Below are 55,792 nucleotides of genomic sequence, written 5' to 3' on the forward strand. Positions count from 1 at the left end.
CACGTGTTACTCACCCGTTCGCCACTAATCCCCCAGATGCAAGCACCCAGGTTCATCGTTCGACTTGCATGTGTTAAGCACGCCGCCAGCGTTCATCCTGAGCCAGGATCAAACTCTCCGTAAAAAAACGATGCCACAACACCACCGGGAAAACGGCAGACGCTGCAGCGAGTTCAACCTGACCAACACAGAATGCCATCACTGACAATCCATAAATTGATCCAAAGGAATCTCACCCCAACCAAAAACAGTCAGGACGAGGATAATTTGGCATTTGACAAGTGCACGCTGTTGAGTTCTCAAGGATCGGACGCACCCACGACCAGGCCAAAACCATCACGCAGGGCAACTTCACAATCATACCCGACCCGCACGCGCAGTCTGAGCGACACGCTGCTCTGATCGGGGTTCCCATGCTACCACCAACCGCGCCGGCTGAAAGGCCGACCGTGGAGGAGAATGGGAGGTGGTCCGCTGCTTGAGGGGGCGGGGCCTTCCGGCCTCTCCGCGGCACCCTTTGGGGCGAACAGGTATTACTGTACGCGACGCGGGCAGGCTCGGCCCAATCGAGGCTGCATCCCGGGCGTGTCTGGCTGATCGGACGCCATTTCCTCATCTCGGGGGGCGCGCGTACTGTCGGCGTATGACCACCGCCGCCGCGATCCTCGGTGAACTCGGACTGGCCTCCGCACCGGCCGTCGAGCCCGCCCGTCCGGTGCCGCTGCCGGCGCGGACCGCGGTCGCGGAGCTGGCGTGGGCCGGTGTGTCCGCGGCCTCGGCGGCGGCCGCCGCCCTGGCCGGCGCCCCGTCGGTGCGCCTGGATCCCGACCGGATAGCGCTCGCCTACGCGAGCGAGAAGCGACTTCTCGTCGACGGTGAGCACCCGGAGGCATTCGCCGCGCTGTCGGGCTTCTTCCGCGCAGCAGACGGGTGGGTCCGCACGCACGGGAACTATCCGCACCACGCCGCCGCGCTCCGTCGCGGCCTCGGACTCGGCGACAGCGCACTGCGCGACGACGTCGCCGCCGCACTGCAGCGCCTGCCCGCCGCCGCCGCCGCCGAAAGGGTGACGGGAGCCGGCGGACTGTGCGTCGTCGTCCGCGCGGAGGATCCCGCCCGCGACGCCCGTCTTCGGACCGAGCCGCTGATCGACGTGCGCTCAATCGGCGCGGCCCCCGCCAGCCCGCGCCTGGCCGGTTCTGCGGACGCGCCGCTGCGCGGCATCCGGATCCTCGACCTCACGCGCGTGATCGCCGGTCCGGTCGGGACGCGCACGCTCGCGCTGCTGGGCGCCGAGGTGCTGCGCATCGACCCGCCCGGCATCCCCGAGATCGCCGCGCAGCACCTGGACACCGGACACGGCAAGCGCTCCGCGCTCCTGAACCTTTCGGCGCCCGCCGATCGTGCGCGGTTCGACGAGTTGCTGCGCACCGCGGACGTCGTGGCTCTCGGGTACCGCGCGACATCCCTCGCCCGACTCGGACTCTCCCCCGACGCTCTCATCCGACGGCGCCCCGGGCTCGTGGTCGCCCAGCACACCGCATGGGCGGACCCCGACCGTCGCGGATTCGACAGCCTCGTGCAGGCGGCGTGCGGCATCGCGGTCATCGAGGGCGCTGCGGACGCGCCCGGAGTGCTCCCCGCCCAGGCGCTCGACCATACGACGGGATACCTGCTCGCCGCCGGCGTCATGGCGGCGCTGGCCCGGCGCGCGGCCGAGGGCGGATCGTGGCTCGTGGCGACATCCCTGCGACGCGTCGCCGCAGAACTGCTCGGGATGCCGCGGACCGCCGCCCCGCCGGCGTCGACGCCCATCGACCCGGCGCCGCACGTGCAGGAGTTCGACGTCGCCGGATCGCGGGTCACCACGGTCGGACCTGCCGTCGGGTACGCCGGCGGTCCCACCGCCTTCGCCGCGCCGCGGCCGTGGGGCGGCGACCGCGCGGCGTGGCTGGATCGGTAGCCGCGGGCCCCGCGTCGGGTCAGGCCTCGGTTGCGGCGAGGCGGAGGTCGTCGACGAGGGCGGCGAGCGCGCGTTCGCGCTCGTCGTGGTCGCGCATCCGCACGATCGCCGAGGGATGCGCGGTGACCACGACCGCGCGCCCGCCGGACTCCTGGCGCATGCCCCGCTCCTGCCCGATGCGCACGTCGCGGCCGAGCACCGCGCGTGCGGCCGTCGCGCCCAGGCATACGATGACGGCCGGCTGCACACTGCGGATCTCCGCCTCGAGCCACGGATGGCAGGCGGTGATGTGCGCGACCTGCGGCTTCTCGTGGATGCGCCGCTTGCCGCGCTGCTGGAACCGGAAGTGTTTGACGGCGTTCGTGAGATACACGCGATCGGATCCGATGCCGGCGGCGGCGAGCGCGTCCTGCAGGATCCGGCCGGCCGGGCCCACGAACGGCTCGCCCGCAAGGTCCTCCTTGTCGCCGGGCTGCTCGCCGACGAGCATGAGCCGCGCCGACTGGTCGCCGTCGCCGAAGACCACCTGCGTCGCGTCGCGCCACAGCTCGCAGCCACGGCACGCGTGAGCGGCCTCGCGCAGAGCGTCCACATCGTCCGAGTCGGGCACCCACGCGCCGGCTCCGGGCCGTTGCGCGTCCGTCATCCGGCGAGTCTACGACCGCGCGCGACGGCGCCGCACGCGCACCGCGATGCACAGCGCCACGGTGAAAGCGCCCCACACGCCGCACGCCGGTGGCAGGACCCGGTACGCCAGGTGCGCGGCCGTGAACGTCGGCGTCAGAGGCCCCAGCAGGACGAGGCCGATGAGCCAGGCCACCGCGAGAGCGGCCGCGAGCGCGGCCAGCCACAGCCACGGCAGCGCCGGCGTCGTTACGCGCCGCCGCGCCGTAACCGTCGCATGGCGCAGCCACAGCATCCCGCACACCACGAAGACCACGAGGCCCACGGCACTCGACCCGTGCTGCACCCACCGGTAGCCCACGAAGGGGCCCCACTGTTCGTCCAGGACCGGCAGCAGCGCCACACCGGTGCGGCCCTCGTGGCTGAACGCGTCCCACGCTATGTGGCTGGCAACGCCGATCAGGAGCGACAGCGCGAGGATCAGGATGCCGCGCAGCGGCGGGATCGCGCCACCGCGCGTGACCATCTCGCGCACGCTCGTCGCGGCATCCCACTCCGCCGGAAGCCGGCGCGCGAGCACAGGCGGGACCAGCTCGCGGGCGGCGGGGCGCAGCAGGAGGCGCCACAGCACCAGCAGGCCCAGCGCGAGCAGTGCCGTGACCGGCATCCAGCGGAGATCGTGCGTCCAGCCGTAGTCGATCACGGTGCCCAGCACAGTGCCGCGGACGAACAACGGCAGGTCGGGCGTCATGGCGCCCACCGCTATCGCCGCGGGCACCAGCGGCGTCCGCAGAAACGGCAGCGCGACGATGGCGTGGCTGGGCGTGAACGGCATCGTCAGCGGGCGACGAACACGCCCGCGAGCGTCTTCTTGCCGCGGCGCAGCACGGACACGCCCCCCGGCAGCGCACCGGTGACGAAAGCCCCCTCGTCCTCGACCCGGGCGCCGTCCAGCGACACGCCGCCCTGGGCCACAGCCCGCCGGGCCTCGGAAAGGCTCGAGACGAGGCCCGTGTCCAGCAGCGCCTGCGCGACGGTCGTGTCCACGGATGCCTCCACGTGCGGCAACTCGAGCAGCGCACTGCGCAGGGTGGCGGCATCCAGCGCCGTGAGGTCGCCCCCTCCGAACAGGGCGTCGGAGGCTGCCACCACGGCGGAGGTCGCGTCCGTCCCGTGCACGAGCGTCGTCACCTCGCGCGCCAGGCGCTTCTGCGCGGCACGGCGGAACGGCTCGGCCTCGACGAGGCGCGCGTACTCCTCGATCTCGGCCCGCGTCAGGAACGTGAAGATCTTGATGCGGTCGATCACGTCGGCATCGTCCGTGTTCAGCCAGAACTGGTACATCCGGTACGGGCTGCACATCTCGGCATCCAGCCAGATGGCGTTGCCCTCGCTCTTGCCGAACTTCGTGCCGTCGCTGTTGGTGATCAGCGGCGTGCCGATCGCGTGCGCCGACACGCCCTCCACACGGTGGATGAGATCCGTGCCGCTGGTGAGGTTGCCCCACTGATCCGAGCCGCCGGTCTGCAGCACGCAGTCGTACTGCCGGTACAGCTCGAGGAAGTCCATCCCCTGCAGGATCTGGTAGCTGAACTCGGTGTAGCTGATCCCGGCATCCGAGTTCAGCCGGGCGGCGACGGCGTCCTTCTTCAGCATCGTGCCGACGCGGTAGTGCTTGCCCACCTCACGGAGGAAGTCGATCGCCGACAGCTGCGCGGTCCAGTCGAGGTTGTTGACGATGCGGGCTGCGTTCTCGCCGTCGAAGCTGAGGAACCGCTCGACCTGCGCGCGCAGCTTTGCGACCCACTCCGCCACCGTCTCGCGCGTATTGAGGTTGCGCTCGGCGGTCGGCCGCGGGTCCCCGATCAAGCCCGTCGACCCGCCCACGAGACCCAGCGGCCGGTGCCCGGCCAGCTGCAGCCGGCGCAGCAGCAGCAGCTGCACGAGGTTGCCCAGGTGCAGACTCGGCGCGGTCGGGTCGAAGCCGCAGTAATACGTGATCGGGTCCCCGCCGAGCAGGGCGCGCAGCGCCTCGGGATCCGTGGACACGTGCACCAGGCCGCGCCAGACCAGTTCGTCCCAGACGTTGTCGAACGTCGGATCGTTGGCCGGCGCAAGGGCGCTCAGAGCGGGTGAGGACACGCGCATCAGGCTATCAGCGGGATCGCGGGGGATTTCGCTGTGAGCGAACGGGATGTCGTACCCGCATGCCAGACTGGCGACATGGTCCTGGTGCCCGGTGCCGACGTGCTGCTGACGGCCGTGCTGTCGATCTTCCTGTTCCTCGCGCTCTGCGCCGCGCTCGTGCTTATCGTCGTGGCGATGCGGCGGCTGTCGACGTATCCGCTCCTGGTCGCGGGGATCCTCGTCGTGCTGGCCCTGCTCGTGGTGGCGATCTCGCCCGTGAACACGCCGGCGATCATGGGCCTGATCCTCACGGTGCTCGGCGTGACGGTGGCCGTGGTCGGCGGCAATCCGGTGGCCCGGCGCGTCCTCGATTACGCGGCGGGGTCGCGGGTGCGCGAGACCGCGGACGGCGGCATCATCGTCACCGCCGACGACGGCGACACCGCGCGCACGCTCATGCGCGGCGGCACCGTGATCGGCTATCTGGAGCGGCTCGCTGCCGTCGTGGCGATCGTCGTGGGATACCCGGAGGCGATAGCGGTGGTCGTCGCGATCAAGGGAATCGGCCGGTTCTCCGAGCTCGGCGAGCCGGAGGCGCGGGAGCGGTTCATCGTGGGAACGCTCGCAAGCCTCGTCTGGGCGTGCGTGGTCGGCGCCCTGCTTCGGCTCGCCATCTGGTGAGTCGGCGACGCGAGCGTCGGCGGATACGTCCTCGCGTCTGCCGATGGGTGAGCGGCCCGCGCGGAGGATGCGATGGGCAGCTCGTGCGGCCGCGGATCAGCCGCGCAGCAGGCGGTAGCCCTCGACCACGGCGGCCGCGCCGGCGGCGGTCAGCGCCTGCGACACCGCCGACTGCGTGACGCCCTCTTGTGCCGCGAGTTGTCGCTGTGTGAGGCCGAGGCAGCGTCCGTGCGTGAGCCGGCGGGTCCGCTCGCTCATCGCGCTCACGAGCTGATCGCGCACCAAGAGGTACGCATTCGCGTGCCGCACGGCATCGCCGTCGGCATCCACGCTGCCGTCCGACGCCGCCACGCGCACCCGCGCCGCCGGGAGCGTACGCGCGGCGAGCGCCTCGGCCGTCTCGATCGCGGCGCGCGCCGCCCACCAGCCGGGCCCGTCCGAGATCCCGCCGGATGCCGAAGGCACCTCGCCCACCTCGCCGAGGCCGATGCCGTACCGGCACTGGACGGCGTCCGGCAGCGAAAGCTGCAGCAGCAGGGTCGCGCGCAGCGCGGCATCCAGGTCCGGGAAGACCCCCTGCATCTCGTCGCCGACGATGGGATGCAGCGGCACCAGCGCAACAGGAAGATCGCGCTGCAGGCGCGCGAGCGCCTCATCGAGCGCGCGCTGGGCGGCCTCCCGATCCGGGATGCGGCGGGAGCCGACGATGTCGACGATCAGCGCGGCGACCATGCGATAAGGATATCACTGATATCTGACGGAAATAAGCTATTGGCTGATCAAACCGCGATGATCAGTCAGAGGCCCAGCGCGTGCGCGGCTCCCTGCGCGCGGGCGACGAGTTCCGCGCGCTGTTCGGCGACACGGCCCGGCGCGGTCCCGCCGATGCCGTCGCGGCTGCCCACGGATCCGGCGATGGTGAGCACGTCGCGCACCGCGGGCGTCAGGTGCGGCGAGACTTCGGCGAGGAGCTCGTCGGACGCATCGGCCAGACCGATGCTCCGCTGCTCGCACGCCCGGACGAGCGCGCCGGAGATCTCGTGCGCGTCCCGGAACGGCACCCCCTGTCGCACGAGCCATTCCGCGACATCCGTCGCCAGGGAGAAGCCCTCCGGAGCGAGCCCCGCCATCCGCTCGAGGTCGAACCGCATCGTCGCGACCATGCCCGCGAACGCGGGCAGCAGCACCTCGAGGGTCGCCGCGGAGTCGAACACCGGTTCCTTGTCCTCCTGCAGGTCGCGGTTGTACGCGATCGGCAGGCCCTTCAGTGTGGAGAGCAGCCCGGTGAGGTTGCCGATCACGCGCCCCGCCTTCCCGCGGGCGAGTTCGGCGATGTCCGGGTTCTTCTTCTGCGGCATGATGCTCGAGCCCGTCGAATACCCGTCGTCGAGTGTGACGAACCCGAACTCGCGCGTGTTCCACAGGATGACGTCTTCGGCGAAGCGCGACAGGTCCACCCCGATCTGAGCCGCTATGAACGCGAACTCCGCGACCACGTCGCGCGCGGCGGTGCCGTCCAGGGAGTTCTCGGCGGGGCGATCGAGGCCGAGCTCGCGGGCGACGAGCGCCGGGTCCAGTCCCAGGCTCGATCCGGCGAGCGCTCCGCCCCCGTACGGGGATACGCGAGCGCGGGCGGACCAGTCGCGCAGCCGCTCCAGGTCGCGCACGAGGGGCCAGCCGTGTGCCTGCAGGTGGTGCGCGAGCAGCACCGGCTGGGCGTGCTGCAGGTGCGTGCGGCCGGGCATGATCGCGTCGGGGTTCGCCTCGGCCTGCGCGACGATGGCGTCGATGAGGCGCAGGATGCCGCGGGCGATCGTGCGCGCGTGGTCGAGCAGATACAGCCGGATCAGGGTCGCTATCTGGTCGTTGCGGCTGCGTCCCGCGCGCAGACGGCCGCCGAGGTCGGCGCCGGCGCGTTCGATAAGGCCGCGCTCGAGGGCGCCGTGCACGTCCTCGTCGGTGGGCGCGGCGGTGAAGGCGCTGGAGGCGACATCCGCCTCCAGCCGGTCCAGCGCGTCGCGCATGCCCGTCAGCTGCGCCTCGTCAAGGTAGCCAGCGGCGTGCAGTGCGGCCGCATGCGCCCGCGAGCCGGCGATGTCGTACGGAGCCAAGACCCAGTCGAAGTGCGTCGAGCGGCTGAGGGCGGCGAGCTCGGGAGACGGGCCGGATGCGAAGCGGGCGCCCCACAGCGCCCCCTCGTTGGTGCCGTGGTGCTGGGGCCTGCCGCTCTCGGTGCTCACCGTTCCAGCCTAACGGCGCGGGGCGCGGCGCCGTTTGCCGTCCGGTGGCGCCGCATCGGGGCGACGATGCGACACGAGGGGACGAGAATCCCGCGGGGTGCGGCGGTTTGCCGTCCGGTGGTGTCGCTTCAGGACGACGAAGCGACACGAGGGGACGGGAGGATCGCCGTCCTGAGATGCCGCATCCGGCGAGGGATGCGGCACGAAGGGACGGGGAGTTGCGGAGAGCGGGCGCGCTACGCGGCGGGCTCCGCCGCGGTGCCGTTCTGCCGCAGCAGCCACACCAGCAGCGCCTTCTGCGCGTGCAGGCGGTTCTCCGCCTCATCCCACACGACGGACTGCGGGCCGTCGATCACCTGGGCATCCACTTCGTAGCCGCGGTCGGCGGGCAGGCAGTGGATGAAGATGGCGTCGTCCTTCGCCGTCGCCATCAGCTCGCTGGTGACCTTGTAGCCGCCGAGGTCGCGCAGCCGCGCCACCTTCTCCTCCTCCTTGCCCATCGACACCCACGTGTCGGTCACGATGACGTCCGCGCCGGCGGCCGCCTCGTTCACGTCGGTCAGCAGCGTCACGGACCCGCCCGTGGCGGCGGCCCGCCGATCGGCATCCGCCACGACGTCCTCGCGCGGCGCGTACTGCTCGGGGGATGCCACGCGAACGTGCATCCCCGCCGTGACGCACGCCAGCACGTACGAGTGCGCCATGTTCGACCGGCCGTCGCCGAAGAACGCCAGCGTCAGCCCCGCCAGGTCGCCCTTGTGCTCGCGGATCGTCAGCAGGTCGGCCAGCAGCTGACACGGATGGAAGTCGTCGGACAGCGCATTCACGACCGGCACCCGCGTGCCGCGCGCCATCTCCTCCAGCCCCGCCTGCGCATACGTGCGCCACACGATCGCCGCGACCTGCCGCTCCATGACCCGCGCGGTGTCGGACGGGGTCTCCTTGCCGCCGAGCTGGCTGTTCGCGGTGGAGATGATCAGCGGTGAACCGCCCAGATCGGCGATCCCCACGGCGAACGACACGCGCGTACGCGTCGAGGACTTGTCGAAGATCACCGCGACGGTCTGGGGCCCGGCGAGCACCCGGTTCGACCAGCGGTCCTTCTTCAGCTCGATCGCCAGGTCGAGGATCTCGGCCTGCTCGGCGGGGGTCAGGTCATCATCGCGCAGCAGGTGACGGGTCATGCATGGTCCTTCGGGTCGGTTCCGGAGCGGTCGGCTTCGGAGCGGGGGGAGGATGCCGCGACCTCGGCGAGCGCGGCGGCGAAGACTGAGGTGAACTCGTCGACCTCCGCGTCGCCGATCGTGTAGGCGGGCGCCAGGCGGATCACGTCGGACGTGGGCGCATTGACGATGAGGCCGCGCCGCTGCGCGGCATCCCGCACCTCGGCGGCGACGAGAGCGGACAGCGTGACGCCGATCAGCAGCCCGGCACCCCGGGTGCCGGTCACCAGTGGCATGCCGGCGACCGCCGCACGCAGCTGGGCACCGCGCTCGTTCACATTCGCGAGCAGCCCGGACGTCTCGATCTCGGTGAGCACCGCACTGCCCACGGACGTGGCCAGCGGGTTGCCGCCGAACGTCGAGTTGTGGGTGCCGGGATAGAACAGGTCGCTGTCGCCGAATGTGACCAGCGCGCCCAGCGGGAACCCGGCGGCGATCCCCTTCGCGAGGCTCATCGCATCCGGCAGGATGCCCTCGCGCTGGAACGCGAACCACTCCCCCGTGCGGCCCACGCCGGTCTGCACCTCGTCGACGATCAGCAGCGCACCGTGCGCGGTGGTCAGCTCCCGCGCACGGCGCAGGAACCCGTCCGGCAGCGGCACGACGCCGGCCTCGCCCTGGATGGGCTCGACCACGAGCGCGGCGACGGTGTCGTCAATGGCAGCCTCGAGCGCCTCGAGTGTGGGGTCGATGTGGGCCACGCCCGGCAGCAGCGGCCGGAACGGGTCCTGGTAGGCGGGCTTCGGGGTCAGCGACAGCGAGCCCATCGTGCGTCCGTGGAACGCGCCGTTCAGGCTCACGATCGTGGTCTTGCCGGTCTTGCGGCCGTGCAGCCGGGCGAGTTTTATCGCCGTCTCGTTGGCCTCGGAGCCGGAGTTCGCGAAGAACACGTGTCCGTGCTCGCCGGTGCCGGCCAGGCGCTTGAGCCGCGCGGCAAGCTCCAGCTGCTGCGGCGTGGCGAAGTAGTTCGACACGTGGGCGAGGATCGCGGCCTGCCGGGAGACGGCCTCGACGAACACGGGATGCGCGTGGCCGAGGGCGTTCACGGCGATCCCGCCGAGGAAGTCGAGGTAGCGGGTGCCGTCGGCGTCCCAGACGTGCGAGCCCTCCCCGCGCACGAGCAGCGCGAGCCGCCCGCCGAGGTTCAGCAGGTCGCGGGTCACCTCGTCCTGCCAGGTCTGCGTGCTGCCCGCGCCGGGGCCTGCGTCGTTCACTGCGCCACCACCTCTGTTCCGATGCCCTTCTGGGTGAAGATCTCCACGAGCACCGAGTGCGGCACCCGTCCGTCGATGATCGCCGCGGTCTCCACGCCCCCCGACACGGCGTCCAGGCACGCCCGCATCTTCGGGATCATGCCGGACTCCAGGCTCGGCAGCAGCGCGCGCAGCTCGTCCGCGGTCAGCCGGGAGACGAGCGAGTCGCGGTTGGGCCAGTCCGCGTAGAGCCCGGGGACGTCGGTGAGGATGACGAGCTTGGCGGCATCCAGCGCCACGGCGAGGGCCGCCGCGGCCGCGTCCGCGTTCACGTTCAGCGAGTGGCCGGGATTGTCCAGGTCCGGCGCTATCGAGGAGACGACCGGGATGCGCCCGGCCGCGAGGTGGTCCAGGATCGGCTGCGGGTCGACCTGTTCGACGTTGCCGACCCGGCCCAGGTCGTGCTCGACGCCGTCGATCACGACGCCGCGGCGGCGGCCGCCGAACAGTCCCGCGTCCTCGCCGGACAGGCCGGTCGCGAGCGGGCCGTGCGCGTTGATCTTGGCCACCAGCTGCGGGTTTATCTGCCCGGTGAGCACCATCCGCACGACGGAGATGGCCTCAGTCGAGGTGACCCGGTATCCGCCCTTGAACTCGCTGGGGATCGCGAGCCGGTCCAGCATCGCGGAGATCTGGGGTCCGCCGCCGTGCACGACCACCGGCCGCACGCCGACGTAGCGCAGGTACGCGATGTCGGCGGCGAAGGCGTCCTGCAGCTCCTCGGAGACCATCGCGTTGCCGCCGTACTTGATGACGACGACCTGGTCGCGGAACCGCCGCAGCCACGGCAGCGATTCGATCAGCGTCCTCGCCTTGGCGGACGCCTCGGCCGGGTCGGTGTCCTGGATGCGGGAGTCGGTCATGACGAGTAGGCGCTGTTCTCGTGGACGTAGTCGTGGGTGAGGTCGTTCGTGAGGATCGTCGCCGTGTGGTCCCCGGCCTTCAGGTCGATGATCACGTGCGTGGCCCGGGGCGTGAGGTCGACCTGCTCGCGGGGGGCGTCCGGTCCGCCGGCGGTGCACACGCGCACGCCGTTCATCCAGACGTCGGTGTCGTACGGGTCGAACGCTGCCCGCGTGGTCCCGATCGCCGCCAGCACACGTCCCCAGTTGGGGTCGTTGCCGAACACCGCCGCCTTGAACAGGTTGTTGCGGGCGACCGCGCGGCCCACCTCGACCGCGTCGGGCTCGGATGCCGCGTGTCGCACCTCGATCGTGATGTCGTGGCTGGCCCCCTCAGCGTCGCCCTGCAGCTTGCGCGCGAGCTCCCCGCACAGGTCGGCCAGCGCGGCCTCGAACGCGGCGAGGTCCGGCACGACGCCGGACACGCCGGACGCCATCAGCGTCACCTGGTCGTTCGTGGACATGCAGCCGTCCGAGTCCAGCCGGTCGAAGCTGACCCGGGTGGCCGCGCGCAGCGCCGCGTCGGCCTGTGCGGCGTCGAGGACGGCGTCCGTCGTGATTACGACGAGCATCGTGGCAAGGCCCGGCGCCAGCATCCCGGCCCCCTTCGCCATGCCGCCGATGATCCAGCCGGCGCCCTCGCGCACGGCGGTCTTGCTGACGGTGTCGGTGGTCATGATGGCCGACGCCGCCGCCTGCCCGCCGTCCGCCGACAGGGCGCCGATCGCCTTTTCCACCCCGTCCAGGACCTTGCCGCGGAACACCTCGTCGCCGGAGCCGATAAGCCCGGTGGAGCAGACGAGGATGTCGGCGGCGCTCACTTCCAGGAGCTCGGCCGCCTTCTCGGCGGTCATATGCGTGGTCTGGAATCCGAATGTCCCGGTGAAGCAGTTCGCCCCGCCGGAGTTGAGCACGACGGCCTCGACCACACCGTCGGCGACCGCCTGCTGCGACCACAGGATCGGGTTGGCCTTCGCGCGGTTGCCGGTGAACACGGCCGCGCCGACCTTGCGGGGACCGCGGTTGACGACGACGGCTACGTCGGGCTTGCCGGTGGACTTGAGGCCCGCGGCGACGCCGGCCGCCTCGAACCCCTGCGCTGCGGTGACGGTCACGGGGCGACTCCGTTCACGGTGAGGGCGCGGTCCTCGGGAAGGCCCAGCGCTATGTTCATGGATTGGACGGCCGCGCCGGCGGTGCCCTTGACGAGATTGTCGACCGCGGTCACGACGGTGACCCGGTTCGCGTCGCGGTCGATGTGCAGGCCCATCAGCGCGGTGTTGGCGCCGATGACGTCGGCGGTGCGCGGGTAGACGCCCTCGGGCAGCAGCTGCACGAACAGCTCGTCGCCGTACGCGCGCTCCCACGCGGCGCGGACGTCGGTGTCGGAGGCGCCGGGGGCGATCCGGGCGGAGCTGGTGGCGAGGATGCCGCGGGCCATCGGAACTATCACGGGCGTGAACGACAGGCGCACCTCGGCGGCGCCGGCGGCGCGCAGCGCCTGGGCGACCTCGGGGATGTGCCGGTGCACGCCGCCCACCGCGTACGGGTTCGCAGACCCCAGGATCTCGCTGCCGAGCAGGTGCGGCTTCAGGCTCTTGCCGGCGCCGGACGGGCCGACCGCGAGCACGGTGACAAGGTCGGTGGCCTCGATCACGCCGGCGGCGACGCCGGGCGCAAGGCTCAGGCTGACGGTCGACGCGTTGCAGCCGGGGGCGGCGATGCGCGTCGCGCCGACGAGGTTCGCCCGCTGCTTCCCGGACGCGGTCGGCAGTTCGGGCACGCCGTACGCCCACGGTTCGTGGAACGCGCCCCCGTAGAAGGCGTCCCACGCGTCGGCGGAGACGAGCCGGTGGTCGGCGCCGGCATCCACGACGAGCCCCACGTCGGACAGCGCGTCGGTGTACTGGCCGGACTGGCCGTGCGGCAGCGCCAGGAAGACTATGTCGTGCCCGGACAGGATCTCGGGCGTGGTGTCCTGCAGGTCGAGGTGCGCGAGGCTGCGCAGGTGCGGCTGGTGCCGGATCAACGGCTGGCCGGCGTTCGCGTGGGCCGTGACGGTGCGGATCTCGATGTCGGGGTGTGCGGCGAGGATGCGGAGGATCTCTCCGCCCGCATAGCCGGAGGCGCCGGAGACGGCGACCGAATAGGTCATTCTTCTACCTTAGTTTCGCGAGGATCGCCGGACGGACCGGCGGGGGCCGTATGACGGCGACGCCCTCGCGCGTCCGACTCGGCGGCGCGGCGCGGGGTCGCCTAGAGTCGGCGGCCGCCTCGGCGAACCAGACGTCGGCGCACGGAACCGAGGCTCACGGCGAGCTGCTCGAGGTTCTGCACGGCCATGGCCCGACGATAGCGGCCCGGCCGCGGCATCCGCAAATCGCCGGCGTCACAGGCGTGCGGCGAAGAACTCCGTGACCCGCTGCCACGCGTCGGCGGCCGCGTCGGGGTCGTAGCGGGCGCCGGTGTCGTTGAAGAACGCGTGCGCGGCATCCTCGTACACGACGGGGGTGAACTCGACGCCGGCCGCCGCCATCGCCTCGCGCACGCCAGGCAGCGCGTCCATCAGGGCGGGGTCGTGCGCGCCGTACAGCGCGAGCACCGGTGCGCGGATGGCGGCGATCCGCTCCGGGTCCGGCGCGGTGCCGTAGAACGCCGCGACCGCACGGATCCGCTCGTCGGAGGCGGCCAGCAGGAACGCGTACGTACCGCCGAAGCAGAATCCCACCGCGCCGATGCGGGCGTCCACGCCGGGCTGCTGGTCGAGCCAGTCCACCGCGACGGTGAGGGCCCCGACCGCCCACGCGGCGTACTCGGGGGCCCGCGCGCCGGCGAGCGCCTCGCGCATCCGGGGCTGCGCGGCGGTGCGGGCGGCCTCATCGCGGGAGTTCATCAGCGCGAACAGCTCGGCGCCGAGCGCCGGTGCCACTCCGCCGTGGCTGAGGATGTCGGGGGCCACCACGACGTATCCCTCACGGGCGAACCGGCGGGCGACGTCCACGATGTGGTCGGTGAGCCCCCAGATCTCGTGGATCACGACGACGCCGCCGCGCGGGTCGCCGTCCGGTCGGGCGACGAACGCGTCGAGCCTCTCGCCGTCGGGCGCCACCAGCGTGATCGTGTCGGACATGCCCCCACGGTACGCCGCGCGGCGTCAGCGGGTGGGGAACGCCTTGATGCGCTGCAGCAGGTCGGGTCCGGTGCGGTCCAGGATCCGTCCGCCCACCGTCACGCCGACCGCCATCGCCGCCGTCCCGAGCACCAGCGCGACCGTCAGCGCCATCCATCCCAGGAGCAGGTTCTGGCCGAGCACGCCGATGACGGCGAGCACGAGCGACGGGGCCGCTATCGCGAGCACGGCGGCCATCACGACGAACACCAGCAGACCGTTGACGAACGTCTGCCCGGGCACGGTCCGGAACGGGCTGTCCCCGGCGGCGGGCACCGGTGAGACGATCAGGGCGGACGAGACCGCCGACGCCGCATACCCTGCCAGCATCAGCGCAAGCGCCGCACCCAGGACCGCCGGCAGCGTCCGCCACGCGTCGCCCACGGCCGCGGTGATCACCGCCACGACCACAATGGCCGGGATGCCGACGGAGGCCGCCGCGAGCATCCGGCCGAGCCGATCCTGCCACCCGCGCACACCGCTGGAGAGGACGGCCGCGAACGCGGTGCCGTCGTACGAGACGTCGGTGTATCCGACGATCGCCAGCACGAACGCCACCAGGACCGCGGACGCCTGGAACGGCGGGGTGCCCGGGCCTGCTGTGAACACGAACAGGAGCGGCAGCAGCGGGACCAGGATGAGCTGGCGCAGGTACCGCGGATCCCGCGTCCACGCGGTCAGGCAGCGGGCCCACATCGCCCCCACCCCGCCCGTCGGCATCCGGCCGAACAGCCCGAGCGCACCGGCCTTCACGGCACGGACCTCACGCCGCGGCGGCGCGTCGACGGACGCCTCGAGCGCCTTGGCCCACGTTATCCACAGCACCGCGAGGGTGCCGGCCGCGACGACGAGCTTGCCGAGCGCGGCGAACCCCGCGCCGAGGACGAGGTCGGCGGGCAGGGCCCAGGCCGCACCCAGCGGCGTCCAGCTGAGCACCTCCGCGGCCTGCGCCAGACGGTGCAGCGGTGCGCCGGTGGCATCCAGCACCCCGATCGCGGTCATCACGATCGGGCCGCTGAAGATCAGCAGGCCGAGCACGACGGTGCCGACGACCTCCCGGCCGCGACGACGCGCGCCCAGCCCGGCCGACAGCGTCGTGATGAGCGCGCCGGCCACGACGCACGTGCCGACGCCGATCACCGCACCCACGACGCTCACGAGCGCGGCGGCCGGCCATCGCATCCACAGCGACGCGGTGCCGAGAGCGGCTATCGCCGTGGCGATGCCGGGGATGCCGGTCAGTCCGGTGCCGGCCAGCGCGAGCATCGTCTGGCGCCGGGTCAGCGGGAACGGCGCGAGGCGGCCGGCATCCACCGTGGTGTCGGTGCCGGCGATCAGCACCGGGCCGATCACCCAGCCCGCGACGAGCACCGATCCGCCGAGGATGGCGACGATCCGCGCCGGCGCCGGGCCCTGCAGCACCGCCAGCGCTATCAGCCCGGTCAGGACAGCGAGCAGCACGCCGGCCGCCCACAGCATCCCGAACAGGAACCCCACCAGCTGCCACGGGCTGCGGCTGAGCGTGTTCAGCAGGACCCGGTAGCGCAGCCTCAGGACTGTCGCAACCATGCGGGCCCCGCTGTGTCGTGCCGGCCGCCCACCACCGAGATGAAGCGCTCCTGCAGGCTCGCGCCGGCCCGGACCTCGTCGACCGTGCCGGCCGCGAGGACCCGTCCGGCGGCGAGGATGGCGACGTGGTCGCACATCCGCTGCACGAGGTCCATCGAGTGGCTGGAGACGATCACGGACCCGCCGGACGCGGTGTAGCTGCGCAGCACGTCCTCGATGTTCGCGGCCGACACGGGATCGACCGACTCGAACGGCTCGTCGAGCACGAGCATCCGCGGCGCGTGCACGAGCGCGCACGCCAGCGCCGCCTTCTTCGTCATGCCGGCGGAGTAGTCCGCGACGATCGTGCCCGCAGCTTCGCGCAGGTCCATCATCGTCAGCAGGTCGTCAACCCGCGGCGCTATCTCGGGGCGCGGGATGCCGAACATCATGGCGGTGTACGTGATGAGCTGCTCACCGGTGAGCCGGTCGAAAAGGCGCACGCCGTCGGCGAGGTTGCCGATGATGCGCTTGGCGGCGACCGGGTCGCGCCACACGTCGATGCCGTGCACGGCAACGGTGCCCGCGTCCGGGCGCAGCAGCCCGGTGGCCATCGACAGCGTGGTCGTCTTGCCGGCGCCGTTCGGGCCGACGAGCCCGTAGAACGAGCCGGTGGGCACGTCGAGATCGATGCCGGCCACGGCGACCTTGTCGCCGAATCGCTTGGCGAGTCCGCTGATCCGCAGGGCCGGTTCGGTCGATTCGCTCATCGGCTCGAGCCTATCCGCGCGGACCCGCGGCGTGCACCGCCGTCAGTCGCGCAGCCTCGCCCCGAACCGCTCGGCGGCAAGCTCGACGCCCTGCAGCTTCGCCGCGGTGGCGTCCGCCGCCGTCAGGGTCCGGTCCGCTCCCCGGAACAGCAGCGCGAACGTCAGGCTCTTCGTGCCGTCGGCGATCCCCTGCCCGCGGTAGTCGTCGACCAGGCGCAGCGACTCCAGGAGCGTCCCGCAGCCGTCCACGAGCGCGGCGCGGACGGCGGCCGCCGGTACCTCGACGGGCACCACGAGCGAGACATCCTGTGTGGCGGGCGTGTGCGCGGACAGGGATGTCGCCACCACCGCGTCGCCGGCGGAGGCCAGGAGCTGGTCCAGGTCGAGCTCGACGACGTACACGCGGCCGGTCAGGTCGGCGTCGGCGGCGACATCCGGCAGCAGCTCGCCGGCGTAGCCGATCTCGCGGCCGCCCGCGGTGACGGTGGCGGTGCGACCCGGGTGCAGCGCCGCACGCTGACCCTGGGCTATCTCGACGGCGGATCCGGCGGCGGCGGCGATAGTGCGGACGACGTCCACGGCGTCGACGAGCGTGAACGGCTCGGCGAGCCGGTCCGGCTGCTTGGCGATCCTGTTCCCCGTCAGCAGCACGCCCACGCGGCGCGGCTGGGCCGGCAGCGCGGCGTCGAGGGCGGCGAGCGTCGCGTCGTCGGGGCGGCGGGCGGGCGCGGGCACCTCCGCGGTGCCGTAGGCGACGCCGGGCTCGGGCAGGAACACCGCCCCCAGCTCGTAGAGGGCGAGGTCGGTGAACCCGCGGGCCGCGTTGCGGTGCGCGACCTGGAGGAGTCCGGGCACGAGTGAGCGGCGCAGGTACGGGGCGCTGCCGTCGAGCGGGTTCGCGAGCTTCACGCTCGGCTGCGGCGCGCCGTCGGCCGAGCCGTGCAGGTCGTTGTGCGCGGCGGTCGTGAACGGGAACGACGGCGTCTCGACCAGGCCGGCCGCCGCGAGCGCGTTCGCGACGCGGCGGCGGCCCTTCTGGTCCGCGGTCCACCCGCGCCCGGCGGGCGGGGTCGGCAGCACCGACGGGACCCGGTCCAGCCCCTGGATGCGGGCGACCTCCTCGGCGAGCGTCCACTTGTCGGTGAGGTCGGGCCGCCAGGACGGGGGCGTGACGAGCCAGCGGTCGTCCGCGTCGTACACGTCCGCGCCGATCGTCTGCAGCGACGACGTGATCTCGGCATCGTCGTAGTCGACGCCGACCAGCCCGGGCACGAACGGCTTCGGCAGGGCGATGGCTTCCCGCTCGTACGCGGTGAACAGGGCGCCGCCCACCTCGAGGTCGAGCGTGCCGCCGGCCAGCTGCACCATCAGGTCGGCCACGCGCCGCGCGGCGACGAACGGGATCAGCGGGTCCACTCCGCGCTCGAAGCGACGGGAGGCCTCGGAGGGAAGCTTGTGCCGGCGGGCGGTGCGTGCGATCGTCACCGGGTCGAACGTGGCCGCCTCGATCAGCACGTTCACGGTGGTCGCGCTCATTTCGGTGGCCGCGCCACCCATCACGCCGGCCAGGCCGATCGGGCCCGACCCGTCGGTGATCAGCAGGTCCTCGGGATGCAGGTCGCGCACCTGATCGTCGAGCGTCGTCAGCGTCTCCCCCGGGCGCGCGCGCCGGACGGTGATCCCGTCGGTCAGCGTGTCCAGGTCGTAGCCGTGCACGGGGTTGCCGAGCTCGAGCATGACGTAGTTCGTGATGTCCACGAGCACCGAGATCGAGCGGATCCCGGCCAACACAAGACGCGATATCATCCACGGCGGCGTCGGGGCCGCGGCATCCACCCCCCGCACTATGCGGGCGACGAACTCGCTCGCGCCGGCGTGGCCGCGGATCGGCGCGTCATCCTCCACCGCGACGGCGAACCCGCCGTCGGGCTGCTGCAGCTGGTCCCACGCGCGCTCCCCCGGGTCGCGGAACGTGCCCCCGGTGGCGTGCGCGTACTCGCGCGCGACGCCGCGCAGGCTCAGCGCGTAGCCGCGATCGGGGGTGACGTTGATCTCCACGGCGACGTCGTCCAGGCCCAGCAGCGGGATCGCGTCCGCGCCGACCGGCGCGTCCAGGCCCAGGTCGACCAGGCGCAGGATGCCGGCGTGCTCGTCGCCGAGGCCGAGCTCGCGCGCCGAGGCGATCATGCCGTCCGAGACGTGTCCGTACGTGGTGCGCGCGGCGATCGGGAACGGGCCCGGCAGCACCGCGCCGGGCAGCGTCACGATGACCTTGTCGCCGGCGTCGAAGTTGTGCGCGCCGCAGACGATGCCGCGCACGCCGCCGTGCGCCTCGCCCACGTCGACCTGGCACCAGTTGATCGTCTTCCCGTTCGTCTGCGGTTCGGAGACGAACTCGAGCACCCGACCGACCACGACCGGGCCGGTCACCTCGAACCGGTGCACGTCCTCCTCTTCGAATCCGACCGACACAAGGGCCGCCAGGACGTCCGCGGGCGTCGTGCCCGGCGCCACGTCGACGTATTCACGCAGCCACGACAGGGGGACGCGCATCACACCACCATCCCGAACTGCTCGCTGAAACGGATGTCGCCCTCGGCCATGTCGCGCATGTCCTGCACATCGCTGCGGAACATCAGCGCCCGCTCCACGCCGATGCCGAACGCGAAGCCGGAGTACACCTCGGGGTCGATCCCGGCCGCGCGCAACACGTTCGGGTTGACCATGCCGCAGCCGCCCCATTCGATCCAGCGCGCGCCGCCCTTGAACGTGGGATGCCACAGGTCGAACTCCGCGGACGGCTCCGTGAACGGGAAATAGTTCGTGCGCAGCCGGGTCTTCGCCTCGGCGCCGAACAGCTGCTGTGCGAGGTGGTCGAGCGTGCCCTTCAGGTGCGCCATCGTGATGCCCTCGTCCACGACGAGACCCTCGACCTGCGTGAACACCGGCAGGTGCGTGGCGTCGTACTCGTCGGTGCGGAAGACCCGGCCGGGCGAGATGACGTAGATCGGCAGTTCACGGGTCAGCATCGAGCGCATCTGCACCGGACTGGTCTGCGTGCGCAGCACGAGGTGACGCTCGGGCGGGTCGACGTAGAAAGTGTCCTGCATCTGGCGCGCGGGATGGTCGGGGTCGAGGTTCAGGGCGTCGAAGTTGTACCACTCGTGCTCGAGCTCGGGGCCCTCGGCAACCTCCCAGCCCATGCCGATGAAGATGTCGCCGATCTCCTCCTGCAGGAGGGTCAGCGGATGTCGCGCGCCGACCCGCGCGTGCGATGCCAGTGCCGTGACGTCCACCCGCTCAGCCTGAAGCCGTGCCGCGGTCTCGGCCTGCTCCAGCTCCGCTTCGCGCGCGGCCAGCGCCTGCCCGACCTGCGCACGGCCCTGCCCGAGGAGCTTGCCGAATGCCGCCTTGTGCTCGGGCGGGACGGAGCGCATGTGCGCGTTCAGGCGCGCCAGCGGCGAGCCTTCCGCGGCGTGCGCAGCCCGCGCGGCCTTCAGCGCCGCCGTGTCGGCGGCGGCGGCGATGGCCTGCAGCGCGGCCTGGACCGCGTCATCCACCGCCTCGGGGGTGATCTCGGTAACGTCGTCGGACACGAGAGTCGAGTCTACCGGCGCCGCGCGGCCGACCCCGCCGGGTCAGCCGTTGCGCCGGCGGCCGCCGCGGCGCTGCACCGCTATCATCTCCGTCATCGTGACGGCGTCGCCGCCCGCGCCCTCGATCGCCACCGGCGCCGCCCGCAGCTTCGGCGAGCGGCGCATGCTCCTCTCCACCCGGTAGGCGATGTAGGACAGGATCAGGCACAGGATGACGTAGACGGTGCCGCCGACGATGGCGGCGGGCACCTGCGGCGAGCCGAAGTCGATCTGCGTGCCGAGCAGCTTGATGACGTACAGCAGCTCGGGGAACGTGATGATGAACCCGAGGGCGGTGTCCTTCAGCGCGACGACCAGCTGCGAGATGATCACCGGCATCATCGCGCGCACCGCCTGCGGCAGCAGGATCAGGCGCATCACGGCGTTCTTGCGCAGGCCGATGGCGTAGCCGGCCTCCTTCTGGCCGCGCGGCAGCGATTCCACGCCCGCGCGCAGCGCCTCGGCGAGGACGGACCCGTTGTAGGCGATCAGCGCGACGACCACCGCGAGGTACGGGTCCACCCGCACGCCCACCACGGGTAGGCCGTAGTACAGGATCATCATGAAGATCAGCACCGGGACGGCGCGCAGGATCTCGACGATCCAGCCGACCGGCCCGCGCACCCACGCGTGGTCGGACAGGCGCCCGACGGCGAGGATGAACCCGAGGATCAGTGCGCCGACGGCGGCGACGACGAACGCGGACAGGGTGTGCTGCAGGCCTTCGAACAGCAGCAGCCACGGCCGGGTGTACGTGAACAGCGACCACTTCTGCGCCGTGAACTGGCCGGTGGCGAACATCCGCCAGACGGCGAGGCCGGCAAGGGCCAGGACGACGAGGACGGTGGCGATGCCGAGGATGCGGTTGCGCAGCCGTGCGCGGGGGCCGGGCACGTCGTACAGGACGGAGCTCATCGCTCGACCCTCCACTTCTTCTCGAGCACGCGCTGCAGCCACGCCAGCAGCAGCACCAGGACGACGAAGATCGCCGCGATCAGCAGCAGTGTGAGCAGCTGGTTCGCGCCGGAGACCATCTCCAGGAAGATGTTGCCGGTGCCGCCGGCCTCGCGGTGCTCGCTGAGGTTCGCGGAGACCGAGCCGAGGTTCAGCACGGAGAACCCGGCCGCGACCGTGGTGTTCTTCAGGAGGGCGATGAGCACGCTCATCATCGGGGGGACGACCGAGCGGAAGGCCTGCGGCATCACGACCAGGCTCATCACCTGGCCGAACGTGAGGCCGAGGGCGCGGGCGGCCTCGGCCTGTCCCACCGGGACGGTGTTGACCCCGGAGCGGATCGTCTCGGCGACGTACGTGGCGGTGTAGATGCCGAGGGCGACAGTGGCGAGCGCTATCGCGTTGATGCGCTGGCCGAGCAGGATCGGAATCGCGAACGCGAAGAAGAACATCACCAGGGTCAGCGGGGTGTTGCGGATCCAGTTCACGTAGACGGCGCCGACGCCGCGGGCGATCGGGATCGGCGAGACCCGCATGGCGCCCACGAGCACCCCGAGGATCAGCGCGATGATCCCGCCTCCGAAGAACAGGACCAGCGTGCCGATGATCGCCTGCACCCACAGGGATGCGATGCCCTCCATCGGGCTCCCTTCGTTCGCGGACCGCGGATGCCGCAGGGCGCGGCGGGGACGGTGGTGCGGCGGCGGCGCGTGGGCGCCGCCGCCGCTGCCGATCAGCCGACCGGGTCGACGGCGGGCTGGTCTGCCTTCACACCCGATGCGCCGAGGTTGTTGTCGAAGATCTTCTGCCACACGTCGTGCCCGTTCGTGAGCACGTTGTTGAAGAACGTCTGCAGTGCGGCGTCGTTCTTGGCCAGGCCGATGCCGTAGCGCTCCTCACTGAACACGTCGCCGACGGTCTTCAGGTGCTCCGGGTCCTGGGCCGCGTAGCCCAGCAGGATCGCCTCGTCGGTGGTCACCGCGTCCACCTGGCCCTGCAGCAGGTCCTGCACGCAGGTGGAGTAGGTGTCGTACTCCTTGGTCTTGGCGGGCGTGTCGGACTTGATCCGCTGGATCGAGGTCGAGCCGGTGGCCGAGCAGACGACGTCGTCGGCTGTCAGCGACTTCTCGCCGGTGATCGTGGTGTTGTCCTTGGCGACCAGCAGCCCCTGCCCGGTGATGAAGTAGGGCCCGGCGAACGAGATCTGCTCCTTGCGCTTGTCGGTGATCGAGTACGTGCCGACGTAGTAGTCGATGTCGCCGTTCACGATGGACTGCTCACGGTTCGCCGACGCAATCGGCTTGAACGTGATCTTGTCCTCGCCGTAGCCGAGGGACGCCGCCATCCAGCGGGCGATGTCGACGTCGAAGCCGGTGCGCTTCCCGGTCGTGGTGTCGAGGTAGCCCAGGCCCGGCTGGTCCTCCTTCACGCCGATCGTGATCTTGTCGTTCTTCTTGATGTTGTCGTACGTCGGGCTGCCGGTGAGGTCGACGCTCGTGGCGACCGTCCACGGGGTGCTGCCGCCGGCGTTGCCGCCGTCACCGGTGCCGCCGGTTCCCGGTCCCGCGCCGTTGCACCCGGTGAGGGCGATGGCGGCTGCGGCTGCCAGGCTCAGCCCGGCGATGATGCGTGAGGTGCGCATGTGTTTCTCCTTTGTGGGGGGATCTCGGTCAGTGGGTCAGGAGCTTCGAGAGGAAGTCCTTGGCCCTGGCCGACTGCGGGTTCGTGAAGAACTCCTCGGGCGTGGCCTGTTCGACGATCTGCCCGTCGGCCATGAACACGACGCGGTCGGCGGCCTTGCGTGCGAAGCCCATCTCATGCGTGACGACGATCATCGTCATCCCGTCCTGCGCCAGGCCCACCATGACGTCGAGGACCTCGTTGATCATCTCCGGGTCCAGGGCGCTGGTGGGCTCGTCGAACAGCATCACCTTCGGGTTCATGGCCAGCGCGCGGGCTATCGCGACGCGCTGCTGCTGACCGCCGGAGAGCTGTCCGGGAAGCTTCTCGGCCTGCTGCGCGACGCCCACGCGGTCGAGCAGGGCACGGGCCTGGGTCTCGGCGTCCGCCTTGCGCATCTTGCGGACCTTGATCGGCCCGAGGGTGACGTTGTCGAGGATCGTCAGGTGCGAGAACAGGTTGAACGACTGGAACACCATGCCGACGTCGCTGCGCAGCTGCGCGAGACCCTTGCCCTCCTGGGGCAGCAGGGCGCCGTCGATCGTGATGGTGCCGCTGGTGATCGTCTCCAGACGGTTGATGGTGCGGCACAGCGTCGACTTGCCGGACCCGGACGGGCCGATCACGACGACCACCTCGCCGCGGTTCACGGTCAGGTCGATGTCCTTGAGGGCCTGGAAATCGCCGTAGTGCTTCTGCACGTTCTCGACGACGACCAGGGGGTCGCCCCGCCGCACCGAGATGTTCGACGTCGCCGGAGCCGTGTCTGCGGGGGTCATGCAGACAACCCTATGGAAGGTCCGAGGAAATTCGCGATACCCGGCCCGGACGTTTATCGATCCGTGACCGAGGCCCGGTGCGCGAACGCCGATTCGTACAGGCAGACGCTGGCGGCGGTGGCGAGGTTCAGCGATTCGGCCTGCCCATAGATCGGCAGGCGCAGCGCGGCGTCGGCGAGCGGAAGCGCATCGTCGTCGAGGCCGCGCGCCTCGTTGCCGAACAGCCATGCGGTCCGGCGGGCGAGCGCCCCGGACTCGCGGGCGGCCAGCAGGTCGTCGCCCTTGACGTCGGCGGCGACGATCCACAGCCCGGCGGCGCGGGCCGCGGCGGTGACGTCGGCGAGCTCGCCGCCCACGGCGATCGGCACGTGGAACAGCGAGCCGGTGGTGGACCGGACGACCTTCGGGTTGTACGGGTCGACCGTCCGACCGGTGAGGATGACGGCATCCGCCCCCGCGGCGTCGGCGGCCCGGATGATGGTGCCGAGGTTGCCGGGGTCGCGCACCTGCTCGCACACGGCCAGCAGGCGCGGCGAGGCCGCCAGGACGTCGGCGACACGGACGGGAAACTGGCGCGCCACCGCGAGGACGCCCTGCGGGGTCACCGTGTCGGCCATCGCCGCGAGGACATGGTCGGTCGTGTAGGTCAGCTCGATCCCGGCGTCGGCGGCGTGATGGCCGAGGTCGGTGTGCTTCTCGGCGGCGGTGGGCGTGGCGAACAGCTCGACGATGCCGTGCGGCCGGTAGGTCAGCGCCTCACGGACCGCCTGGGGGCCTTCGAGCAGGAACAGCCCGGTCTCGTCGCGGACGCGGCGCTTGGCCAGTCGGGCGACCGAGCGCACCCGGGGCGATCGGGGGTTCTCCAGCACCGCTTCAGTCTAGGGCGGGCACCGCGCCGGCATGCGGCAAGGGCGCCCCTCCGGCGGGAGGGACGCCCTTCCTGACGGCTCGGGTCACGCCCTGGGGGCGTTCACGTTCTCCGGCAGCGCCTTCTTCGCGGTCGCGACGAGCGCGGCGAACGCGGCCTGGTCGTTCACGGCCAGCTCGGCGAGCATGCGGCGGTCCACCTGCACATCGGCCAGACGCAGGCCCTGCATCAAGCGGTTGTAGGTCAGGCCGTTCTGGCGGCTGGCGGCGTTGATGCGCTGGATCCACAGGCGACGGAAGTCGCCCTTGCGGCGGCGACGGTCGCGGTACGCGTAGACGAGCGAGTGGGTGACCTGCTCCTTCGCCTTGCGGTACAGGCGCGAACGCTGACCCCGGTAGCCGGAGGCGCGCTCCAGGATGACGCGACGCTTCTTCTGGGCGTTGACGGCCCGCTTGACTCTAGCCATTTCGTTTCTTCCTCACATGCAATCGGTCGCGTCAGCGTCCGAGGAGCTTCTTGACGTTCTTCGCGTCGGCGTTCGAGATCGCCTCGTCCTTGTTCAGGCGACGGGTGCGGCGGCTCGGCTTCACCTCGAGGTGGTGACGCATGCCGGACTGCTGCTTCATGATCTTTCCGCTGCCGGTGACCTTGAAGCGCTTCTTGGCGCTCGAGTTCGTCTTCTGCTTCGGCATTTCTCTTCCTTCGTTGTGCATCCCGAAAAGCGGGAATGGTCATCCCGCGGTGCGGGAGCGTGGGGGCTAGTGGGCGGCGTCGGCCGCCGGGGTGTCCGCAGGACCGGCCTTCGCCTGCCGCGCCGCTTCCTTGTGCGCGGCCCGCTGAGCGTTCTGCTCGGTCTTGACCTCGGACTTGTTCTTGTGCGGCGCTATCACCATCACCATGTTGCGGCCGTCGATCCGGGGGCTGGACTCCACGGTGCCGAACTCGGCGACATCCTCGGCGAAGCGCTTGAGCAGGCGCACACCCAGCTCCGGGCGCGACTGCTCACGGCCGCGGAAAAGGATCATGGCCTTCACCTTGTCGCCGGTCTGGAGGAACCCCTCGGCGCGCTTGAGCTTGGTCGTGTAGTCGTGCGCCTCGATCTTCAGGCGGAAGCGGACCTCCTTGAGGACCGTGTTGGCCTGGTTGCGACGGGCTTCCTTGGCCTTCTGCGCGGCCTCGTACTTGAACTTCCCGTAGTCCATGATCTTGACCACGGGAGGCTTCGAGTTGGGCGCGACCTCGACGAGATCGAGGTCTGCCTCCTGAGCCAGACGCTGCGCAACCTGGATGGCGACGACGCCGACCTGCTCACCGTTGGGTCCGACGAGTCGGACCTCCGGGACGCGGATGCGCTCGTTGGTGCGGGGATCGCTGATGCGGAACTCCTCTGTCGTGCGGGTTCCCGCGACACGGATGCGTCGCAGGCGGCCACACGCCACCCGCACGGTGCGCCACGCACCGGCTTCGCACCCTGACTGCCGGCGAACCGGCGGAGTGCAACGACCCGGTAGCCTGGAACGGCAAGCGCGGGTGGGATGTGATCCTCTTTCGCCCCGGAGCCAGACGGCCCCGGAACCCGCCTAGTCTAGCAGAGAGTGCGACGTGAACACGATTCCGGACCAGTCCGATCAGGATGCCGCGCGGCAGGCGCGGTGGGCCGAGCAGGAGCGCGCCGCAGCGGCCGCGACCCGGGACATCGCGGATGTTCCCGCCGTCGAGGTGATCACCACCACCGCCGTCCACCTGATGAGCGCCGCCGCGGTCAAGCTCGGGCTCGCGGACGACCCGGAGGCGCAGCTGGATCTGGACGAGGCCCGCAAGCTCATCAACGCCCTCGCAGGGCTGATCACCGCCGGCTCCCCGGAGATCAGCAGCGCACACGCCGCCCCGCTGCGCGACGGGCTGCGGTCGCTGCAGCTCGCGTTCCGTGAGGCGTCCCCGATCCCCGACCCGATCGGCAAGGGGCCGGGCGAGAAGTGGACCGGCCCGGTCAGCTGACCGGGCTCAGCGGCTCAGCCTGACGCTGAGCGAGTCCACGAGCGTCGCTATCCGGTCGTCGGCCGCCCAGCGCTTCGCCAGCCGCGCGAGGACGGCATCCAGCTGCTGCTGGTCCAGGCCCTCCACGAGCTTCAGGTGCACGATGAGTTCCGGCCCGCGCAGGCGCGCGGTGGGGTCTCCGGACGCCACCTGGAGGTCCAGGACGGCGAGCTCCCGCCCGACGCTGTCCTGGAGTCCGGCGAACACCTCGGGGCTGCGGTGGCTGGGCTCCCACGGGAGCTGCTGTCCGATAGCCCACACCGCCGGCCGGCGCAGCACGTGCTCGGTGGGCGAGCCGGGATCGATCACGATGAGGTCGGTGTCGTCGTCGGCTGCGGCCAGGGCGGTGCGCACGCCCTGCACCGGGACCGGCCGGGCGGCGTCATCCCAGCGCCGCATCGAGTCCACCGACGTGAACACGGGCAGCACCCGGCGCCCGTCGGGGGCGGCCACCGTGACGATCGACAGTTCCTGGGTCTTGTCCACGGTCAGTCCGGTGGGGCCGACGCCCTCGTCGCCCTTCTCGGCGACCAGCGGGATCAGCAGCCGCGCGGTGCGGTAGGCCTCGACGACCGGCACCGGATCCCCGTCCGCGGGAAACGCCGTCAGCGCCGCAAGCAGCGCGGGGTCCGCGGACCCGTCGTCGCCGGAGCTGGCGTTGGGCTGGAAGCTGCGGCCCGCCCAGGGCACCCCGGCGGAGTCGCCGGTGTTCGGCTCGTGGCCGCAGTGGTCAGTCGCGTGCGACATCCAGGGCCTCGGCCAGCGTGAAAGCGCCGGAGTACAACGCCTTGCCCACTATCGCGCCCTCGACGCCGGCGGGCACGAGCTCGCGCAGCGCGATGATGTCGTCCAGGCTCGCCACGCCGCCCGAGGCGACGACGGGCTTGGGGGTGTGCTCGGTGATCTGCCGCAGCAGGTCGAGGTTCGGGCCGCGCAGCGTGCCGTCCTTCGTGACATCGGTCACGACGTAGCGGCTGCACCCGGCGTCCTCGAGCCGCTCCAGCACGGTCCACAGGTCGCCGCCCTCGCGGGTCCAGCCGCGGGCGGCGAGGGTCGTGCCGCGCACGTCGAGCCCCACGGCGATGGCGTCGCCGTACCGACCGATGACGTGGGCCGCCCATTCCGGGTTCTCCAGGGCGGCGGTGCCGAGGTTGATGCGCGTGGCGCCGGACTCCAGCGCCGCCTCCAGGGAGGCGTCGTCGCGGATGCCGCCGGACAGCTCCACCTGCACGCCGCGCACGGCCTTGATCGCCTTGCGCAGCACGGCGGTATTGCTGCCGCGTCCGAACGCGGCGTCCAGGTCGACCAGGTGCACCCAGTCGGCGCCCTGCCGGGCCCACTCGAGGGCCGCTTCGACGGGATCGCCGTAGTCGGTCTCGCTGCCGGCCTCACCCTGGGTGAGGCGGACAGCCTTGCCGCCCGCGACGTCGACAGCGGGCAGCAGGATCAATTCGGGTGTGGCGGCGAAATCACTGGGCACGAGGTCACAGGGTAGCCCGACCCAGGCCGCCGATCCAATTGGACAGGAGGCGGATGCCCGCGGCCCCGGACTTCTCCGGGTGGAACTGGGTCGCCGACAGCGGGCCGTTCTCCACGGCCGCAAGGAACGGGGTGCCGTACGTGCACCACGTGAGCCGGGGCGACGGCAGCGGCGGCTGCGGCGTGAGCTCCCACCGGGCCGCCGCGAACGAGTGCACGAAATAGAAGCGCTCGTCCTCGATGCCGGCGAACAGGCGGCTGCCCGGATCGGGCTGCACCGTGTTCCAGCCGATGTGCGGCAGCACCGGGGCATCCAGCTCCGTGACCGTCCCCGGCCACTGGCCGAGGCCCTCGGTGTCGGCGCCGCGTTCGACGCCGCGTTCGAACAGGACCTGCATGCCCACGCAGATGCCCAGCACCGCGCGCCCGCCGGCCAGCCGGCGGTCGATGAGCTCGTCGGCGCGGATGCCGCGCAGCGCCGCCATCACGGCGGCGAACGCACCCACGCCGGGCACCACGAGTCCGTCGGCATCCATCACGAGGCCCCGGTCGGCGCTCAGGCGCGCGTCGGCGCCGGCGGCATCCAGCGCCTTCACGGCGGAGTGGACGTTCCCGGACCCGTAGTCCAGGACCGCGACCAGGGGGCGGTCCGTCACAGGGCGCCCTTGGTGCTCGGGATGCCGACGACGCTCTCGTCGTGCGCCTTGGCCTGACGGAACGCGCGGGCGAACGCCTTGAACTCGGCCTCCGCAATGTGGTGCGGGTCGCGACCGCCGAGCACCCGCACGTGCGTGGTGAGGCCGGCGTGGAACGTGATGGCCTCGAACGAGTGACGCACGAGCGATCCGGTGAAGTGGCCGCCGATGAGGTGCAGTGCGAAGCCGTCGGGCTCGCCGTCGTGCACCAGGTAGGGGCGTCCGCTGATGTCGACGACGGCCTGGGCCAGCGCCTCGTCGAGCGGGACGAGCGCGTCGCCATACCGGGAGATGCCGGACTTGTCGCCGAGCGCCTCGCGGATGGCGTCACCGAGCACTATCGAGACGTCCTCCACGGTGTGGTGCGCGTCGATGTCGGTGTCGCCGGACGCGCGGACGGTCAGATCCGTCAGCGAGTGCTTCGCGAACGCGGTCAGCAGGTGGTCGAAGAACGGCACCGTCGTGTCGATCCGGCCCACCCCGGTGCCGTCGAGGTTCAGCTCGAGCTCGACCGTCGACTCGCTCGTGGTGCGGGTGCGGGAGGCGGTGCGGGCGTCGCGGCTGGTCATGACGCCGAGTCTATCGAGGCCAGCGCGTCCAGGAACGCGCTGGTCTCCTCCTCCGTCCCGGCTGTGACGCGCAGGCTCCGGGGCAGTCCGACGTCGCGCACGAGCACGCCGCGGTCGTACAGCGCCTGCCATGTCGCGGCGGGGTCGTCGACGCCGGCGAACAGCACGAAGTTCGTCCACGACTCGTACGGCGTATACCCCAGCGCGGTGAGCGTGGCGGAGATCCGGTCGCGCTGGGCGATGATGTCGTCGACGGCCGCGAGCATCGTCGGCGCGTGCCGCAGGGCCGCCGACGCGGCCGCCTGGGTCAGCGCGCTGAGGTGGTACGGCAGCCGGACCAGGCGCAGCGCGTCGATCACGGCCGGGTCGGCGGCGAGGTAGCCGACGCGTGCGCCGGCGAACGCGAACGCCTTGCTCATCGTGCGCGAGACGACCAGGCGCTCGCGGTCCGGCAGCAGGGTGAGCGCGGAGCGCTCGTCACGCGGCGCGAACTCGAAGTACGCCTCGTCGACGATCACGATCCCGTCGGTGCTGTCGTACACGGCCTCGATCACGTCGATCGGCATGGGGGTGCCGGTGGGGTTGTTCGGTGAGCACAGCATCACGACATCCGGCCTCACGTCCGCGACCTGCGCGGCCGCCGATTCAGCGTCGACCGTGAAGTCGTGGCCGCGTTCCCCCGCCACCCAGGTGCCGCCGGTGCCGCGGGTCAGCAGCGGATACATCGAGTACGTGGGGCCGAACCCGAACACCGTGCGGCCGGGCCCCGCAAACGCCTGCAGCAGGTGCTGCAGCACCTCGTTCGAGCCGTTCGCGGCCCAGATCCGGTCTCCGGTGAGTCCGTGCCCGAGGTACTCCGCGAACCCCTCCCGCAGTTGTGTGAACTCACGGTCCGGGTAGCGGTTCACGTCCCGCAGCGCGAGGGCGACGGAATCGAGGATGTCGTCGGCGACCTCCTTGGGCACCGGGTGCGTGTTCTCGTTAACGTTCAGGGCGACGGGAAGAGGAGCCTGCGGGGCGCCGTACGGGGTCAGTCCGCGCAGGTCGTCACGTATCGGCAGGTCGTCGAGTCGGGCGCTCACGCGTTCCATCGTAGAGCGCGCGACGGCAGGTCACCGGGCCGGTGCATATTCCGGCGGAAGCGCCAGCTCCTGGCCGGGCACGACGGTGACCCCCTGCAGGGCGTTCAGCCGGACGACGGCGTCCACGACGTCGCGGGGGTCGGCGCGGGGTGCCACGCGCTGGGCTATCGTCCACAGCGATTCCCCGGCGTTCACGGTCACGGTGGCGAAGCTGCTCGCGGGGGCGCCGCTCTCTCGCGATGCGAGTGCCGATCCGCCGCCGATGATCGAGGCGGCCAGGGCGACGGCGATGGGCAGCGCGACGACGGCGGCGAGCACGCGCCGACCGCGGCGGGTGATCCGCAGGCGCGTCGTGGCGGCGGGTGCCACGCTGATGCCGATAGTGCTCATTGCTCCTCCTCGGTGTTCCGGTCCGGCGCGTGTGCGGCGCCGGTCCGGGCCAGAGATTCGGGAGGGAGCCTCGGCCGGGAGGCACTCTCCCGAATCTCTCTTCCGAATCTAGATTCGATTGTGTAGTCTGTCAAGTGGGAATCTCTTCCGAATCGGATCGAAGGCGACACGCCTTGCGGCTGCCCTCGATCCGCTCCGGAAGCGGATACCGTTTCGATGAGGACACCCCACCACGGACCTCCGACATTCGAAGACGCTGCGGTGCGCGGCACGACGGGAGCTGACATGAGCGATGCGATGCAGGATGGCGGCGGGGCCGGCGTGAAGCCGCGGCGGCAGACGCGCCGGCGCAAGAGTCTGAGCGACAAGCAGATGGCGATCCTGGAGGTCATCCAGCGCTCGATCGCCCGGTACGGCTATCCCCCGAGCATGCGCGAGATCGGCGACGCGGTGGGATTGAAGTCGCTGTCCAGCGTGACGCACCAGCTGAACCAGCTGGAGCTGAGCGGCTACCTGCGCCGCGATGCCGGCAAGACGCGTGCGATGGAGGTACTGATCGACCTGCCGGGGGTGTCCACCGAGAATCCCGCCGACACCGCCACCGCCGTCGGCGACGCGGCGCTCGTCCCCCTGGTCGGCCACATCGCGGCGGGCGTGCCGATCACCGCCGAGCAGCAGGTGGAGGAGATCTTCCCGCTCCCGCGCCAGCTCGTGGGCAAGGGCGACCTGTTCATGCTGAAGGTGCAGGGCGAGTCGATGATCGACGCGGCCATCTGCGACGGCGACTGGGTCGTCGTACGCGCGCAGGCGACCGCCGACAACGGCGACATCGTCGCGGCGATGCTCGACGGCGAGGCTACCGTCAAGACGTTCCGCCAGCGCGACGGCCACACGTGGCTGCTGCCCCGCAACTCCGCGTTCGAGCCGATCCTCGGCGACGACGCCGTCGTCCTCGGCAGGGTCGTGGCGGTGCTGCGCGCGGTCTGACCGGGGCCGCGCCGCGTCGGGACGGCCCACGGGGCCATCCCGACGCGTCCGGGTTACGGTGGGGTGCATGGCGCAGACCCTTCCCTTCGGCTCCTGGCCGTCACCGATCACCGCGCAGCTGGCGGCCGAATCCGCGGCGCGCATCGACGGGGCGCGGTTCGTCGGCGACGACGTGTGGTGGGGTGAGTCGGTGCCTGCCGAGGGCGGCCGGATGACGGTGCGCTCCCGCCGCCACGGCATCCTGCTTCCCTCCCCCTGGAACGTGGCGTCGCGCGTGCACGAATACGGCGGCGGCGCATGGACAGCGGCCGGGGACGGTCGCCTCTTCTTCGTCGAGAAGACGGATCAGCGGGTCTGGGAGCTCGCCGGCGGGCGGACCCGCGCGCTCACGCCGCAGAAGGGCGGCCAGCGGTACGGGGGCCTGACCTGGCAGCAGAACCGGCTGCTGGCCGTGCGCGAGACGCACACCGGCGCGCCGGTCCCGGTCCGGGACATCGTGGAGATCGTCCCGAAGGCCGTCCCCCGGATTCTGTCGCTGGCGTCGGGCAGCGACTTCGTCGCGCACCCCGCCCTGTCCCCGGACGGCACTCGACTCGCCTGGATCGCGTGGGACCACCCGGACATGCCGTGGGACCGCACGCAGCTGCGGGTGCGGCCCCTGACCGGCCCCGGCGATCCGGTGACGGTGGCGGGCGGCGACTCCTCGGTGCTGCAGCCGGAGTGGGTCGACGCCGATACCCTCGTGTACGCGGATGACGCCGGCGACCGCTGGAACCTGTGGCGGGTGCGCCTGTCGGCCGGCCTCGAGCGCTCCGCGGTGTCGGTCGCGGATGCCGACACCGGCGGGCCGGTGTGGGTCCTCGGCAGGCGCTGGTACCGTCCGCTGCCGGACCGGCGGATCGTCGCGGTCCGCACGAACGGCGGCGACGAGGTCGTGGTCCTCGACCCCGCCACGCAGGCGGAGTCCGCCCTGGCGCTGGATGCCACCGCGGACGTGTCGATCGAGGACATCCGCGGCACCCGCGTGCTGCTCACCGCCGCCGGGGCCTTCACACCGACCGCGGTGTGGGTCGTGGACCTGGACCGCCCGGACCGGCCGGAGCGGGTGGCGGGTGGATCCGCCGGCTGGGACGCGGCGTGGACGCCGGCCGCGCAGGCGGTGACGTTCGACGGGCCGCACGGCGCCGTGCACGCGTTCGAGTACCCGCCGACGAGCCCGGACGCCGTGGGCCCGGCGGGCGAACGGCCTCCGTACCTGGTGCTCGTGCACGGCGGCCCCACGTCACACACCGCTCCCGCGGCGTCGGCGAAGACGGCGTTCTTCACGAGCCGCGGCATCGGCGTGCTGGACGTGAACTACGGCGGCTCGACCGGGTACGGCCGCGCGTACCGCGAGCGCCTGCGCGGCCAGTGGGGCGTCGTGGACGTCGACGACGTCGCGGCCGCAGCGGCGGGGCTCGCGGCGGCGGGGCACGCAGACGCCGGCCGTCTGGCGATCGACGGCGGCTCGGCGGGCGGCTGGACGGTGCTCGCGGCGCTCACGGACACGGATGTCTTCGCCGCCGGGATCTCCCGGTACGGGGTGGGCGACGCGCGGGCCCTCGCCGCCGACACACACGACTTCGAGGCGCGCTACCTCGACGGGCTGATCGGCCCGCTGCCGGAGGCCGAGGACCTGTACCGGCAGCGTTCGCCGCTGTCGCGCCCGGAGCGCTTCCGCGTACCGGTGCTGCTGCTGCAGGGCGCGGACGACCCGGTCGTTCCGCCGGCGCAGGCGGAGGCCATCCGGGCGGCTCTGGCCGAGCGCGGGATCCCGCACGCATACGTGCTGTACGAGGGTGAGGGACACGGGTTCCGCCGAACTGAGACCGTGATCGACGTGCTCGAGAAGGAGCTCGCGTTCCTCGGCGCCGTGTTCGGGTTCACGCCGGCCGACGTGCCCCCGCTGGCCCTCTCCTGACGCCTCGTCAGGCGGGCACGGCGAAGGGGGCAAGCTGCGCCGCCAGCTGCGCGCCGACGCGCACGTGCAGCAGGGTGCCGCCCTCCTCGTGGCGCTGCGACAGGATCATCCCGGTCTCGTGTGCGGCCGAGACGAGGTCGCCGCGGTCGTACGGGACCAGCGCGGTGACCTCGACGGCCGGCAGCGGCAGCGCGGCCTCGATCGCGGCACGCAGCTGCTCGATGCCCTCTCCGGTCCGGCTGGAGACGAACAGGGCGGCCGGCTCGAGTCCGCGCAGCACGAGCCGGGCGTCCTCGTCGACGAGGTCGGCCTTATTGAACACGACGACCTCGGGGATGTCGCGGCCGCCCACATCGCCGATCACGTCGCGCACCGTCGCCAGCTGCGCGGCCGGGTCGGGGTGCGCGGCATCCACGACGTGCAGGATCACGTCGGCGTCGGCGACCTCCTCCAGCGTCGAGCGGAACGCCTCGACGAGCTGGTGGGGCAGGTTGCGGACGAAGCCGACCGTGTCGGTGAGCGTATAGACGCGGCCGTCGGATGCCTCGGAGCGGCGCACCGTGGCATCCAGCGTCGCGAACAGCGCATTCTCCACGAGCACGCCGGCGCTGGTCAGCCGGTTCAGCAGGCTCGACTTGCCGGCGTTCGTGTAGCCGGCGATGGCGACGGACGGGACGGTGTGCCGATGCCGCTCGGCCCGCTTGGCGGCGCGCGCGGGACCGAAGTCGCGGATCTGCCGTCGCAGCAGCGCCATCCGGGTGCGGATCCGGCGGCGGTCCAGCTCGATCTTCGTCTCACCGGGTCCGCGCGAGCCCATCCCGGCGCCGCCGGCACCCACCTGGCCGCCGGCCTGCCGGCTCATCGAGTCGCCCCAGCCGCGCAGCCGCGGCAGCAGGTACTCGAGCTGGGCCAGCTCCACCTGGGCCTTGCCCTCCCGGCTCTTGGCGTGCTGGCTGAAGATGTCCAGGATCACGGTGGTCCGGTCGATCACCTTGACCTTCACGACGTCCTCGAGCGCGCGCCGCTGGCTGGGGGCCAGCTCGGTGTCGGCGATCACCGTGTCGGCGTTCACGGCCGCGACGATCCCGCGCAGCTCCTCCGCCTTTCCGCGGCCGACGTACGTCGCGGGGTCCGGGTGCGGGCGCCGCTGCAGGACGCCGTCCAGCACGACGGCACCGGCCGTCTCGGCGAGGGCGGCGAGCTCGCGCAGCGAGTTCTCGGCGTCCTCCTGCTCCCCCTGCGGGTGCACACCCACCAGGACGACGTTCTCCAGTCGCAGCTGCCGGTACTCGACCTCGGTGACGTCCTCGAGCTCGGTGGACAGGCCCGGAACGCGGCGCAGCGCCGCGCGCTCCTGCCGGTCCCACTGGTCGCCGTCGTACGGGTCGCGCCCCTGCTCGTCGGCGGTCGCGTCATCCTGCAGCGCCTGGGCGGCGCCGAACACGCGCACGCCGGAGTGCGCGTCCGCGCGCGCGAGGACGCGGTCCACCGGGTCGACGGGGTTCTCGCTGGCGCGCTCCTCCATTCGCACCACTCTAGTCGGCGCGGGGTCCCGCGCTTCCGCTACGCTGAAACGTCATGGGCGGTGACCACTACTTCAGCGCGTCGCCAGCCAGTGCCGAGAACCTCCGCACCATCGTGGTGCGGCTGGCCGGCCGCGACGTCGAGGTCACGACCGCGAGCGGGGTGTTCAGTCCGGATCGACTGGATGCCGGGACCGGAGTGCTGCTGGCGAACACGCCTCCTCCTCCTCCCGGCGGGGACATCCTGGACCTCGGCTGCGGCTGGGGGCCGATCGCGCTGAGCGTCGCGCTGGACTCGCCACACGCGACGGTGTGGGCGGTGGATGTGAACGAGCGCTCGCTGGATCTCGTCCGGCGCAACGCCGCCGCTCTCGGCCTGGACAACGTGCGCGCCGTGCGGCCCGACGATGTTCCCGACGACATTGTGTTCCGCGGCATCCGCTCCAATCCGCCGATCCGGGTGGGCAAGAGCGAACTGCACGACATGCTGCTGCGCTGGATCCCCCGGTTGGACCTGCGCAGCGACGGCTGGTTCGTGGTGCAGCGCAATCTCGGCTCGGATTCGCTGCAGCGGTGGCTTGCCGCGACGCTCGGGCAGGGTTACACCGTGCACCGGGCGGCCACCGGGCGCGGCTACCGCGTGCTGAAGGTGCGCCGGCACGGCACGCCGCCCACCGAGGTCATCGACCTGCCCTGACCGGAGGCGGGTCGGCGGTCACGCGAGAGTGAACTGCCCGGAGTAGACCAGGGTCGCCGGCCCCGACAGCAGCACGTGGCCGTCGACCATGCGCACGCCCAGCCGCCCGCCGGGCACGTCGACCGTCCACCGGTCGGGCGCGCCGCTGCCGGCCCAGTCCCGCACGGCGAGCGCCGTGGCCGCGACGCCGGTGCCGCAGCTGAGCGTCTCGCCGACACCGCGCTCGAACACGCGCATCCGCACGGCGCCGACGTCGCCGGTCACGAGCGGGTCGGCGGGGACCACGAACTCCACGTTCGCCCCCGCCGGCGGCGCCGGATCCAGAATCGGGTGCGCGGTGAGATCGAGGCCCGCCAGCTCGTCTTCGGACGACAGTGCCACCACGACGTGCGGGTTGCCGACGTCCACGCCGAGGCCTGGCCGCGCGACATCCAGCCCGCGGGCGCGGACGAGGACGTCGCCGCGCTCGAGGCGGAACCGGCCGAGGTCGGCCTCGTAGCCGAGGTCGCTGCGGGTGACCCGCAGCGCGCCGTTGCGGGTGCCGATGAGGATGCCGTCGTCGCCGAGCGCGGCGAGGCCACTCTGGAGCAGGTAGTGCACGTATACGCGGATGCCGTTGCCGCACATCTCCGCTGTCGACCCGTCGGCGTTGCGGTAGTCCATGAACCACTCGGCGCCGCCGGCGGCCTGCGCCGGGTCGATAGCGGCGCTGCGGACCACGCGCAGGACGCCGTCGGCGCCGACGCCGAAGTGCCGGTCGCACAGCGCGGCGACCTGATCTTCGGTCAGGTCCAGTGCACCGTCGGGGTCGGGCACTATGACGAAGTCGTTGCCGGTGCCGTGGCCCTTGGTGAAGGAGATAGTGGTGGACATCGGCTCCCATCCTAGGGGTGGGGCGTCACCGTCCCGCGGGCGGCAGCGGCCCGCGCACGCGGTATCGGCCGCACAGGAAGCTGCGGTTGCGCGCGACCTCCATCAGTTCCAGGTCCAGCGCCCGGGGCAGGAGGGGAGAACCTGCGCCGAGCGTGACCGGCGCGAACTGCACCCACACCTCGTCGAGCAGGCCGGCGTCCGCGAAAGCGCCGACCAGCTCTCCGCCGCCGACGAGCCAGACATCCTTCCCCTTCGCGGCCTGCGTCATCGCCGCGTGCACGGGGCGGATGTCGCCCTGGACGAAGCGGATGTCGGCCTCGCCGCGCACGGGCAGGTCGCGGTGGGTGAACACCCACGTGGGCTGTGCGTACGGCCACGGCCCGTCGTCGTGCGCGAGGACCCATTCGTACGTGGACGCGCCCATCGCCAAGGCGCCGATCCCGTCGATGAACGCGGAGTAGTGCATCGGGCCGGCCTCGTCGATGTCCTGGTGCAGCAGCCAGTGCAGCGAGTGGTCGGTCGTGGCGATGAAGCCGTCGAGGCTGGATGCCGTGTAGAAGTGCGTGCTCACGCCGCCATGATGCCGCACGCCGCCGACGCCGTCACCTGCGTCAGCTCGAGCCGTCGGCGAGGGTCGCGGCATCCGTCGCCGGCCCCACCCACCGCACATCCGGATACCGCCGGAACCAGGACACCTGTCGCCGCGCGTAGCGGCGGGTCAGAGCCTGCGTCTGGGCGATGGCGTCGGCCTCGGTCAGCGCGCCCCGCAGCTGGGCGAGGGCCTGCGCGTAGCCGATGGCCCGCGGGGCGGTGGTGCCGCGCTCCAGGCCCTGCTCGCGCAGCGCCCGCACTTCGTCCACCAGGCCTGCGCGCCACATGTCCTGAACGCGGGCGTCGAGCCGCTCGACCAGGGCGGCGCGGTCGACGTGCACGCCGATGATCCGGGTGGCGGGATGCCACAGCACGGGCCGGTCGGGAAGGGCGGCGCCGTGGGTCTCGCGCCCCTGCGCGAGCACCTCCAGGGCACGGACGATGCGGCGGGCGTTGCGGGGGTCGACGCGGGCCGCCGTGGCCGGGTCCTGCTGCCGCAGCCGCGCGTACAGCGCGCCGGGGCCGTCCGCCTCAAGCTCCGCCTCCAGCCGGGCGCGCACGGCGTCGTCGCGGGGCGGGAAGCGGAAGTCGTACAGCACGCTCGACACGTACAGCCCGGACCCGCCGACGAGGATCGCGTCCTTGCCGCGCGCGTGGATCGCCGCGATGGCGGCGCGCGCGTCGCGCTGATACCCGGCCACGGCGGCGTCCTCGGTCACCTCCAGCACGTCGAGCATCCGGTGCGGAATGCCGCGCCGGGCGGAGGGCGGCAGCTTGGCCGTTCCGATGTCCATCCCCCGGTACAGCTGCATGGCGTCACCGTTGACGATCTCGGCGGGCACGCCCCGGGCGGCCAGCGCGTCGGCGAGGTCGAGAGACAGCGCGGTCTTGCCGGTTCCGGTGGCTCCCACAACCGCCCACACGCGCCGGCTGTCGGCGTCGGTCGCCGGGATGTGCGCGCTCAACGGGCGGCGGGGGCGCCGATCGTCGGCATGCCGAGGGCGACGCTGCCGCCGGCGGCAGTCCCGTGCGACGGCACCGCGCAGGAGGAGGCCTGGCCGCGCTCCCACGCGTCCCCGGCGCGCGTGCGCCGGATCCGCAGCGGCGCGCCGGCGGGCGCGTCGGCCAGCAGGTGGAACGGCGCCGCGTGCGTGATCGTGACGGTGACCATGTCGCCAGGCCGGGGAAGGTCGGACCCGTCGGGCACCTCGAAGTGCACGAGCCGGTTGTCGCGCGCCCGGCCGGTCAGGCGGTGGGTCGCGGCATCCTTCTTGCCCTCGCCGGTGGACACCAGCACCTCGACCTCGCGGCCGAGCTGCTTCTCGTTCTCCTCGAGGCAGATCCGCTCCTGCAGGGCGATGAGCCGGTCGTAGCGCTCCTGCACGACATGCTTGGGCACCTGGTCGGCCATCGTGGCGGCCGGCGTGCCCTCGCGGATCGAATACTGGAACGTGAACGCGCTGGCGAACCGGGCCTGCTCGACGACCCGCAGAGTGTCCTCGAAGTCCTCGTCGGTCTCGCCCGGAAAGCCCACGATGATGTCGGTGGTGATCGCCGCGTCCGGGATCTTCGCGCGGACGCGGTCGAGGATGCCGAGGAACTTGGCGCTGCGGTAGGAGCGGCGCATCGCCTTCAGGATGGCGTCGCTGCCGGACTGCAGCGGCATGTGCAGCTGCGGCATGACGGTGGGCGTGTCGGCCATCGCGTCGATGACGTCGTCGGTGAACATCGCGGGGTGCGGGCTGGTAAAGCGGACCCGCTCCAGCCCGTCGATCTCGCCGGTGGCGCGCAGGAGTTTCGCGAACGCCTGCCGGTCGCCGAATTCGACCCCGTAGGAGTTGACGTTCTGACCGAGCAGCGTCACCTCGATGGCGCCGTCGTCGACGAGCATCCGGATCTCGCTGAGGATGTCGCCGGGGCGGCGGTCCTTCTCCTTGCCGCGCAGGCTCGGCACGATGCAGAACGTGCACGTGTTGTTGCAGCCGACGGAGATGGACACCCAGCCGCTGTAGGCGCTCTCGCGCTTGGTGGGCAGCGTGGAGGGGAACACTTCGAGCGACTCGAGGATCTCCAGCGCCGCCTCGCCGTTGTGCCGGGCGCGCTCGAGCAGGCTCGGCAGCGATCCCATGTTGTGGGTGCCGAACACGACGTCCACCCAGGGCGCCTTGTCGAGGACGGCCTGCTTGTCCATCTGGGCGAGGCACCCGCCGACGGCGATCTGCATGCCGACGTGCTTGTCCTTGCGGCTCTTCAGGTGTCCGAGCGTGCCGTACAGCTTGCCGGCGGCGTTGTCGCGCACTGCGCACGTGTTGATCACGACGACGTCCGGCTCCTCGCCGGCGCCCGCGGGAAGGTAGCCCGCGCTCTCCAAGGACCCGGCCAGCCGTTCGGAGTCGTGCACGTTCATCTGGCAGCCGAACGTGCGCACCTCGTAGGTGCGGGCGCGTCCGTCGGCATCCTGCGCTGCGGGCGAGGGCGCGATGAGCGTCGGCGCGGAGGACGGGGATGTCATGATCCCGCTATTCTACGTCGCCGCCGGCGCGCCGGCCCAGAGCCCGCGCGACCGGTGTTCATAGCCTTCTCATCACGTTTGCTGGGCCGGATCCATGAGCGCCCGGCCTACCGTGAGCGGCGTCCGATGCGATGTGCCTGCAAGGAGGCCACACGACATGAGCGCCCGATCCCGCGTCCGGCGTGTTCCGCGATGGGCGTGGATCACCGCTGCCGTCACCGTGGCGGCCATCATCGCCGTGTCGGTCTGGACGTTCGGCTACGCGATCCCGACCCAGTCGGCATCCGCCCGGACCGTCGTGCGCACGGCGACCGCGGCGCTGCGCACGATGGAGCAGACCGTGACGGCAACCGGCACCGCCGCGCCCGCCGTGCAGGACGCCGTGGACTTCGCCGTCCCCGGCACCGTCGTGAGCGTGGACGTGAAAGCCGGCGACACGGTGAAGAAGGGCCAGGCGCTGGCGAAGGTCGACACGCTGCAGCTGCATGCCGCGGTGCTGCAGGCGCAGGCGACCCTCGCGCAGGCGCGGGTCTCGCTCGCCTCCGCGCAGGGCGCGGACGACGGCACCGGCGCGGCGGCGGCGCGGCTGGCCGCGGCGTCCGCGGCCGTCGACGTCGACGCGCAGGCGGTGGCGCAGGCGAAGACGGCGATGTCGCAGGCGACGCTGATCGCCCCCGACGCGGGCCTCGTCACCGCCGTCACTATCGCCGTCGGCGACCGGGTGTCCGGGTCGGGGTCCCCTGGCGCGGGCGGGTCCGGATCGGGATCGAGCGGGCCTGCGGCGGGCGGCTCGGCGACCGCGGCGTCGACCGGGGTGGCCAGCGGCGCCGTGACGATCGTCGGCACCACGGCGTGGACGGTGGATGCCGCGGTCGGCGAGACCGCCGTATCGCACGTGTCCGTCGGCGAGCAGGTGGAGCTCGGCACCGCCGACGGGAGGGCCCTGTTCGGTGTGGTGAGCTCGGTCGGGCTCGTGCCCTCGACGACGACCGGATCCGCGCAGTATCCGGTGACGATAACGGTGACCGGCACGGGTGCCGGGCTGTTCGACGGCGTCTCGGTGACGGCGGCGATCGTGTACCAGCGGCGCACCGACGTGCTGGCGGTGCCGTCCGCGGCGGTGACGACGACCGCGGGCAGGAGCACGGTTGCCGTCGTCGGCACCGGCGGCGCGCAGACGGTGACCGCCGTCACCGTCGGCGAGGTCGCGGGCGGATACACCGAGATCACCGGCGGCGTGAAGGAAGGGGCCGCGGTGATCGTGGCGTCCTTCGCTCCGGGTGCCGGGCGGACCGGGACGACGACGGGCCGCGGCGGCGCGTCACGGTTCCCGGGCGGGTTCACCGGCGGCGGATTCGGAGGGGGCGGGTTCACCGGCGGCGGATTCGGCGGCGGCGGGTTCACCGGCGGCGGATTCGGGGGGCAGACGCGCCAAGGGACGCCGGGGGGCGGGCAGTGAGCGCCGCGCCGGTGATCGCGCTGACCGCGGCACACAAGACGTACCGCACCGGCGACATCGAGGTGGCGGCGCTGCGCGGCATCGACCTCGAGGTCGAGGCGGGCGAATACCTCGCGATCATGGGACCGTCGGGATCGGGGAAGTCGTCGCTCATGAACATCCTCGGCTGCCTGGACGTACTCACCGGCGGCGCGTATCGGCTCGCAGGCGAGGACGTCGAGCACCTGGGTGAGCCGGCGCTGGCCCGCGTGCGCAACCGTCAGATCGGGTTCGTGTTCCAGCAGTTCCACCTGCTGCCGAGCCTGTCGGCGCTGCGCAACGTTGAACTGCCGATGCTGTATGGCCGGATCGAGCGGGCCGAGCGGCGCGAGCGCGCCACGGCGGCGCTGAGAAGCGTCGGGCTCGGCGACCGCCTTAACCATCGACCCGGGGAGCTGTCAGGCGGGCAGCAGCAGCGCGCCGCGGTGGCACGTGCGCTGGCGGCGGACCCGACGATCATCCTCGCTGACGAGCCCACCGGGAACCTGGACTCCGTGTCCACCGACGAGGTCCTCGAGCTGTTCGACCGGCTGCACGCGGACGGCCGCACCATCGTCCTCATCACGCACGAGCGCGACGTCGCCGCCCGTGCGTCCCGCATCGTGACGATGCGGGACGGGCAGGTGGTCTCCGACTCGCGGGGAGAGGACGCGGCCGGATGACCTGGACCGAGACGCTCGCGACGTCCTGGCATGCACTGCGCAGCCACGCGCTGCGGTCACTGCTGACCGTGCTCGGCATTCTCGTGGGCATCGCGGCGGTGATCGTCACCGTCGGGCTGGGACTGGGCACGCAGCAGGATGTCAGCGCCCAGATCAATGCCCTGGGCAGCAATCTGCTCATCGTCTCACCCGGATCGAGCACGAGCACCGGCGGCGTGCGCGGCGGCTTCGGGTCCGCGACCACGCTTACCGTCGCTGACGCGGCGGCGCTGCGCTCCGCTGTCGCCGCGCCGGACGTGGCATCCGTCGCGCCGGAGAAGTCGGCGTCGCTGCCGTTGACTGCCGGCGCCGTGAACTGGACCACCACCGTCACCGGGGCCACGACCGCGTGGCCGGCGGTGCGCTCCCGGACGACGGCTCAGGGATCGTTCTTCACGGCTGCCCAGTACGACGCGAACGCCGACGTGGTCGTGCTCGGTCCCGACACCGCCGATGAGCTTTTCGGCAGCACCGCGGTCGTGGGACAGTCGGTCACGATCGGCGGCACGGGCTTCCAGGTCATCGGTGTGCTCGCCCCCGCCGGCGCGAGCACCTCCACGAACCTCGACGACGTCGCCGTCATGCCGCTGTCGAGTGCCGTCGGCACGGTGATGGGGGGAATCGGCGCCGATGCGGTCTCGCGCATCTATGTGAAGGCGGCGTCCGACCGCGTGCTGTCGGCCGCGTCGCAGGAGGTCACCGCGCTGCTGACGAACGTGCACGGGATCACGGACGCGGCCGACGTCGACTTCACCGTGTCCAGCCAGACCGCACTCGTGGACACCGCGACGTCGATCTTCCGGACGCTGACGGTCCTGCTCACCGGGATCGCGGCACTGTCGCTGCTGGTGGGCGGCATCGGCGTGATGAACATCATGCTGATGTCGGTCTCAGAGCGCACGCGCGAGATAGGACTGCGCAAGGCGCTCGGCGCCCCGCCGGGTGCGATTCGACGCCAGTTCCTCGTCGAGGCGGGCATCCTCGGGCTCGCCGGCGGCGTACTCGGGGTGATGGTGGGGGTCACCACCACCTGGGTGCTGCCCGCGCTGATCGGCAGCTCGGTGATCGCATCGGTCCCCACCGTCCTGCTCGCCCTGGCGGTCGCGCTCGCGATCGGCCTCGTCTTCGGCGTGTACCCGGCCACCCGGGCGGCGCGTCTCACCCCCATCGACGCCCTGCGCAGCGAATAGCGCGCAGCCAAGAAACGGACATCCCCGATGCGACTCACACCTCGCTCTCGAGCTCTCCCCCGCCGCCGCCCCGGTATTGCCGCCCTGATCGTCGGCGGGGTCGTCGCGGCGGCCGCCCTCGCCGGCTGCTCGGCGATCGCCTCGCCGGCGACGGCGCCGAGCCCCGCGGCATCCGCTCCCTCGCGAGGGATCGGCGTGGGACGCGGCGGCGTGTCCGGCGTCATCGCGTCCGCCCAGCCCGGCCTGCTGCAGGTGCAGGGCGGCGGCATCCAGACCGCGGTGTCGTACACCGCGAAGACCCGGATCCGGCGCACGCAGAAGGCGGGCGCCGGGAGCATCGCGGTGGGCGACTGCATAGTAGCGGTGACCGCACACGGCGCAGCCGCGGCGACATCCGTCACCGTGGACGCGGCGTCGGGGTCCGGCGTCTGCCCGACCGGCTTCGGCGCCGGGCGGGGCGCCGGAGGCGGCGCGTTCCCGCGCCCGCCGCGCGCCCCGGGCGGGGCGACCCCGCGCCCGCGGCCGTCCATCGGGCCGGGACGGGCGGTGTTCGGCCGGCTCACGGTGGGGAAGGTCACCGCCGCAACCGCCGGTGCCATCACCGTCGCCACCACGACGCGCGGCGGCTCCACGACCACGCAGTCCGTCGGCCTCGACGCGAAGACCGTCGTCACGGTGACGGTGGATGTCACCGCCGCAGCGATCGCCGACGGCCTGTGCGTGCGCGCCACCGGCGCGGCCGACACGGCGGGCGGGTTCGCCGCGACGGCGCTGACGCTCTCGGATCCCGCAGCAGACGGCACGTGCACGCAGGGCGGGGGCGGGTTCGGCAGCCGCGGGTTCGGTGGAAGACCCGGCACGGGTCCGACCCCGCCGCTGACCGGCAGCGGCGCGGGAAGCACGAGCGATGACTGATCCCGGCGCCGGCTGCACCCGCGCCCGACGATCCCGGGTGGCCGCGCTCCTCGCAACACGGCGGCGCAGGATCGTGGCGGTCGTCGTGATCGCCGGGGTGATCGCCGCGGGCGGCGGCACCGCCGTGTATGCCGCGACACGTGATTCCGGCACGCGCTACCGCACCGCCGGCGTGCAGTACGGCGACGTGACGCAGACGCTGTCGCTGACCGGGCAGGTGGCCTCCTCCGACAGCGTGGACGCGGCGTTCCAGGTCGCCGGCACCGTGCAGAAGGTGCTGGTGAGGCTCGGCGAGAAGGTCAGTGCGGGGCAGACGCTCGCGACGCTCGATCCGACCGCGCTGACCGCCGCAGTCGGCGCGGCGCACGCCGCCGCCGCCGACGCGCAGCAGCGGCTCGCCGACGACCTCGCCGCACAGAGCACGGGAGCGGCGGTGCCTCTGACCGCGGGTCGGGTGGGATCGTCACGGACAGGGGGCGACGGCGCGCGGTCGGGTGGGACGGCGGCAGCCTCCGTCGCCGGGGCACAGTCCGTCATGCTGGGGCGGTATCGCACGGCGGCCGCAGCGGCGCAGGCGTCCGCCGCTGCGGTCGCGACCGCGCAGACCGCTTGTGCGCCGTTGCTCGGCGCCCCGGCCCCGTCCGCCGGCGCGACACCGACGCCTGCTCCGGTTCCGCCGCTCTCCCCTGATCCGACGCCGACGCCGACGCCCGGCACGACCGGGGGCGTGCAACTCCTGCTGACCGACTGCCAGGCCGCGGTGTCACGCGTGCTCCAGCTGCAGACGGCGACGGCGTCCGCGCAGGCGGATCTGGACCGCGCGGCCATCGCGCTGAACGCGGCGGTCGCCGCCCTGCAGCGGGCGACGCCGGCGGCCGGCTCCTCGTCCGCCGGCACGGGATCACGCCCCACTGCCCCACCCGTGTCACGCGGGGCGGTCACGGCCGCGCAGATCCTGTCCGACCAGGCACAGATCGACAGCGCCCAGGCGCACCTGGCGGTGCAGCGGCAGGACCTCGACTTCGCGACGCTGACGAGCCCGCTGGCCGGCACCGTCGTCGCGATCGGGCTGGCCGCAGGGGCAGCGGTACCGGCGGGCTCGACCGGGGCGGCGGTGACGGTGCAGGGTGCCGGCGGCTACACGGTGACGGCCACGGTCCCGCTCGCACAGATCTCGCACGTGGCCGCCGGGCAGAAGGCGTCGGTGAGGCTCTCCGCCTTCGCAGCGACCTACCCGGGCGCCGTGACGTCGATCGGGGTGCTGAACGTGTCGCAGACGTCCACCCCCGCGTATCGGGTCACGCTCACCCTCGACACCGGTGGCGCCGCCCCACGCATCGGCGCCACGGCCCACGCGACGGTGACAGTGGCGACCGCCGCGCACGTGCTCACGGTGCCGACATCGGCGGTAGCCGTGTCCGGCACGCGCGCGTCGGTGCTCCTCTTCGACAACGGACGGGTGCGGCGCACGCCGGTCACGATCGGCGCCGTGGGCACGGACAGTGTCGAGATCAGGACGGGCCTGAGCGCCGGCCAGCGGGTCGTGCTCGCCGACCTGGACGCACAGATCCCGGCCGCCTCGACGGGCCTGCGCGGCACGCTCGGCGGACTGGGCACAGCGGCGCGCCTGAGGCGGACGCTCGGCCGGTAGCGGCACTCTTCGCACCCGCTCCGCGCGCCGCCCGCAGTCAGCCCAGCTCGTCGAGGGCGCGCCGTGCCGCGTCCAGCGCCGCCGCGCCGTAGCCGCGTCTCGCGAGCTGTCCGGCGAGCCGGCGCAGGGCCACGTCACGCTCGAGGCCGCGCATCGACCGGGCCTTCTGCCGCGCGAACTCCAGCGCACGTTCCGCGTCGTCGTCGGGCAGCTCGGCGAGGGCGAGGTCGATCACGTCGCGGCGCAGGCCCCGCTTCGCGAGGGTCTGCGCGATGACGGCACGGCCCTGGCCCTTGCGCTGAACCGCGCTGTGCACGAGCTGCTCGGCGAGGGCACGATCGTCGAGGTATCCGCGACGCTCGAAGGCGTGCAGGACAGCGGCGACGACATCGGCGTCGAGGCTGTGCGCGGCGAGAACCACCCGCCCCTCGGACACCGACAGCTGCCGGGTGCGCAGCTTGCGGGTCAGGCTGCGCTCGGCGGCCTCGCGCTCGCTCCGGGCGGCGTCGTCGAGGGCGTCCTCATCCAGGGCGTCGTCGTCGGGCTCATCCCAGACGGTGTGCCAGGTCGGTGTGTCGCGGGATGCCGCGGACGGTGCCGCCGTCGGGCGCTCGGCGCCCGCGGCGTCCCCTCGTTCGGTCGCGGGGGCGGGGCCGCCGAACAGCGGGATCACGGGGGCGAGCCCGTTCTGCTCGCCCCCGTCGTCCGGCGTCATGATCAGGCCGGCCGGCGCTGCGCCAGCTCGTCGTCGGCCGGGGCCGCAACGGTCTTCGGCACGCCGATGCCGAGCTTGGTCTTGATCTTGGTCTCGATCTCGGCGGCGACATCCGCGTTCTTGATCAGGAAGTTGCGGGCGTTCTCCTTGCCCTGACCGAGCTGCTCGCCTTCGTACGTGTACCAGGCGCCCGACTTCTTGACGATGCCGTGCTCGACACCGAAGTCGATGAGGCTGCCTTCGCGCGAGATGCCGACCCCGTAGAGGATGTCGAACTCGGCCTGCTTGAACGGCGGCGCCATCTTGTTCTTGACGACCTTGACCCGGGTGCGGTTGCCGACCGCCTCGGACCCGTCCTTCAGCGTCTCGATGCGGCGGATGTCCAGGCGGACGGACGCGTAGAACTTCAGCGCCTTGCCGCCGGCCGTGGTCTCCGGCGAGCCGAAGAAGACGCCGATCTTCTCCCGCAGCTGGTTGATGAAGATAGCGGTGGTCTTGGTCTGGCTGAGACCGCCGGTGAGCTTGCGCAGCGCCTGCGACATCAGGCGCGCCTGCAGACCCACATGCGAGTCTCCCATCTCACCCTCGATCTCGGCCCGCGGCACGAGCGCCGCCACCGAGTCGATCACAACGAGGTCGATGGCGCCGGAGCGGATCAGCATATCGGCGATCTCCAGCGCCTGCTCGCCGGTGTCCGGCTGCGACACGAGCAGCTGGTCGATGTCGACGCCGAGCTTCTGGGCGTAGTCCGGGTCGAGCGCGTGCTCCGCGTCCACGAACGCGGCGATGCCGCCGGCGCGCTGCGCGTTGGCGATGGCGTGCAGGGTCAGCGTCGTCTTTCCCGACGACTCCGGACCGTAGATCTCGATGATGCGGCCGCGCGGCAGCCCGCCGACGCCGAGGGCCACGTCGAGCGCGATGGAGCCGGTGGGAATGACCTCGACCGGTGCCCGCTCGTCGCTGCCGAGCCGCATCACCGATCCCTTTCCGAACTGGCGGTCGATCTGGGCGAGGGCCGACTCCAGGGCCTTCTCGCGGTTCTCCGTGCTGGGCATACCGTGCTCCTTCGATGCGTGGTCCGTCGCCTGTAGGCTGTCGCGCTCCGACCCGGCTGGGACGGATGCTGCGACAAGGCGGAGGTGTCGTTCGACGTCGCTCACAGTACGAGCCGGCTCCGACATCCGTCGGCACCGGGACCCGTTCTGTGGATGGACAGCCTCCCGACCCCTGCTGTGCAGGAGCCTACGCGCACCTCGAACAGACCTTCGACGACACGCCGCTGTCAGCGGCGGCGCGGCTCCAGCCGTCCGGCACCGTGGCGGTGGGCTTCCGGAACGTCCGTCTCCATGCACAGCGCCAGCCACACGTCCCGCGGCGCGACGCCATCCTCCAGCGCCTGCGCGGCGGTGCGATCGCCGACGCCCGGCAGCACCAGGTCGGAAACGAGAACCGCGCCGCGGCTGCCGAATTCGGCGGCCACGGCGCGGTGGAACTCGCTGCGTCGCACGCGTCAGCGCAGCGACAGCTCGGTGCCGACCTCTGCCACGAGGTCGTCGGGGACGACATCGGGGAAGGTCGGCAGCCCCTCGAGGACGGAGATGCGGTCGCCGACCTCGCGCATGATCGTCGAGATGGGGACGTCCAGCGCGTCGGCCACGGAGGCGAGGATCTCGCTCGAGGCCTCCTTCTGCCCGCGCTCGACTTCGCTGAGGTAGCCGAGAGCGACGCTCGCGCGTCCGGCGACCTGACGGAGGGTGTGCCCCTTCTGCTGACGGAAGTCGCGAAGAACTTCGCCGATCTCTTGTCGAACCAGGATCATTTCGGGCCCCTCCTCACGCGCTTCCCTCGTTGTCCGGGTGCACAAGAGTACAACACCCGTGCTGGTCACACTAATCCCGAGCGCTGAGGAATCCTTGGGAATCGCCGACCGCAACCCAACCGATACCCGGGGCAGGCGCGCCCGGCGAACCGGGGCTCACAGCGCGTCGATCGCGGCCTGCAGTGCCCGCCGGACGGTGGCGCGGCGGATCGTCTCGCGATCGCCGTCAAGGGCCAGCGAAACGACGCTGACACCGTCCGGGGTGGACACGCCGATGTGCACGGTCCCCACGGCCTGGCCGTCGGCGGGGTCCGGTCCGGCGACTCCGGTGGTCGACAGACCCACGTCCGTGCGGACGTCGGCGTGCGCGGTGACGGTGCGGATGCCGACGGCCATCTGCCGGGCGACGTCGGGGTGCACCGGCCCGTGCGCGGCCAGCAGCGCTGCGTCCACGCCGAGGATGGTGTGCTTGAGGTCCGTGGCGTACGCGACCACCGCACCGCGCAGGAACGCGGAGGCGCCGGGGACGTCGACGAGGGATGCCGCGACCAGGCCGCCGGTCAACGACTCCGCCACCGCGATGGTCCAGCGGCGCTCGGCGAGGCGGGCGAGCAGGTCGGCGGCCTCGGGCAGCGCCGTCACGAGCGCGCCCTCCGGCGCCCGCGCGCCTCGCTGACCGCGTAGTCCACGCCGCTGGCGAGTGTCAGGATCACCGCGATCGCCATGGTCGTGCCGTTCAGCCACCAGACCCACGTGCCGACGAGCGGCGCCAGCGGCAGCAGCGCGAGCGTCAGCGCGACCGCCTGCGCCACGGTCTTCAGCTTGCCCATCCAGGCGGCCGCGAGCACGTGGTCGCCGACCACGGCGAACCGGTAGGCGGTGATGCCGATCTCGCGGACCAGCACGACGATGGTGACCCACCACGGCAGCTCGCCCAGGATCGACAGGCCGACGAACGCGCACCCGGTGAGGGCCTTGTCGGCGATCGGATCGAGGATCTTGCCGAGATCGGTCACGATCCCGTTGCGTCGTGCCAGAGCCCCGTCGATGCCGTCCGTCGCTATCGCGGCGGCGAACAGCACGGCGGCCCACCAGCGCAGCGGCGTGGCGGCGCCGGCGTCCGCCAGCAGCATCCAGAGGAACACGGGTGCGCACACTATCCGGACGACCGTGATGGCGTTCGGCAGCTGACGGGGAACTGTCACGCTCTCAGTATTCCAGCGTCATTCGCGACCGGTGAGGCCCCAGGCATCCTCGTCGCCGTCATCCTCCACCATCGGGTGGCCGTCGAACTGGCGTTCGACCGGGTCGCCGGCGTACGGCTGCGGCGGCTCGGCGGAGGGGGCGGGCGCGGGCGGCTCGTCCCCGCGCAGCTGCGCGAGGACCTCGGGCAGCTGGTCCGGGGTGACCAGGACGTCGCGGGCCTTAGACCCCTCGGACGGGCCGACGATCTCCCGCGACTCGAGCAGGTCCATCAGGCGTCCGGCCTTCGCGAATCCCACCCGCAGCTTGCGCTGCAGCATCGAGGTCGACCCGAACTGCGTGGACACTATCTGCTCGGCGGCCGCCAGCAGCAGCTCGAGGTCGTCTCCGATGTCCGCGTCGACCTCCTTGCGGTGCACTATCGCCTGTACATCGGGCCGGTAGTCCGGGCGCGCCTGGGCGGTGACGTGCTTGACGACCTTCTCGATCTCGGCCTCGCTGACCCAGGCGCCCTGCACGCGCAGCGTCTTGGACGCGCCCATCGGCAGGAACAGCGCATCACCCTGCCCGATCAGCCGGTCGGCGCCGGGCTGGTCGAGAATGACGCGGGAGTCGGTGACGCTGGTCACCGCGAACGCGAGCCGTGACGGCACGTTGGCTTTGATCAGGCCGGTCACCACGTCCACGGACGGACGCTGGGTGGCCAGGACCAGATGGATGCCGCTGGCCCGCGCCAGCTGGGTGATCCGCACAATCGAGTCCTCGACGTCGCGGGGGGCCACCATCATCAGGTCGGCCAGTTCGTCGACGACCACGAGCAGGTACGGGTAGGGCTTGAGAACCCGCTCGCTGCCCGGCGGCAGGTGGATCTCGTCGGCGCGGACGGCCTTGTTGAAGTCGTCGATGTGACGGAACCCGAACGACGCGAGGTCGTCGTACCGCATGTCCATCTCCTTGACGACCCACTGCAGCGCCTCGGCGGCCTTCTTCGGGTTCGTGATGATGGGCGTGATCAGGTGCGGCACGCCGGCGTAGCTGGTCAGCTCGACCCGCTTCGGGTCGACGAGCACCATCCGCACCTCGCTGGGCTTGGCGCGCATCAGCAGGCTCGTGATCATCGAGTTCACGAAGCTCGACTTGCCCGAGCCGGTGGAGCCCGCCACCAGCAGGTGCGGCATCTTGGCGAGGTTCGCGACGACGTAGCCGCCACCGACGTCCTTGCCGACGCCGATCGTCATCGGGTGCTTGGAGCCCTGGGCGGCATTCGAGCGCAGCACGTCGCCGAGCGTGACGATCTCGCGGTCGGCGTTGGGGATCTCGACGCCGATGGCGCTCTTGCCGGGGATCGGGGCGAGGATCCGGACCTCGTTGGATGCCACGGCGTAGGCGATGTTGTTGGTCAGGGCGGTGATCCGCTCCACCTTCACGCCCGGGCCGAGCTCGATCTCGTACTGGGTGACGGTCGGTCCGCGCGAGAAGCCGGTGACCCGAGCGTCGACCTTGAACTGCTGCAGCACGCCGGTGACAGCCGCCACGACCTTGTCGTTGGCCTCGGAGCGCGTCTTGCCGGGCTCGCCGGCGGCCAGCGCCTGCACCGGGGGCAGCCGGTACGGCGCGGAGGGCAGGTGCTCGCCGGTGCCGCCGCCGATGCCGGTGAGCCCGGGCAGCGTGCCGTCGTCGACGGGTCCGGTGTCGTCATCGGTGAGACCGGTCGCGGATCCGGCCACCTGCCGCTGCGCACCGGCGAGCACGGCCGGGTCGATCACCTCGGTGAGGGCCTCGGCGGGCGGCTCGGGCGCCGTCGACGCTATCGCCTGCTCGAACCCGCCGTGGTCCTCTCCCAGGCCGAGCAGGTCGGTGAGGTCGTCCGTGCCGGCGGCACCGCCGGGGTCCTTCTCGCGACCGGTCTTGTTGCGCCGCCACCAGGGCAGCCGGTCGTCGTCGTCCTCGCCGGATGCCGGGAGCACGGCGGTCTTGCCGGTGGCCTGGTCCGCGTCCGCGGCGCGCTCGGCCCCGAACATCCACGCGTAGAGGTCGCCGAGGCGCCGGCCGATGCGGTTCGGCGGGGTGCGCGTGATGATGAGCACGCTGAGCACCGCCAGGCCCGTCAGGACGAGCGTCGCCGGGAACACCGTGAGGTGGCTCAGCGGTTCGCCGACCATCCAGCCGAAAAGGCCGCCGGCGGCGCTGAGCGCCGGCAGTCCGTCGCTCGGGGCGGGGCGGCCGCCGTACACGTGGCAGAACCCGGCAACCACCACGATGAGGAGGGCGAAGCCGATGCCGATGCGGCCGTTGTCGTTGACGGAGGAGGGGTGGCGGAACAGCCATCCCGCCAGCAGCACCAGCAGGACCGGGAGGATGAACGCGGTGCGGCCGACCAGGCCGCCGACGGAGTAGGCGCTGATGTTCGGCGAGGCGGGCGACCCGATCAGGAACCACTCCACTATCGCGCCGGCGACCGCCAGCAGGACGACCAGGAACGGGAATCCGTCGCGGCGCTGGTCCTTCTCGAGGGTCTCCGGGCCGAATGCGCGGAAGAGCCCCCCGACCACGTGCGCGAGCCCCAGCCAGGCGCGGACGGCCACCGGCGGCTTCTCCGGTTCGCCGACGTAGCGCCGCGGGGCGGGGGCTGGCCGACGCGCACGCGCAGACGAGCCCTTCGCGGACGACCGGCTGCTCGTGGTGCTCTTGGCCATTGCCCTACGGTACCTCGCGGGCCCGACGCCGGGCCGGAACGACGCGGGGCTGCGCCTCGATACCGTGCTCGAGATCGAGGCTAAGCCTCGATACCGTGCTTGAGATCGAGGCTAAGCCTCGATCACCAGCGGCACTATCATCGGGCGGCGGCGCAGCGACTGGTTCACCCAGCGGCCGATGGTGCGCCGCACGACCTGCGACAGCGCGCGGTTGTCGTGCACGCCCGAGCGGGCGGCCTCGGCGAGGGCCGCGGCGATCTTCGGCTTGACGTCCTCGAACACGGCGTCGTCCTCCGCGAACCCGCGGGCGTGCACCTCGGGGCCGGAGATGATTCGGCCGGTCGCCGAGTCCACGACGACGATGACGGAGATGAACCCCTCCTCGCCGAGGATGCGGCGGTCCTTCAGGTCGGCGTCCGTGATCTCGCCGACGGTGGATCCGTCCACGTACACGAAGCCGAGGTCGAGCTGGCCCACCACGCGCGCCACGCCGTCGCGCAGGTCGACGACGGTGCCGTTCTCGCCGCGGATCGCCCGGTCGGCCGGCACGCCGGTGTCGATGGCGAGCTGCGCGTTCGCGAAGAGGTGCCGGTGCTCGCCGTGGATCGGCAGCACGTTGCGGGGCTTCACGATGTTGTAGCAGTAAAGGAGTTCGCCGGCCGCCGCGTGCCCGGACACGTGCACCTTCGCGTTTCCCTTGTGCACCACGGTCGCGCCGAGCTTGATGAGCCCGTCGATCACCCGGTACACCGCGTTCTCGTTGCCGGGGATGAGGCTGGATGCCAGGATCACCGTGTCGCCGGGCCCCGGCTCGATCGCATGATCGAGGTTCGCCATCCGGGACAGCACCGCCATCGGCTCGCCCTGCGACCCCGTCGACATGTAGACGATCTGGTCGTCCGGCAGGTCCTTGGCCTTCTTGTAGTCGATGAGCACGCCCTCGGGCACCTGCAGGTAGCCGAGCTGCTCGGCGATCGTCATGTTGCGCACCATGCTGCGGCCGAGGAACGCCAGCCGGCGACCGTGCGCGGCCGCGGCGTCCAGCACCTGCTGCACGCGGTGCACGTGACTGGAGAAGCTTGCGACGATCACCCGGCGGGGCGCCTTGCCGATCACCTGGTCGAGCACCGGGCCGATCGACCGCTCCAGCGGGGTGAAGCCGGGGACGTCCGCGTTCGTGGAGTCGACCATGAAGAGGTCGACGCCCTCTTCGCCGAGCCGCGCGAAAGCGCGCAGGTCGGTGAGGCGCCCGTCCAGCGGCAGCTGGTCCATCTTGAAGTCACCGGTGGCCAGCACGAGACCCGCAGGGGTGCGGATCGCGACCGCCAGCGCGTCGGGGATCGAGTGGTTCACCGCGACGAACTCGAGCTCGAACGGCCCCACCTGCTCCCGGCCGCCCTCGCGGACGGTCATCGTGAACGGCTTGATCCGGTGCTCCTTGAGCTTGGCCTCCACAAGCGCCAGGGTCAGCCCGGATCCGATCAGCGGGATGTCGGGCTTGTGCTTGAGCAGGTACGGCACCGCACCGATGTGGTCCTCGTGGCCGTGCGTGAGGACTATCGCCTCGACGTCGTCCAGCCGATGCCGGATCGGCTCGAAGTCGGGCAGGATCAGGTCGACGCCGGGCTGATTCTCCTCCGGGAACAGCACGCCGCAGTCCACGACCAGCAGACGCCCGCCGAACTCGAACACCGTCATGTTTCGGCCGACCTCGCCGAGCCCGCCGAGGGGGATGACGCGGAGCGCGCCGGGTTCCAGTGCCGGCGGCGCGATGACGGCGTCGGTGCTCATCGGGTGGTCCCCGAGACCTTAGGCAGGGCGCCGCCGGCGGCGGCGTTGCGGTCGGGGCGGAAGTTGGAGAAGTCCACGCCCTCCACGTCGGTGACCAGGGCCAGCTCGTCCTCGATGATCGCGGCCTCCCATTCCTCGGGGCCGACCAGCGGCAGGCGGACGCGGGGGCTGGAGATCCGGCCGAGCCCGTGCAGGATGTACTTCGCCGACACGGTGCCGGGCACGTGGGTCATCACGGCGCGCACGAGCGGCTCGAGTCGGCGGTGCGCGGCGGTCGCGGCCGTCAGGTCGCCGCGGTTCACGGCATCCACCATCGTCCGGTAGGGCTGGGCGGCGATGTTCGCGGTCACCCCGACCAGACCGGTCGCGCCGATGGCGAGGTGGGCCAGCACGTTCGCGTCGTCGCCGGAGAAGTACATCAGGTCGGTCTGGTTGAGCACCCGGGAGACCTCGCTGAAGTTCCCCTTCGCGTCCTTGACGGCCAAGATGTTGGGGTGCTTGGCCAGGCGCAGGATCGTCTCGTACGCGATCGGGACACCCGTGCGGCCCGGGATGTCGTACAGGATCACGGGCAGGTCAGTCGAGTCGGCGATCAGCCGGAAGTGGGTGAGGATGCCTGCCTGCGTCGGCTTGTTGTAGTACGGCGTGACGATCATGATGCCGTCGGCGCCGGCCTTCTCGCTGGCGCGGTACAGCTCGATGGCGTGCGCGGTCTCGTTCGATCCGCCGCCGGTGATGATCTTCGCCCGGCCGGCCGCGACATCCTTGCCCACCTCGACCAGGCGGATCTTCTCCGGGTCGGTCAGGGTGCTGGTCTCGCCGGTGGTGCCGGTGACGACGATGCCGTCGGCGCCCGCCGTGACGACGTCGTCCATATGCTTCTCGACCGCGGGCCAGTCGACTTCCCCGTCCGCCGTCATCGGCGTGACGAGGGCCACCAGTACCTGTCCGAAGGGGTTACCCGGGTGCGTCATCCTCTCAGGGTATCGGTTCCCGACCGGCACCCACCGCCGATGTCGCCGCCGGCGGGCGCCTCAGCGACCGGCCGGGCGGCCCCGCCGGCCCAGGCGCGCGGTGAGCCGATCCGGCAGCAGCGGCAGCAGCCACGCCATCAGCCGGTACCGCAGCGACGGGATCGACACCGCGCGGCCCCGGGCGAGGCCCCGCAGCGAGACCCGGACGACGGTCGCGGCATCCAGCCACATCCACCCCGGGATCGCCTCCTGCCCCGGCGGCAGCCCCATCCGCTCGTGGAACCGGGTGTGCACGAACCCCGGGCACACCGCGGTCACGGTGACGCCGCGCGGCCGGTACGTCACGTTCGCCCACCGGCTGAACGACACCAGCCACCCCTTCGCGGCGCCGTACGTGCCGCGCGGCAGGAACGCGGCGATCGAGGCGACGTTGAGGATGCGGCCGTGCCCGCGGGCGAGCATGGTGCCGAGGGCGGCGTGCATGAGCCGCAGCGGCACCTCGTCGTGCAGCCGCAGGTGACGCACTTCGGTCTCGACATCGTTGCGCTCGAACGCCAGCGGCATCCCGAACCCGGCGTTGTTGACGAGGACCTCGACGGGGCGGCCGGCATCCGCGAGCCGGGCGACGACGACGGCGAGCGCATCCGGGTCCAGCAGATCCGCGACGAGAACCTCAGCACCCTGGCCGCGGGCGCGCACCGCGGCGGCGACGTCGTCGAGGGCGGCGCGGTCGCGGCCCACCAGGACGGTGTCGGCGCCGGCCGCGGCCAACTGCCGCGCATACTCCGCGCCCAGCCCGGACCCCGCTCCCGTGATCAGCGCCGTCAC

At 71.9% G+C, this 55,792-nt stretch carries 55 protein-coding genes and 1 rRNA gene (1 of these 56 cut by a window edge); 11 read left to right on the top strand and 45 right to left on the bottom strand.

All coding sequences use genetic code 11. The features are described 5' to 3' along the window. Positions 1 to 124, bottom strand: a 16S ribosomal RNA gene (locus tag GH740_RS07720); the annotation flags it as partial. A 519-nt stretch (positions 125 to 643) separates the two neighbouring features. Here GH740_RS07720 and GH740_RS07725 point away from each other — a divergent pair. Then, positions 644 to 1,963: a CoA transferase gene (locus tag GH740_RS07725; RefSeq protein ID WP_153745561.1), complete on the top strand. Its 1,320-nt coding sequence runs from the start codon at positions 644 to 646 to the stop codon at positions 1,961 to 1,963. A 19-nt stretch (positions 1,964 to 1,982) separates the two neighbouring features. Here GH740_RS07725 and GH740_RS07730 read toward each other — a convergent pair whose 3' ends face one another. Genes GH740_RS07730 through tyrS form a run of 3 tightly spaced genes read right to left on the bottom strand, consistent with a single transcriptional unit; the run spans position 1,983 to position 4,735 of the window. After that, positions 1,983 to 2,609 carry a UdgX family uracil-DNA binding protein gene (locus GH740_RS07730; protein ID WP_153745562.1) on the bottom strand — a complete coding sequence of 209 codons (627 nt, stop codon included), beginning with the start codon at positions 2,607 to 2,609 and terminating at the stop codon, positions 1,983 to 1,985. Between the two features lie 9 nt (positions 2,610 to 2,618). After that, positions 2,619 to 3,422, bottom strand: coding sequence for a DUF4184 family protein (locus GH740_RS07735; protein ID WP_153745563.1), 804 nt, complete (start codon positions 3,420 to 3,422; stop codon positions 2,619 to 2,621). 2 nt (positions 3,423 to 3,424) lie between these two features. Further along, positions 3,425 to 4,735: a tyrosine--tRNA ligase gene (gene tyrS, locus GH740_RS07740; protein WP_153745564.1), complete on the bottom strand. Its 1,311-nt coding sequence runs from the start codon at positions 4,733 to 4,735 to the stop codon at positions 3,425 to 3,427. Positions 4,736 to 4,810: 75 nt separating this feature from the next. On the opposite strand from tyrS, the gene GH740_RS07745 reads away from it, so the two are divergent. Then, positions 4,811 to 5,395 (top strand): hypothetical protein, encoded by a 585-nt coding sequence (locus GH740_RS07745; protein WP_153745565.1) that lies wholly within the window; start codon positions 4,811 to 4,813, stop codon positions 5,393 to 5,395. 96 nt (positions 5,396 to 5,491) lie between these two features. On the opposite strand, the gene GH740_RS07750 is transcribed toward GH740_RS07745, so the two are convergent. From GH740_RS07750 to infC, 20 genes are all read right to left on the bottom strand, one after another. Beyond that, the gene (locus GH740_RS07750) at positions 5,492 to 6,127 is read right to left on the bottom strand and encodes a SatD family protein (protein WP_153745566.1); all 636 of its coding nucleotides are present in this window, start codon (positions 6,125 to 6,127) and stop codon (positions 5,492 to 5,494) included. Positions 6,128 to 6,192: 65 nt separating this feature from the next. Continuing rightward, positions 6,193 to 7,635: an argininosuccinate lyase gene (gene argH / locus GH740_RS07755; RefSeq protein WP_367641072.1), complete on the bottom strand. Its 1,443-nt coding sequence runs from the start codon at positions 7,633 to 7,635 to the stop codon at positions 6,193 to 6,195. A gap of 236 nt (positions 7,636 to 7,871) precedes the next feature. Continuing rightward, on the bottom strand, positions 7,872 to 8,819 hold the full coding sequence (argF, locus tag GH740_RS07760) for an ornithine carbamoyltransferase (RefSeq protein ID WP_153745567.1): 948 nt from the start codon (positions 8,817 to 8,819) through the stop codon (positions 7,872 to 7,874). Next, entirely contained in the window at positions 8,816 to 10,072 is a 1,257-nt protein-coding gene (locus GH740_RS07765) for an acetylornithine transaminase (RefSeq protein ID WP_367641074.1), read from the bottom strand. The genes argF and GH740_RS07765 overlap by 4 nt, the downstream gene beginning before the upstream one ends. Then, positions 10,069 to 10,974, bottom strand: coding sequence for an acetylglutamate kinase (gene argB, locus GH740_RS07770; RefSeq protein ID WP_153745568.1), 906 nt, complete (start codon positions 10,972 to 10,974; stop codon positions 10,069 to 10,071). Before argB ends, GH740_RS07765 begins: the two co-directional genes overlap by 4 nt. Next, positions 10,971 to 12,128: a bifunctional glutamate N-acetyltransferase/amino-acid acetyltransferase ArgJ gene (gene argJ, locus GH740_RS07775; protein ID WP_367641077.1), complete on the bottom strand. Its 1,158-nt coding sequence runs from the start codon at positions 12,126 to 12,128 to the stop codon at positions 10,971 to 10,973. The genes argB and argJ overlap by 4 nt, the downstream gene beginning before the upstream one ends. Then, entirely contained in the window at positions 12,125 to 13,168 is a 1,044-nt protein-coding gene (gene argC, locus GH740_RS07780; protein ID WP_153745569.1) for an N-acetyl-gamma-glutamyl-phosphate reductase, read from the bottom strand. Before argC ends, argJ begins: the two co-directional genes overlap by 4 nt. A gap of 234 nt (positions 13,169 to 13,402) precedes the next feature. Further along, a complete protein-coding gene (locus GH740_RS07785) occupies positions 13,403 to 14,143 on the bottom strand; it encodes a dienelactone hydrolase family protein (RefSeq protein ID WP_153745570.1) in 741 nt (246 codons plus the stop codon). A gap of 24 nt (positions 14,144 to 14,167) precedes the next feature. Then, positions 14,168 to 15,751, bottom strand: coding sequence for a hypothetical protein (locus GH740_RS07790; protein ID WP_153745571.1), 1,584 nt, complete (start codon positions 15,749 to 15,751; stop codon positions 14,168 to 14,170). Further along, entirely contained in the window at positions 15,733 to 16,500 is a 768-nt protein-coding gene (locus GH740_RS07795; protein ID WP_153745572.1) for an ABC transporter ATP-binding protein, read from the bottom strand. The genes GH740_RS07790 and GH740_RS07795 overlap by 19 nt, the downstream gene beginning before the upstream one ends. Before the next feature lie 42 nt (positions 16,501 to 16,542). After that, entirely contained in the window at positions 16,543 to 19,053 is a 2,511-nt protein-coding gene (gene pheT, locus GH740_RS07800; protein ID WP_153745573.1) for a phenylalanine--tRNA ligase subunit beta, read from the bottom strand. Further along, positions 19,053 to 20,096 carry a phenylalanine--tRNA ligase subunit alpha gene (gene pheS / locus GH740_RS07805; protein ID WP_367641080.1) on the bottom strand — a complete coding sequence of 348 codons (1,044 nt, stop codon included), beginning with the start codon at positions 20,094 to 20,096 and terminating at the stop codon, positions 19,053 to 19,055. The genes pheT and pheS overlap by 1 nt, the downstream gene beginning before the upstream one ends. 42 nt (positions 20,097 to 20,138) lie before the next feature. Beyond that, a complete protein-coding gene (locus tag GH740_RS07810) occupies positions 20,139 to 21,050 on the bottom strand; it encodes an amino acid ABC transporter permease (RefSeq protein ID WP_153745574.1) in 912 nt (303 codons plus the stop codon). Then, positions 21,047 to 21,730, bottom strand: a complete 684-nt coding sequence (locus GH740_RS07815) for an amino acid ABC transporter permease (RefSeq protein WP_153745575.1) — start codon at positions 21,728 to 21,730, stop codon at positions 21,047 to 21,049. Before GH740_RS07815 ends, GH740_RS07810 begins: the two co-directional genes overlap by 4 nt. A 92-nt stretch (positions 21,731 to 21,822) precedes the next feature. Further along, on the bottom strand, positions 21,823 to 22,731 hold the full coding sequence (locus GH740_RS07820) for a glutamate ABC transporter substrate-binding protein (protein WP_153745576.1): 909 nt from the start codon (positions 22,729 to 22,731) through the stop codon (positions 21,823 to 21,825). 28 nt (positions 22,732 to 22,759) lie between these two features. Further along, a complete protein-coding gene (locus GH740_RS07825) occupies positions 22,760 to 23,488 on the bottom strand; it encodes an amino acid ABC transporter ATP-binding protein (RefSeq protein ID WP_172978340.1) in 729 nt (242 codons plus the stop codon). 113 nt (positions 23,489 to 23,601) lie between these two features. Then, positions 23,602 to 24,417, bottom strand: a complete 816-nt coding sequence (locus GH740_RS07830; protein WP_367641083.1) for a TrmH family RNA methyltransferase — start codon at positions 24,415 to 24,417, stop codon at positions 23,602 to 23,604. 84 nt (positions 24,418 to 24,501) lie between these two features. Then, positions 24,502 to 24,882, bottom strand: coding sequence for a 50S ribosomal protein L20 (gene rplT / locus GH740_RS07835; RefSeq protein WP_153745578.1), 381 nt, complete (start codon positions 24,880 to 24,882; stop codon positions 24,502 to 24,504). A 31-nt stretch (positions 24,883 to 24,913) separates the two neighbouring features. Beyond that, positions 24,914 to 25,108, bottom strand: coding sequence for a 50S ribosomal protein L35 (gene rpmI, locus GH740_RS07840; protein ID WP_153745579.1), 195 nt, complete (start codon positions 25,106 to 25,108; stop codon positions 24,914 to 24,916). Between the two features lie 66 nt (positions 25,109 to 25,174). Then, positions 25,175 to 25,855: a translation initiation factor IF-3 gene (gene infC, locus GH740_RS07845; RefSeq protein ID WP_367641086.1), complete on the bottom strand. Its 681-nt coding sequence runs from the start codon at positions 25,853 to 25,855 to the stop codon at positions 25,175 to 25,177. 163 nt (positions 25,856 to 26,018) lie between these two features. Here infC and GH740_RS07850 point away from each other — a divergent pair, with 163 nt between their 5' ends. Beyond that, complete coding sequence (locus tag GH740_RS07850; protein ID WP_367641088.1) at positions 26,019 to 26,414, top strand: DUF1844 domain-containing protein; 396 nt, start codon at positions 26,019 to 26,021, stop codon at positions 26,412 to 26,414. Between the two features lie 6 nt (positions 26,415 to 26,420). On the opposite strand, the gene GH740_RS07855 is transcribed toward GH740_RS07850, so the two are convergent. From GH740_RS07855 to GH740_RS07880, 6 genes are read right to left on the bottom strand one after another with little or no spacing between them, the layout of a single operon-like run. Next, positions 26,421 to 27,200, bottom strand: coding sequence for an SseB family protein (locus GH740_RS07855; RefSeq protein WP_153745580.1), 780 nt, complete (start codon positions 27,198 to 27,200; stop codon positions 26,421 to 26,423). After that, entirely contained in the window at positions 27,184 to 27,933 is a 750-nt protein-coding gene (priA, locus tag GH740_RS07860; protein WP_367641090.1) for a bifunctional 1-(5-phosphoribosyl)-5-((5-phosphoribosylamino)methylideneamino)imidazole-4-carboxamide isomerase/phosphoribosylanthranilate isomerase PriA, read from the bottom strand. The genes GH740_RS07855 and priA overlap by 17 nt, the downstream gene beginning before the upstream one ends. A 4-nt stretch (positions 27,934 to 27,937) precedes the next feature. After that, the gene (gene hisH, locus GH740_RS07865; RefSeq protein ID WP_367641092.1) at positions 27,938 to 28,588 is read right to left on the bottom strand and encodes an imidazole glycerol phosphate synthase subunit HisH; all 651 of its coding nucleotides are present in this window, start codon (positions 28,586 to 28,588) and stop codon (positions 27,938 to 27,940) included. Next, entirely contained in the window at positions 28,585 to 29,196 is a 612-nt protein-coding gene (gene hisB, locus GH740_RS07870; protein ID WP_153745581.1) for an imidazoleglycerol-phosphate dehydratase HisB, read from the bottom strand. The genes hisH and hisB overlap by 4 nt, the downstream gene beginning before the upstream one ends. Next, positions 29,193 to 30,287 carry a histidinol-phosphate transaminase gene (locus GH740_RS07875; RefSeq protein WP_153745582.1) on the bottom strand — a complete coding sequence of 365 codons (1,095 nt, stop codon included), beginning with the start codon at positions 30,285 to 30,287 and terminating at the stop codon, positions 29,193 to 29,195. The genes hisB and GH740_RS07875 overlap by 4 nt, the downstream gene beginning before the upstream one ends. A 21-nt stretch (positions 30,288 to 30,308) precedes the next feature. Beyond that, positions 30,309 to 30,668 carry a LysM peptidoglycan-binding domain-containing protein gene (locus GH740_RS07880; protein WP_153745583.1) on the bottom strand — a complete coding sequence of 120 codons (360 nt, stop codon included), beginning with the start codon at positions 30,666 to 30,668 and terminating at the stop codon, positions 30,309 to 30,311. Positions 30,669 to 30,953: 285 nt separating this feature from the next. Here GH740_RS07880 and lexA point away from each other — a divergent pair, with 285 nt between their 5' ends. After that, entirely contained in the window at positions 30,954 to 31,655 is a 702-nt protein-coding gene (gene lexA, locus GH740_RS07885) for a transcriptional repressor LexA (RefSeq protein ID WP_153745584.1), read from the top strand. A 67-nt stretch (positions 31,656 to 31,722) separates the two neighbouring features. Continuing rightward, the gene (locus tag GH740_RS07890; RefSeq protein WP_153745585.1) at positions 31,723 to 33,615 is read left to right on the top strand and encodes a prolyl oligopeptidase family serine peptidase; all 1,893 of its coding nucleotides are present in this window, start codon (positions 31,723 to 31,725) and stop codon (positions 33,613 to 33,615) included. Between the two features lie 7 nt (positions 33,616 to 33,622). Here GH740_RS07890 and hflX read toward each other — a convergent pair whose 3' ends face one another. After that, entirely contained in the window at positions 33,623 to 35,140 is a 1,518-nt protein-coding gene (gene hflX, locus GH740_RS07895) for a GTPase HflX (protein ID WP_153745586.1), read from the bottom strand. Between the two features lie 53 nt (positions 35,141 to 35,193). On the opposite strand from hflX, the gene GH740_RS07900 reads away from it, so the two are divergent. After that, positions 35,194 to 35,835: a class I SAM-dependent methyltransferase gene (locus tag GH740_RS07900; protein ID WP_153745587.1), complete on the top strand. Its 642-nt coding sequence runs from the start codon at positions 35,194 to 35,196 to the stop codon at positions 35,833 to 35,835. Positions 35,836 to 35,853: 18 nt separating this feature from the next. Here GH740_RS07900 and dapF read toward each other — a convergent pair whose 3' ends face one another. From dapF to miaB, 4 genes are read right to left on the bottom strand one after another with little or no spacing between them, the layout of a single operon-like run. Further along, positions 35,854 to 36,708, bottom strand: coding sequence for a diaminopimelate epimerase (gene dapF, locus GH740_RS07905; RefSeq protein WP_153745588.1), 855 nt, complete (start codon positions 36,706 to 36,708; stop codon positions 35,854 to 35,856). 25 nt (positions 36,709 to 36,733) lie between these two features. Further along, entirely contained in the window at positions 36,734 to 37,279 is a 546-nt protein-coding gene (locus tag GH740_RS07910) for a dihydrofolate reductase family protein (RefSeq protein WP_367641096.1), read from the bottom strand. 40 nt (positions 37,280 to 37,319) lie between these two features. Next, positions 37,320 to 38,264: a tRNA (adenosine(37)-N6)-dimethylallyltransferase MiaA gene (gene miaA / locus GH740_RS07915; protein WP_153745590.1), complete on the bottom strand. Its 945-nt coding sequence runs from the start codon at positions 38,262 to 38,264 to the stop codon at positions 37,320 to 37,322. Then, entirely contained in the window at positions 38,261 to 39,811 is a 1,551-nt protein-coding gene (miaB, locus tag GH740_RS07920) for a tRNA (N6-isopentenyl adenosine(37)-C2)-methylthiotransferase MiaB (RefSeq protein WP_153745591.1), read from the bottom strand. The genes miaA and miaB overlap by 4 nt, the downstream gene beginning before the upstream one ends. 157 nt (positions 39,812 to 39,968) lie before the next feature. Here miaB and GH740_RS07925 point away from each other — a divergent pair, with 157 nt between their 5' ends. The 5 genes from GH740_RS07925 to GH740_RS07945 are packed head-to-tail and all read left to right on the top strand — an operon-like array spanning position 39,969 to position 45,766. Next, positions 39,969 to 41,270 carry an efflux RND transporter periplasmic adaptor subunit gene (locus GH740_RS07925; RefSeq protein WP_172978334.1) on the top strand — a complete coding sequence of 434 codons (1,302 nt, stop codon included), beginning with the start codon at positions 39,969 to 39,971 and terminating at the stop codon, positions 41,268 to 41,270. Beyond that, on the top strand, positions 41,267 to 41,971 hold the full coding sequence (locus GH740_RS07930) for an ABC transporter ATP-binding protein (protein ID WP_367641099.1): 705 nt from the start codon (positions 41,267 to 41,269) through the stop codon (positions 41,969 to 41,971). Before GH740_RS07925 ends, GH740_RS07930 begins: the two co-directional genes overlap by 4 nt. Further along, the gene (locus GH740_RS07935) at positions 41,968 to 43,200 is read left to right on the top strand and encodes an ABC transporter permease (protein ID WP_153745593.1); all 1,233 of its coding nucleotides are present in this window, start codon (positions 41,968 to 41,970) and stop codon (positions 43,198 to 43,200) included. Before GH740_RS07930 ends, GH740_RS07935 begins: the two co-directional genes overlap by 4 nt. A gap of 27 nt (positions 43,201 to 43,227) precedes the next feature. Then, entirely contained in the window at positions 43,228 to 44,115 is an 888-nt protein-coding gene (locus GH740_RS07940; protein WP_153745594.1) for a hypothetical protein, read from the top strand. Further along, a complete protein-coding gene (locus tag GH740_RS07945) occupies positions 44,108 to 45,766 on the top strand; it encodes an HlyD family efflux transporter periplasmic adaptor subunit (RefSeq protein ID WP_153745595.1) in 1,659 nt (552 codons plus the stop codon). Before GH740_RS07940 ends, GH740_RS07945 begins: the two co-directional genes overlap by 8 nt. A 37-nt stretch (positions 45,767 to 45,803) precedes the next feature. Here GH740_RS07945 and GH740_RS07950 read toward each other — a convergent pair whose 3' ends face one another. From GH740_RS07950 to GH740_RS07995, 10 genes are all read right to left on the bottom strand, one after another. Beyond that, positions 45,804 to 46,481, bottom strand: coding sequence for a regulatory protein RecX (locus GH740_RS07950; RefSeq protein ID WP_153745596.1), 678 nt, complete (start codon positions 46,479 to 46,481; stop codon positions 45,804 to 45,806). A gap of 2 nt (positions 46,482 to 46,483) precedes the next feature. Beyond that, complete coding sequence (recA, locus tag GH740_RS07955; RefSeq protein WP_153745597.1) at positions 46,484 to 47,536, bottom strand: recombinase RecA; 1,053 nt, start codon at positions 47,534 to 47,536, stop codon at positions 46,484 to 46,486. Between the two features lie 227 nt (positions 47,537 to 47,763). Continuing rightward, complete coding sequence (locus tag GH740_RS07960) at positions 47,764 to 47,988, bottom strand: DUF3046 domain-containing protein (protein ID WP_367641102.1); 225 nt, start codon at positions 47,986 to 47,988, stop codon at positions 47,764 to 47,766. 3 nt (positions 47,989 to 47,991) lie between these two features. Next, complete coding sequence (locus GH740_RS07965; protein ID WP_153745598.1) at positions 47,992 to 48,300, bottom strand: helix-turn-helix domain-containing protein; 309 nt, start codon at positions 48,298 to 48,300, stop codon at positions 47,992 to 47,994. A gap of 156 nt (positions 48,301 to 48,456) precedes the next feature. Next, positions 48,457 to 48,942, bottom strand: coding sequence for a CinA family protein (locus GH740_RS07970; RefSeq protein WP_367641105.1), 486 nt, complete (start codon positions 48,940 to 48,942; stop codon positions 48,457 to 48,459). Continuing rightward, the gene (pgsA, locus tag GH740_RS07975; protein ID WP_367641107.1) at positions 48,939 to 49,505 is read right to left on the bottom strand and encodes a CDP-diacylglycerol--glycerol-3-phosphate 3-phosphatidyltransferase; all 567 of its coding nucleotides are present in this window, start codon (positions 49,503 to 49,505) and stop codon (positions 48,939 to 48,941) included. The genes GH740_RS07970 and pgsA overlap by 4 nt, the downstream gene beginning before the upstream one ends. 18 nt (positions 49,506 to 49,523) lie before the next feature. Next, complete coding sequence (locus GH740_RS07980; protein ID WP_153745599.1) at positions 49,524 to 52,199, bottom strand: DNA translocase FtsK; 2,676 nt, start codon at positions 52,197 to 52,199, stop codon at positions 49,524 to 49,526. A 111-nt stretch (positions 52,200 to 52,310) separates the two neighbouring features. After that, the gene (locus tag GH740_RS07985; protein WP_153745600.1) at positions 52,311 to 53,990 is read right to left on the bottom strand and encodes a ribonuclease J; all 1,680 of its coding nucleotides are present in this window, start codon (positions 53,988 to 53,990) and stop codon (positions 52,311 to 52,313) included. Beyond that, positions 53,987 to 54,964, bottom strand: a complete 978-nt coding sequence (gene dapA / locus GH740_RS07990) for a 4-hydroxy-tetrahydrodipicolinate synthase (RefSeq protein ID WP_153745601.1) — start codon at positions 54,962 to 54,964, stop codon at positions 53,987 to 53,989. Before dapA ends, GH740_RS07985 begins: the two co-directional genes overlap by 4 nt. Before the next feature lie 60 nt (positions 54,965 to 55,024). Continuing rightward, positions 55,025 to 55,792, bottom strand: the 3' portion of a protein-coding gene (locus tag GH740_RS07995; protein WP_153745602.1) for an SDR family oxidoreductase. It continues 3 nt past the right edge of the window; 768 of the gene's 771 nt are visible here — the last part of the coding sequence; the start codon falls outside the window, past its right edge; it ends in the stop codon at positions 55,025 to 55,027.

The organism is Microbacterium sp. SYP-A9085, assembly GCF_009649635.1.
Lineage (GTDB): Bacteria > Actinomycetota > Actinomycetes > Actinomycetales > Microbacteriaceae > Microbacterium.

Excerpts from the sequence above, each read along its gene's own strand:
- argB (WP_153745568.1), bottom strand. The coding sequence starts at position 10,974 with ATGACCGACTCCCGCATCCAGGACACCGACCCGGCCGAGGCGTCCGCC.
- GH740_RS07810 (WP_153745574.1), bottom strand. The coding sequence starts at position 21,050 with ATGAGCTCCGTCCTGTACGACGTGCCCGGCCCCCGCGCACGGCTGCGC.
- GH740_RS07940 (WP_153745594.1), top strand. The coding sequence starts at position 43,228 with ATGCGACTCACACCTCGCTCTCGAGCTCTCCCCCGCCGCCGCCCCGGT.
- GH740_RS07725 (WP_153745561.1), top strand. The coding sequence starts at position 644 with ATGACCACCGCCGCCGCGATCCTCGGTGAACTCGGACTGGCCTCCGCA.
- GH740_RS07965 (WP_153745598.1), bottom strand. The coding sequence starts at position 48,300 with ATGATCCTGGTTCGACAAGAGATCGGCGAAGTTCTTCGCGACTTCCGT.
- hisB (WP_153745581.1), bottom strand. The coding sequence starts at position 29,196 with ATGACCAGCCGCGACGCCCGCACCGCCTCCCGCACCCGCACCACGAGC.
- GH740_RS07815 (WP_153745575.1), bottom strand. The coding sequence starts at position 21,730 with ATGGAGGGCATCGCATCCCTGTGGGTGCAGGCGATCATCGGCACGCTG.
- hflX (WP_153745586.1), bottom strand. The coding sequence starts at position 35,140 with ATGGAGGAGCGCGCCAGCGAGAACCCCGTCGACCCGGTGGACCGCGTC.
- GH740_RS07890 (WP_153745585.1), top strand. The coding sequence starts at position 31,723 with ATGGCGCAGACCCTTCCCTTCGGCTCCTGGCCGTCACCGATCACCGCG.
- GH740_RS07935 (WP_153745593.1), top strand. The coding sequence starts at position 41,968 with ATGACCTGGACCGAGACGCTCGCGACGTCCTGGCATGCACTGCGCAGC.
- GH740_RS07730 (WP_153745562.1), bottom strand. The coding sequence starts at position 2,609 with ATGACGGACGCGCAACGGCCCGGAGCCGGCGCGTGGGTGCCCGACTCG.
- GH740_RS07985 (WP_153745600.1), bottom strand. The coding sequence starts at position 53,990 with ATGAGCACCGACGCCGTCATCGCGCCGCCGGCACTGGAACCCGGCGCG.
- GH740_RS07875 (WP_153745582.1), bottom strand. The coding sequence starts at position 30,287 with ATGGAACGCGTGAGCGCCCGACTCGACGACCTGCCGATACGTGACGAC.
- pheT (WP_153745573.1), bottom strand. The coding sequence starts at position 19,053 with ATGCGCGTCCCCCTGTCGTGGCTGCGTGAATACGTCGACGTGGCGCCG.
- lexA (WP_153745584.1), top strand. The coding sequence starts at position 30,954 with ATGAGCGATGCGATGCAGGATGGCGGCGGGGCCGGCGTGAAGCCGCGG.
- GH740_RS07855 (WP_153745580.1), bottom strand. The coding sequence starts at position 27,200 with ATGTCGCACGCGACTGACCACTGCGGCCACGAGCCGAACACCGGCGAC.
- dapA (WP_153745601.1), bottom strand. The coding sequence starts at position 54,964 with ATGACGCACCCGGGTAACCCCTTCGGACAGGTACTGGTGGCCCTCGTC.
- GH740_RS07795 (WP_153745572.1), bottom strand. The coding sequence starts at position 16,500 with ATGAGCGAATCGACCGAACCGGCCCTGCGGATCAGCGGACTCGCCAAG.
- GH740_RS07945 (WP_153745595.1), top strand. The coding sequence starts at position 44,108 with ATGACTGATCCCGGCGCCGGCTGCACCCGCGCCCGACGATCCCGGGTG.
- rplT (WP_153745578.1), bottom strand. The coding sequence starts at position 24,882 with ATGGCTAGAGTCAAGCGGGCCGTCAACGCCCAGAAGAAGCGTCGCGTC.
- miaB (WP_153745591.1), bottom strand. The coding sequence starts at position 39,811 with ATGACATCCCCGTCCTCCGCGCCGACGCTCATCGCGCCCTCGCCCGCA.
- GH740_RS07880 (WP_153745583.1), bottom strand. The coding sequence starts at position 30,668 with ATGAGCACTATCGGCATCAGCGTGGCACCCGCCGCCACGACGCGCCTG.
- GH740_RS07900 (WP_153745587.1), top strand. The coding sequence starts at position 35,194 with ATGGGCGGTGACCACTACTTCAGCGCGTCGCCAGCCAGTGCCGAGAAC.
- GH740_RS07950 (WP_153745596.1), bottom strand. The coding sequence starts at position 46,481 with ATGACGCCGGACGACGGGGGCGAGCAGAACGGGCTCGCCCCCGTGATC.
- argF (WP_153745567.1), bottom strand. The coding sequence starts at position 8,819 with ATGACCCGTCACCTGCTGCGCGATGATGACCTGACCCCCGCCGAGCAG.
- rpmI (WP_153745579.1), bottom strand. The coding sequence starts at position 25,108 with ATGCCGAAGCAGAAGACGAACTCGAGCGCCAAGAAGCGCTTCAAGGTC.
- GH740_RS07980 (WP_153745599.1), bottom strand. The coding sequence starts at position 52,199 with ATGGCCAAGAGCACCACGAGCAGCCGGTCGTCCGCGAAGGGCTCGTCT.
- tyrS (WP_153745564.1), bottom strand. The coding sequence starts at position 4,735 with ATGCGCGTGTCCTCACCCGCTCTGAGCGCCCTTGCGCCGGCCAACGAT.
- GH740_RS07745 (WP_153745565.1), top strand. The coding sequence starts at position 4,811 with ATGGTCCTGGTGCCCGGTGCCGACGTGCTGCTGACGGCCGTGCTGTCG.
- GH740_RS07750 (WP_153745566.1), bottom strand. The coding sequence starts at position 6,127 with ATGGTCGCCGCGCTGATCGTCGACATCGTCGGCTCCCGCCGCATCCCG.
- GH740_RS07785 (WP_153745570.1), bottom strand. The coding sequence starts at position 14,143 with ATGTCCGACACGATCACGCTGGTGGCGCCCGACGGCGAGAGGCTCGAC.
- GH740_RS07925 (WP_172978334.1), top strand. The coding sequence starts at position 39,969 with ATGAGCGCCCGATCCCGCGTCCGGCGTGTTCCGCGATGGGCGTGGATC.
- GH740_RS07790 (WP_153745571.1), bottom strand. The coding sequence starts at position 15,751 with ATGGTTGCGACAGTCCTGAGGCTGCGCTACCGGGTCCTGCTGAACACG.
- GH740_RS07820 (WP_153745576.1), bottom strand. The coding sequence starts at position 22,731 with ATGCGCACCTCACGCATCATCGCCGGGCTGAGCCTGGCAGCCGCAGCC.
- dapF (WP_153745588.1), bottom strand. The coding sequence starts at position 36,708 with ATGTCCACCACTATCTCCTTCACCAAGGGCCACGGCACCGGCAACGAC.
- GH740_RS07735 (WP_153745563.1), bottom strand. The coding sequence starts at position 3,422 with ATGCCGTTCACGCCCAGCCACGCCATCGTCGCGCTGCCGTTTCTGCGG.
- argC (WP_153745569.1), bottom strand. The coding sequence starts at position 13,168 with ATGACCTATTCGGTCGCCGTCTCCGGCGCCTCCGGCTATGCGGGCGGA.
- recA (WP_153745597.1), bottom strand. The coding sequence starts at position 47,536 with ATGCCCAGCACGGAGAACCGCGAGAAGGCCCTGGAGTCGGCCCTCGCC.